The sequence below is a fragment of the Rahnella bonaserana genome, from assembly GCF_019049675.1.
Taxonomy (GTDB): Bacteria; Pseudomonadota; Gammaproteobacteria; order Enterobacterales; family Enterobacteriaceae; genus Rahnella; species Rahnella bonaserana.
The window spans coordinates 1-57671 of the sequence record NZ_JAFMOW010000045.1 but is presented as its reverse complement, the minus strand read 5'-3'; the positions used below and the strand labels follow the sequence as shown (position 1 = coordinate 57671).

Genomic DNA, 57671 nt, shown 5'->3' with positions numbered 1-57671 from the left:
CGCTTCGTGATAACCGAGCTGCACGCCGACCTGCCCCGGATTGTCCGCCGCTGCCGCCAGGAATGCCTGTTGCAGCACCGCATCCCCTGCGCCTAACAGCGCCAGCTGACCGCCACGTTCGAGTAAATCGGGTAACGCTTCGAGCACCAGATCCAGCCCTTTCTGGCTGGTCAGGCGGCTGACGACTGCAAAGACCAGACGCGAATCATCCACATCCAGTCCCATCGCCCGTTGCAGATAAGCTTTGTTGACCGCTTTGGAGCGTAAATCATCGGCGTCGTAACGCGCCGACAGCAGCACGTCATCGCGCGGCTGCCAGATGGCTTCATCGACGCCGTTAAGAATACCGGTCAGCCGCCCCTGCATTTCACGCTCCAGCAACAGCGATTCCATGCCGTAACCAAATTCCGGACGGGTGATTTCTTTGGCGTACGTCGGGCTGACGGTGGTCACGTGATCGGAATAAAACAGACCGGCTTTCAGGAAAGAAATCTGGCCATAGAATTCCAGTCCGTGCATCTGGAAGAATTCACGCGGGATATAAAGCTCATCGAGATGATGCGCGAAGAACAGCCCCTGAAACGCCAGATTATGTACCGTAAACACGGTACGTACCGGCGCGTTGCGGGCACGGATATACGCAGAACATAAACCGGCGTGCCAGTCGTGAGAATGAACGATATCCGGCTTCCAGTGCGGGTCAAAATTCAGCGCCAGCTCGCAGGCCATCCAGCTCAGCAGCGCAAAGCGCAGATGGTTATCCGGGTAGGCAAAAGACGATTGATCGTGATACGGACTGCCGGGGCGATCGTACAAACCGGGTACATCAATCACATAAATACCCACGCCATCAAAGTAACCCAATGAAAGGGTGACATGCCCGGCAAAGGTCGCCAGCGTGCCGATGACCTGCGTTTCTCCCAGTCCTTTTTTGACATCAGGAAAACCTGGAATGAGCACGCGGACATCCGCGCCCTCCGCAATCTGAGCGGCGGGCAGTGCACCGGCGACGTCAGCAAGGCCGCCCGTTTTTAACAGCGGAAACAGCTCGGAACAAACATGTAAAACCTGCATTCGCGCTCCTGATTATCCCGGTCATCCCGGCAATACCGGGATGACGAAAAGTCGTGCTTTCTAATGTCTGTTTATAATTTCGCCAGCATAGCGCGTGTTACCAGCACCACGCCCCCTTCGGAGCGATAGAACCGGCGGCTGTCTTCATCCGCGTTCTCGCCAATCACCATGCCTTCGGGGATCTGACAGGCGCGGTCGATGACGCATTTACGCAAGCGGCATGAACGCCCCACGTTCACATCCGGCAAAATAATCGTCGAATCAATGTTGCAGAAAGAGTTAACGCGTACCCGCGGGAACAGCACGGAATGCACCACCACAGAACCGGAGACAATCACGCCGCCAGCCACCAGTGAGTTCATGGTCATGCCGTGGCTGCCCGAGCGATCCTGCACAAATTTGGCCGGTGGCAATGGCTCCATATGCGTGCGGATCGGCCAGTCGCGGTCGTACATATCCAGCTCCGGCGTGACGGACGCCAGATCCAGATTGGCGCGCCAGTAGGCGTCGAGCGTGCCGACATCACGCCAGTACGGCGGCGCGTCATCGTTTTGCGTTACGCAGGAAAGTCCGAACGGATGCGCGCGGGCAACGCCCTGACGGGTCAGTTTCGGGATCAGGTCTTTGCCGAAATCATGGCTGGATTCCTCGCTTGCCATGTCTTCTTCGAGCATACGAAACAGATAGTCCGCATTAAAAATGTAGATGCCCATGCTCGCCAGCGCCATATCGGGGTTACCGGGCATCGCTGGCGGGTCTTTCGGTTTCTCGACAAAACTGGTGATGTGATAATCCTCAGTGACGCCGATAACACCAAACTCGCTGGCCTCGGCACGCGGCACTTCCAGGCAGGCGACAGTACATTCACCGCCTTTCTGTACGTGGTCGATCAGCATCCGCGAGTAGTCCATTTTGTAGATATGATCGCCCGCCAGAATCACCACAAATTCGGCGTTATAGCGGCGGATAATATCCAGATTCTGATACACCGCATCGGCGGTGCCTTTGTACCAGTGCTCGGTGCTGTGGCGTTGCTGCGCGGGCAGTAAATCCACGAACTCGTTCATTTCTTCATTGAAGAAAGACCATCCGCGCTGAATATGCTGAACCAGCGTGTGCGACTGATATTGCGTAATGACACCGATGCGGCGAATCCCCGAGTTGAGGCAGTTCGACAGGGCAAAATCAATGATGCGGAATTTCCCGCCGAAGTGGACGGCGGGTTTTGCCCGGGTTGAGGTCAAATCTTTCAGTCTTGAACCACGTCCCCCGGCAAGAATTAACGCCACGGATTTCAGCGGCAACTGTCGTGCCAGCATGACCGGGTCCCGGTTGTCTAATGTCGCCATATCTGACTCCTTTGTTTTTATAATGACCGGCTCTGTGGGGTGAAATCTTGTAGGACACAGAGGGTTTTTGCTGCTGCCCGCCATTGCGAGCCTTCCATGACACGCCGGGGTTCCTCATCAAAAAGCACGCTGTTGAACGGTGCAACCGGCTGCCAGTTTCCCGGCGGCAGTTGCAAATCCACGTCGTGCAACGAAGCATTGACGATAAGCAACCAGCGCTGAGACAGACAGATTTGCAGCCATTGCTGCGGCCCCTGTTCCCAGTCGCCGGGGCTCATCGGTTGCCCCTGTTGATTCAGCCATTGCACGTCTTCGCTGCCTTCCTGCCACCAGCGGTTTTGCGTCAGTGCCGGAATTTTCCGGCGCAACGCAATCAGCGCAGCGGTGTAGGCCGTCAGGCTTTCATCGGCATTTTCCCAGTCGAGCCAGGTCAGCGGATTGTCCTGACAATAGGCGTTGTTGTTGCCAGACTGGCTGTTACCGAGTTCATCACCGGCCAGCAACATCGGCGTGCCCTGTGACAGAAACAGCGTTGCCAGCAAAGCACGCTGACTGAGACGGCGCTGTTGCAGAACGTGTGCAGACGCCTCCAGCCCTTCTTCGCCGTGGTTTTGGCTGAAATTTTCATTGTGGCCATCGCGATTTTCTTCGCCGTTAGCCTGGTTGTGTTTCTGGTTAAAACTCACAAGATCGCGCAGCGTGAAACCGTCGTGTGCCGTCAGCATATTTACGCTGGCGCAGGGTTCACGTTGTGCGGGATTGAATTTGTCGGCAGAAGCCGCGAAACGTCCGGCAAACTGTCCAAGAGAAAGATCGCCGTGCAGCCAGAACTGACGCATATCGTCGCGCCAGATATCGCTCCATTCAGCAAACGGGGGCGGGAAATTGCCGAGCTGATAGCCACCGGTACCGATATCCCAGGGTTCTGCGATCAGTTTGACCTGCGAGAGAGTCGCATCCTGCTTAATGGCGCTGAACAGCGGCGATTGCGCACTGAACTCCGGCGTTCTGCCGAGAACGGTGGCTAAATCAAAACGGAAGCCATCGACGTGACATTCGCGTACCCAGTAATTCAGGCAGTCAATTGTCCAGGCGATGACTTCATCGTCAATCAGACGCAGCGTGTTGCCGCAGCCGGTCATGTTGTTGTCGGAACCGTCTTCGTTGAGCCAGTAATAACTGGCATTGTCGATGCCGCGAAACGAGATAAACGGTCCGTCAATATCCAGTTCAGCGCTGTGGTTGAACACCACGTCAAGTATCACTTCGATACCGGCCTGATGCAGCGCTTTAACCGCCGATTTAAACTCATTCAGCGCTGACACACCGCCCAGTCCGCTGCCATAACGCGGGTCCACCGCGCACGGTGCCAGCACGTTGTAGCCCCAGTAATTGTTCAGCCCCAGTTTTTGCAAACGCGGCTCATCGGCATGGTGTTGCACCGGCAACAGTTCTATCGCCGTCACGCCCAGATGCTGTAAATATTCGAGCATGACCGGATGCGCCAGTCCGGCATAGGTGCCGCGAACCGCCGCCGGAATACGTGGGTGCTGACGGGTCAGACCGCGTACATGCGCCTCGTAAATCACCGTTTCGCCCCAGGGTATTGCGGGCGGTTTATCATCGCCCCAGTCGAAATTCCCGGCGACGACGACAGATTTTGGCGCAACCACGGCGCTGTCTTTATCGTCCGGCGCGTCAGTGCCACCGGTAAAGCGCGCGTTGTCGTGCAGGACGCCGTCAATCGCCCGCGCACTCGGGTCAATCAGCACTTTTTTCGGGTTAAAGCGATGGCCATTTTTCGGGTCGAACGGCCCGTAAACGCGGTAACCATAGCGTTGTCCGGCTTTGGCGTCGGGCAGAAAACCGTGCCAGAGATTACCGGTACGCCCCGGTAAAGGCAGATGCTGCTCGCTGCCGGTCTCATCAAACAGACATAACTCCACTTTTTCCGCATGTGCGGAGTACAGGCAAAAATTGACGCCGTTATCTCTGAGATGCGCACCAAAAGGTGCAGGCTGACCGGACGCGAGCTGTTTCATTACGCCTCCCTTCGCAAATAAACCGTCGCCAGCGGCGGGATCGTTACGCTTATCGAATGTTCACGCTGATGATGACCGGTGTTTTCACTGTAAACGTCGCCGCCGTTGCCGACATTGCTGCCACGGTAGAAATGCGAATCGGTGTTAAGAATTTCGCGGTAACGGCCTGGGCGGCCAATCCCGATACGGTAGTGCTCGCGTGGTACCGGCGTGAAGTTGCTGATAACGATGATTTCACCACCGTTTTCGTCGCGACGTGCAAAGGCGAAAATAGAGTTTTCATGGTCATCGACTACCAGCCATTCGAAGCCGCGCGGGTTATAATCCAGTTCATAAAGCGGCGCGTTGGCCTGATAGGTCAGGTTCAGGTCGCGCACCAGATGCTGCACACCGCTGTGCCAGCCGCTTGGATCGTCAAGCAGATGCCAGTCGAGGCTGGCGTCGAAATTCCACTCGCGCCCCTGCGCAAATTCGCCCCCCATAAACAGCAGTTTTTTGCCCGGATGCGCCCACATAAAGCCGTAATAGGCGCGCAGGTTGGCAAACTTCTGCCAGACATCGCCGGGCATTTTATCCAGCAGGGATTTTTTACCGTGCACCACTTCATCGTGCGAAAGCGGCAGCATGAAGTTCTCGCTATAGGCGTAAAGCACGCCGAACGTCATGAGATTGTGGTGGTATTTGCGGTGAACCGGATCCAGCTGCATATAAGCCAGAGAATCGTGCATCCAGCCCAAATTCCATTTGTAATGGAAGCCCAGTCCGTTGGCATCCGGCGGCATGGTGACGCCCGGATAATCAGTCGATTCTTCGGCCAGCGTCACCGCGCCGCCGAGTTCCTTGCCAATCGTATGGTTGGTGTATTTCAGGAAGGAAATCGCCTCGAGGTTTTCACGGCCGCCGTAATAGTTGGGGATCCACTCGCCGGCTTTACGGCTGTAATCGCGGTAAATCATCGATGCCACGGCATCAACGCGCAGACCGTCAATACCAAAGCGCTCAATCCAGTAAAAACCATTTCCGGCCAGATAGTTACGCACTTCATGGCGGCCATAGTTATAAATCAGCGTGTTCCAGTCCTGATGATAACCTTCGCGCGGATCGGCATATTCATACAGCGCGGTGCCATCGAACTGCGCCAGCCCGTAGGTATCGCTCGGAAAATGCCCCGGCACCCAGTCGAGGATCACATTCAGACCGGCATTGTGCGCGGCATCGACAAAGGCTTTGAACTCCATCGGCGTGCCGAAACGACGTGTCGGCGCGTACATGCCCAGCGGCTGATAACCCCAGCTGCCATCAAACGGATGCTCGTTGACCGGCATCAGTTCGATATGTGTAAAACCCATCCATTTAGCGTAGGAAACTAACTGCTCGGCCAGTTCGCCGTAGCTGAGCCAGAAATTGTCATCGGTATGACGACGCCAGGAACCAAGATGCACTTCATAAACAGAAATGGGCTGATTCAGCGCATTCGCTTTCTTTCTGCTTTCTGAATGCGGCACAACATCCGGTAATTTACGCACGCACGAGGCGGTGTCCGGACGCATTTGCGCCTCAAAGGCATAAGGATCGGCACGCAGGCTGACATTGCCGCGGCAGTCGATAATTTCGAATTTATACAGCTGCCCTTCGCGGACGGCAGGAATGAATAATTCCCAGATGCCGTTTTCACGGCGCTGACGCATCGGGTGACGGCGGCCATCCCAGAAATTGAATTCACCGACCACGGAAACCCGCGTGGCGTTCGGTGCCCAGACCGCGAAACTCACGCCTTCGACATTGTCGAGCGTTTGCAGATGCGCACCGAGTTTTTCATATGGCCGCAGATGCGTGCCTTCTGCCAGCAGCCAGATATCAAGCTCCTGCAACAACGTGCCGAACCGGTACGGGTCGTCAATCACATGGCGATCCTCGCCCCAGCGGACTTCCAGCTTGTAACGGAACGCATTTTTACGACGTGGGATCAGGCCGACGAAGAAACCGCGATCGTCATAACGTCGCAGCTCTGCCACCTGCTTGCCTTTTTCTACATCAATAACCCAGACCTGATCGGCATCCGGCAACAGGGCACGTACTTCCAGCCCGGCAGCGACAGAATGCATTCCCAAAAGAGAAAAAGGATCAGCGTAGTGGCCAGAGATAATTTGATTAATGACGTGCTGATCGGGAAGTACAGACATGCATTTCGTCCTATGATTAATTAAATCAATAAATCCAATAAAATCATTCAGGTATTCAATACGACGCGTAAGTTAATTGTGCTCCCCTTTTTATCGTTGCATTGTGATCTGGCGATACTTCAGTTTTGCCAAAAAATGCGCCAGTGCGCCTCTGTTCACAATTTCCAAATAAGTCTCTACTTCGGCTTCTCAAAGAGGCTGAGCTCTTCTACTAAGCATAGACAAAGGTTCGATAAATCAGGGTGAAGAAACTGATGAATTTTTTGCAGAATGAAATACAGAGAGTTGCGCTGGAAAAATACGGATAAACAGTGAAGTGATTGAAGACAGACATAAAAACGGGACACCGTGCTGGTGTCCCGCAGGAGAAATCGTTACAAAGAAAACAGGGCAGTTTTCAATTTATAAAAGGATGCGCAGCATACGGCGTAATGGCTCCGCCGCGCCCCACAACAACTGGTCACCGACGGTGAACGCAGACAGATATTGCGGGCCCATATTCAGTTTACGCAGACGGCCAACCGGCGTATTCATGGTGCCGGTTACCGCAGCTGGCGTCAGCTCACGCATCGACAGCTCACGGTCATTCGGGATGACGCGAACCCAGTCATTGTGCGATGCCAGCATCTGTTCGATTTCAGGAATCGACACGTCTTTTTTCAGCTTCAGCGTGAATGCCTGGCTATGGCAGCGCAGCGCGCCTATACGGACACACAGGCCATCCACCGGAATAATGCTGGAAGTGCCGAGAATTTTGTTGGTTTCTGCCTGACCTTTCCACTCTTCTTTGGTCTGGCCGTTATCGAGCTGTTTGTCGATCCACGGGATCAGGCCGCCTGCCAGCGGAACACCGAAGTTATCGGTTGGCAATGTGCCGCTGCGGGTCAGCGCAGTGACTTTACGTTCGATATCCAGAATGGCCGATGCCGGGTTTTCCAGCTCTTTCGCCACGCTGCTATGCAGCATACCCATCTGGGTCAGCAGTTCACGCATGTGACGCGCACCGCCGCCGGACGCCGCCTGATAGGTGGCGACAGACGCCCATTCGATCAGGTCATTGGCGAACAGGCCGCCAAGCGACATCAGCATCAGGCTGACGGTACAGTTACCGCCCACAAAGGTTTTGATGCCTTTGTCTATGCCCTGATGAATCACGGCGCTGTTGACCGGGTCGAGGATGATTATCGCGTCATCTTCCATTCTCAGAGAGGAAGCTGCGTCAATCCAGTAGCCGGACCAACCGATTTCACGCAGCTTAGGATAGATTTCATTGGTATAATCGCCGCCCTGACAGGTGATGATAATGTCCAGTGCACTCAGTGCGTCCAGATCATAGGCATCCTGCAAGGTACCAGACTGACCCGTGAAAGAAGGCGCGGCCTGACCGTGCTGAGAGGTGGAGAAGAATACCGGACGGATAGCGTCGAAATCGCGTTCTTCAATCATGCGTTGCATGAGTACAGAACCGACCATTCCACGCCAGCCAACGAAACCTACATTTTTCATAATATCTGTCCTGCCCTGAGGGTGATAACTGCTTAAAACAGCCTGAACGCGCGTTTGCACTGAGTGAGTGCTTGTTTTGCTGCACTGTGCCCCGTTAATGTGCGGGTCTACCACCTTACAAAATGTATTAGAAGTGGCAAGTGAATTTAATCAATAGTGCGGCTTTTAATAGCAGCGCAACTTATAACAGGCTTTTTCTGAGGTAGTCATGACCGAAATGATTTCAGCAACCATTTTGCTGTTTTTAATTATGGATCCGCTCGGCAACTTACCGATTTTTATGTCGGTGTTAAAACATCTCGACCCGAAACGTCGGCGGGTGGTGCTGATCCGCGAAATGCTGATCGCACTGATCCTGATGCTGATTTTCCTGTTCGCCGGTGAAAAAATCCTGTCGTTCCTGAATCTGCGCACAGAAACCGTGTCGATTTCCGGCGGTATCATTCTGTTCCTGATTGCCATCAAAATGATTTTCCCGTCGGAAGAAAAAAGCAGCAGCGGCCTGCCTGCCGGTGAAGAACCCTTCCTCGTGCCGATGGCGATCCCGCTGGTTGCCGGTCCGTCGATTCTCGCCACGCTGATGCTACTTTCGCATCAGTACCCGAATCAGATGAGCCACCTGACACTGGCGCTGTTTATTGCCTGGGGCATGTCAATGGCCATCCTGTTGCTGTCGAACGTGTTCCTGCGCCTGCTCGGCGACAAAGGCGTCAGCGCCCTCGAACGCCTGATGGGTCTGATTCTGGTCATGCTCTCAACGCAGATGTTCCTCGATGGGATCAGGGCGTATTTGAAGATTTAGCGACAGAATAAACGAAAAAGGCGAGCCATGCGGCTCGCCTTTTTGGTTTCTGACGAGAAAAACCTCGCGTTGAACTCTTACCCTGTGAGAGTATTATCCTGCCATCTTGAGTCATGGAATGAGTCATATGGAATATCTGGAGTTTATCGAAACCCCGACTTTTAGCCGCAAATGCAAAGAGCTGCTGACTGAGGAGGAATATCGCCAGTTTCAGGAATACCTCACGCATTATCCCGATGGAGGGGCTTTGATCGTCGGGACGGGCGGTTGCAGAAAAGTCCGCTGGGGTAACCAGCGTCGGGGGAAAAGTGCAGGTGTGCGGGCGATTTATTATTACCTGTGCGCTGATGGTCAGATTTACATGCTGCTGGTTTATCCCAAGAGTGAGAAAGATTCTCTGACGGAAAGCGAAAAATCGATTTTGAAAAACATTGTACGAAGTCTGTCGTGACACAGGAGATAGACCATGACGAAAGAATTCTTTGAAGAATTGCGACAATCCGCTGAAGAAATGGTCGCGATCCGTAAAGGTGAGATGGCACCTGCGCATATCACGCGTATTTCCATGCCTGAAGTAAAACAAATTCGCACAAAAGCAGGTGTTAAACAGGATGAGTTCGCCCGGCTGCTTGGTGTTTCTCCCTCGCTGGTGCAGGCATGGGAACAACAAAAGCGTTTGCCAAATGGCGCAGCATTGAAGCTGTTGAAAATGCTGGAACTGAATCCGCAAATTATCCAGACGCTTAAAACAATTTAAAATGATGTAAAAAAGTCGAGCCACGCGGCTCGCCTTTTTTATGCTAACAACTGGCCGTCAGACGACCATCGACAGCAACAGGCATCCGCCCAGGCCGCACAGGGAAATGATGGTTTCCAGCACTGACCAGGATTTAAAGGTTTCGACGATGCTCAGGTTGAAGTACTCCTTGAACAACCAGAAACCCGGATCGTTGACGTGTGAGAAAATCACGCTGCCGGAACCGACGGCGATCACCATCAGCTCAGGGCTGACGCCGGTGGTCGCGATCAGTGGCGCAGCAATGCCGCCCGCAGTAATCGCGGCAACGGTGGCAGAACCCAGTGCGATACGCAGCACTGCAGCAATTGACCACGCCAGCAGGATTGGCGACAGATTACTGCCGTGCATCAGGGCGGCGATGTATTTTTCAATACCGCTGTCTACCAGTACCTGTTTGAACGCACCGCCACCGCCGATGATTAACAACATCATGGCGATGATTTTGATGGAATCGCTGACGGTTGCCATGACTTCATCCATCTTACGACCACGGTTCAGGCCGAAAGTGAAGATAGCGATGAGTACCGCAATCAGCGTTGCCATTACCGGGTCGCCGAAGAACTCAGCATAAGCCAGTACCGGATGGCCTTTCGGCAGGATCATTTCGCAGACCGCACGGAATGCCATCAGAATGACCGGCACCAGTGACGTCGCGACGCTGACGCCAAAGCCAGGCATCTCTTCTTCCGTGAAGGTTTTCGGGTTAAACAGACCTTCCGGCACCGGTTTGTCGATCCCTTTCAGGAAACGTGCATAGACCGGACCCGCCAGAATGACCGTCGGTACCGCCAGCAGTGAACCATACAGCAGAGTTTTACCCATATCTGCATGGAAAATCGTGGCAATCGCCGTCGGGCCAGGGTGCGGAGGCAGGAAACCGTGCGTCACGGATAACGCAGCCGCCATCGGCACGCCGACGTACAGCAGTGGCAGACGCGCCGCCGCCGCCACGGTAAACACCAGCGGCAACATCAGCACGAAGCCCACTTCATAGAACAGCGCAAAACCGACGATGAAACCGGTCAGCACAATCGCCCACTGAATGTGTTCACGGCCAAACTTTTCGATAAGCGTGGTCGCGATGCGCTGCGCGCCGCCGCAATCCGCCAGCATTTTACCGAGCATGGCACCGAAGCCCATGATCAGCGCCAGACTGCCGAGCGTGCCGCCTACCCCGTTTTTAATCGACGTGATGACTTTGTCGACCGGCATCCCCTGCATGATACCCACCGCCAGCGCGACCAGGATCAGTGCAATGAAACCATTAAGCTTGAATCGGATCATAAGTAACAACAGCAGTGCGACGCCCACCGCTACAATAACTAATGGCATATTCTTTCCCCTCATGCTGTCACTGCGGTAGGTCTAAAACCGGGTGACGCATTGTTTTTAATTTTCAACATGTTGTAGGAATTAACAGTGCAACGGGTACAGACCGCGACCGCTAAAACAGCAGTGCATTCCTTTGTGATATTAGTCACATCTCCATTTGTTACCGGTATCATGATACCGGTAACATGCTAATATTAGGACTCACTACGCAGTCAAAATGTTCATTTTGGGATAGAGATCATACTTATGGCAGGACAAAGCATCATTCTGATGGGCGTGTCAGGCAGCGGTAAATCCACCGTCGGCGCGGCACTGGCCCGTGAAATTAACGCAAAATTTATCGACGGCGATGATCTTCATCCCCGCGCCAATATTCAGAAAATGGCCAGCGGTACGCCACTCAACGACGACGACCGTGCGCCGTGGTTATTGCGCCTGAACGACGCGGCTTACAGCCTGCGCCATAAAAATGAAACCGGCATTATTGTCTGTTCCGCGCTGAAACGCCGCTACCGCGACGCGCTGCGTAAAGACAACGAAGGCATGGTGTTCATCTACATGAAAGGCAGTTTTGACGTGATTGCCGAGCGCCTGAAAGCACGCGCCGGTCACTTTATGCCGACCGATTTACTGCGCAGCCAGTTCGATGCCCTCGAAGAACCGGGTGAAGATGAGCCGGATGTGTTGCGCGTGAATATCGATCACAAGTTTGAAGGTGTGGTGGATCGTTGTATTGCAGCACTGAAGACAGTACAGAAGTAAGACTTTAAAAAAGCCACAGGTGAGCCGTCGGTGGCGCAGCCAATTTGGATTCGGATGGAGCGCAGGCCCCGGAACGTACACGTAGTACGTGAGGAGGACGAGCACCACCCGGATTCAAAGTGGCAAGTAAACCAGGCTCATGCAAATCAGATACTTCCACCCGCAGATATCGTAAACCCTACATCCACCATTCTCGGCACCACTTCTTCGCCGCGTAATCTTGCCAGCAGCCGTTCAGCAGAAATCTGCCCCATTCTTTCGCGCGGCGTGAGTACGCTGGCCAGTGGCGGTTCCATCGCCTGTCCCATGTTGTGACCGTGGAAACCGGCAATCGCCATTTGTGATGGGATTTTCAGCCCCTGACGCTGGCATTCAAAGAATGCGCCCGCCGCAAGGTCATCGTTGGTGCAGAAAATACTGTCGATTTTCGGCCAGTCTTTTTGCGCCTGACGCAGTAATTCCGCACCACCGCTGTAACTGGAAGACCGGCTGGTCATCACGCTGTAAGGCTCCAGCCCGGACTCGCGCATCGCCTGCTCGTAACCTTGCTGTTTGATGATCGTACGTTCGTCCTGACGTGCGCCGAAATACACCACATGCCGATGGCCGCGCGCGATAATTTGCTGCGTCATCTGCCGTGCGGCCTCAAAGTTGTTGAACCCGACCGCCAGATCGACGCACGGCGACACGCAATCCATCATTTCCACCACCGGAATTCCGGCCACTTCGATCATCTTCAGCGTACGCGCCGTATGATGGCGCTCGGACAGAATAAGCCCGTCAATATTGTAGGAAAGCAGTGAGGTCAGACGCTGTTCTTCACGCTCCTGGCTGTAGCCGTAGTGCGCCAGCATGGTCTGATAGCCGTGAATATCGGTCACGCTTTCGATGCCGCGCAGCACTTCGGCGAACACCTGGTTGGTCAGCGACGGCAGCAAAACACCGATGGCGCGGCTTTTAGCATTAGAGAGAATATCCGGCGCGCGGTTGGGGATATAACCCAGCTCATCCAGCGCCGCAGAGATCTTTTCCTGCAACGCGCCGGATACCTGTTCAGGATTACGCAAATAACGGCTGACCGTCATTTTGGTGACGCCCACCTTGTCGGCAACATCCTGGAGTACGGGTCTTTTTTTCTTCATATTCATCAAAGAGATGGGCCGCTGAAAAGGTTAAGGGATCAGAGAGTGATGTTAGCAAACAATCGCGCAGTCGGATATCCGTTGCTGCGCGACATGAGAGGTTTATCAGGAAGGTAACGAAAGCTGGCCGCGAACCGGTGCGCGCAGGTTCGCAGAAAACTGTCCGGTCAGTAACGCCATCGCACGTTGTGCCAGTGTTTCCAGCGGATACGCAATCGCCGGAACGGCAGAAACACCCGGCGGCAGCGTGCTGTCGAGGCTGAACACCATCACATTTTCAGGCACGGCACGCCCGTGCTGTGCAAGCTGACGGACTGCGTCCTGCGCGGTAGCATCGTCCGGCACCAGCAGTGCGTTAAACGGCACGTTCTGCGCCAGCAGTTGCGACAATCCCTGCGCGCCGCTGTGGACCAGCCGCCGGTCATAAGGCAGCAGGAATTTCTCCAGCGCGAGGTGATATCCCTGAAGGATTTGTCCGGCGGTTTCATGACTCTCCGGATTGATCAGGGCAATCTGTCTGCGCCCTTGTTTCAGCACATACTGACAGGCGGTTTCGGCGGCAAAGCTGCGGTCAAAATGAATACTGCGCTCTGAATCCGTATCCAGGCAATCAATGGTAATGACGTTTTCAGGCAATACCGGTAACGGAAAACGCGCGCCAATCACAATCATCGCATCGCACAATCCTCTGCCGATTTCGTCCACGGAATGCGTGAGGCTCGCTGCGTCGGTGGCAAACCGCAACAGCAAATACTTCTGATTCAGCCGCAGCTCTTTTTCCAGCGCATGCAGATAACCGGTGGACTGGTTAATGTTTTCCGTCGCACAAATCACGCCAATGCAGCCGGTGGACTGCGTGGAAAGCGACTGCGCAATCACGCTGGGTTTGTATTGCAGCGTTTCTACCGCCTGCATTACGGCCAGGCGGCTTTCCTCTTTGACACCGCGGCTGCCACTCAGGACACGGGACACCGTCGCTTTCGACACCTTCGCCAGCCGCGAAACGTCGTTAATGTTTGCCATGTCTTTACCTGCGTTAATCGAAACCGTTATTTTTAGAAACCGCTGCGAACCATTCGCCGCTTTTCTTCACTGTGCGTTTCTGAGTTTCCAGATCCAGCTGGATGAAACCATACCGGTTTTTATAGGCATTCATCCATGACCAGCAGTCAATAAATGTCCACATATGATAGCCGAGGCAGCCGCTGCCTTCCTGCAACGCCCGGTGCAGCCATTTCAGGTGCCCGCTGACAAACTCGATGCGGTAATCATCATCAATCCGGCCATCCTTTTCGAAGCGCAGTTCATGCTCCACACCCATACCGTTTTCAGAAATGAAACAGCGCGGGTTACCGTAGTTTTCCCGCAGATTGGTCAGAATGTCGTAAATGCCCTGCTCGTAGATTTCCCAGCCACGGTGCGGGTTCATTTTGCGCCCCGGCATGACATAGTTATCGAAGAACCATTCCGGCATAAACGGACTTTCAGGGTTGACCATACTGTCGCGGCACTGAATACGGCGCGGCTGGTAATAGTTGATACCGAGTAAATCTACCACGCCCTGTTGCAGCAGTTCTTTATCACCCGGCTGACAGGCCGGAAGCTGATCGTGTTTTTTCAGCAATTCCACCAGCTCCTGCGGATATTCACCGCGCAACGCCGGATCGAGGAAACTGCGGTTAAACATCAGATCCGCAATATTGGCAGCTTTCAGGTCTGCCGGATTTTGCGAGCGCGGATAAGATGGCGTGAGGTTAAGAATGATGCCAATTTCACCGCCGGAATTGCGGGCGCGATAGGCTTTCACCGCCAGGGAATGCGCCAGCATGGTGTGGTACGCCACTGTGGCGGCACGCTTGAAATCCACCACATTCGGGTAATGGAAGTCATACAGATAGCCGCCTTCCACCGGCACCACCGGCTCATTGAAGGTAAACCAGTGCTTCACACGGTCGCCGAATAATTCAAAACAGGTATCGGCATATTTTGCGTAAGCCTGAACGACTTCGCGGTTTTCCCAGCCGCCGATCTCCTGCATCGCCATCGGCATATCAAAGTGGAACAGATTGATAAACGGCTGCACGCCCTGCGCCAGCATTTCGTCGATCACCTGATTATAAAACGTGACCGCTTCCTGATTGACTTCGCCACGTCCGTTGGGAATTAAACGTGCCCAGGAAATCGACGTGCGGAAGGTGTTGTGGTTCAGCTGTTTCAGCAGCGCGATATCCTCGCGCCAGTTTTTATAAAACGTCGACGTATCCTGCGGGCCGACATCGTTGTGAAAACGCGTCGGCTGCTGGGAATACCAGTGATCCCACACCGTCGCGCTTTTCCCGTGACTCAGGGTTTCACCTTCCGTTTGCGGCGCTGAGCTGGCACTGCCCCACCAGAATTCTTTAGGAAATGCGTATTTCATTGTCATCCTCGCTGTCCGTTAGCTTTACGTTTTTAACTGTGAATCTTTTACAGAGCATTGTTAGCTGTTTGCCGGCACGGCATTGCCCGCCGTTTGTGCCGTGGCTTTTTCCGCTTCCTGTTTCAGCAACGTACGTTCATAGGCTTTCAGGAACGGGTAGTACATTACCGCTGATAACACCATACAGAACAGGCACATAATTACCGGACTGAATGCCCAGTTTGCGGCCCATGACGCACCAATTGGCGCAGGCGTTGTCCAGGGTGTGAGCGAGACCACTTGCGCGACCCAGCCCAGTTTGGTGGCAGTGTAAGCAAAAATAGCGTTCAGCATCGGCACCAGTGTGAACGGCAGGAAGAACACCGGATTCATGATAATCGGCGTACCGAACAGGATCGGCTCATTGATGTTGAAGAAGCTCGGCACCACGCCCATCTTGCCAATAGTGCGCAGATGCACGGCCTTGCTGCACAGCAGCAGAATCGCCAGCGGCAGGGTCGAACCAACGCCGCCAATCAGCAGATAGTGATCCCAGAATCCTTGCAGATAGATGTGTGGCAGCGGCGCGCCGGCCTGTAGCGCCGTCTGGTTCAGCGCCAGATTGGTCATCCAGAACGGGTTCATGATGCCGGTCACAATCAGCGCACCGTGAATACCGGCAAACCACAGCACCTGGCAGATAAACACCGAAATCAAAATCGCCGGCAGGGAATCCGAGGCGGAAACCAGCGGTGCCAGCAAGTGCATGATGGCTTCAGGAATAATCATGCCGGTCGCAGACTGAATAAACAGATTCAGCGGATGTAACGTCGCGACAATCACCACCACCGGGATCAGGATTTCAAACGAACGCGCCACGCCGGTCGGCACTTCTTTCGGCAGACGGATGGTGATGTTGCGGCGTTTGAGCAGCGCATACACTTCGGCGGCATAAATGGCCGTCAGGATCGCGGTGAAAATGCCTTCGCCGGAGAAATACTGCGTCGAAATTTGTTTGTCATGATAGGGCGCTGCCACCAGCAGGAACGCCATAAACGCCAGCAAACCGGTCATGATAGGGTCGAGTTTGTAATGCTTACCGAGGCTCGCGCCAATCCCTACAGAAATAAAAAAGGTCATCACGCCCATGCTCAGATACCACGGCAACATCAGCTGTTCGCGGTATTTCAGCGACAAATCCAGCCAGCCGCGTGCGAAACCCCAGGTGGTGTCCGGCGAAAATGGCGGGAAGATAAACACCAGCATGAACGAGCCGATAATCATAAAAGGCAACGCCGCGATAAACCCGTCACGAATGGCGATAACATGCCGCTGCTGGCCGACGCTGCCCGCCAGGGGTGTGATGTGTTTTTCGATGACGTTAACCATCGCCTGATAAAGGCCACTCATACGCGGCTTCCTTCCTGCGCGATCAGGCCATAAGCGAAGTCGAGCACGTTGTCGCCACGCTGCATGCCGTAATCCATCATGTTGATGGTTTCGACCGGGATATTGAATTCTGCCGCTCTTTTGGATAAATCAGCCTGCATGTAACGCACCTGCGGTCCGAGCAACACCACCTGATAATCGCGGAATTTTTCGTCAAACTCGCTGGCCCCGAATGCGTCGATCTGCACCTCTTCGCCGCGCTCTGCCGCCACTTCTTTCATTTTGCGCACTAACAAACTGGTCGACATTCCCGCCGAACAACAAAGCATGATTCTTTTCATTTTGCTTCACTCCCAGATGATTTATGTTCTGCCCGTTTCTACCTGCTGAGGGTATTTGAGGCGTTATGGAAACCGGTTTCCATGGCTTCCGGGGAAATGTGCGAGGCTGTTCATAAAATTTAACGGCGATTGTCCGGCGATGTGAAATGTTTCACATTTTGAGCAAATGTCATTCGCGCAGAAAAAAAGAGTCGCTACGGGGAAAACCAATAATAATTATCACCGGAGCATTAAATAACACATCAATAAAATATTTTACGTTGTCAAAAATAAAAACTAAATCTGATTAATATCATTGCCCGCGTTCTGTTAAAAATTGATATTGAATGATTTTATCCGTTGAGGGTTAATGAATACATTGTCCGGCATTCATCACCTGTTTTTTAAGGAATGCCCGATGCCGGCGTTTAAATACAGTCAAATAACCCGATTTATTATGCTGGCGTGTCTCCTGCCTAATGTGGTCATCATGAGCGCCAGGGCAGCGAATTACGTCGCGCCACTCCTTCTGACCAATAACCAGAAACTGACGTTCTCGACCAAAGATACCGTCAATATTGATGCAGGTAACGCATTGTTTAATTACGGTATTCTCGTTGAAAATGGCGCAGAAGCTACCTTGCTCGCGAATCAGTTTAACGCCAGCGGCAACCAGTTGGCCTCTGCGCTATATGCCCGCAACGGCGGGCTGATTAATATAGGCAAAGACTCTGTAGTAACGCATAGCAGCGCTCTGTCAGGTATTTCATATGCCATTCTTGTAGAAAATGAAGCAAGTGTCTTAAATATTAATCAGGCAACGGTTAATTCCAGCAGTGCTGCACTTTTCGTTTCCGACAAGGCCACCGCGAACATTATTAATTCCGCATTCACCAGTAATAACGTGGAAAATAGTATTGAAGTCAATAACGGCGCCACCCTCAATGCTGATGGTCTGACCGTTAACCATTCCGGTGAGATCAAGAAAGGGGCAAATATCCTGGTGGACGGCGCCCGCGTGAACCTGGTGAACACCCATTTTCTCTCTGAAACCCTGAGCGGCATAATCATTAAAAGCGCCCCCGAAGCGCACTCAGATCTTCAACTCAATAATTCGACGATGAATAATGCGCTTACCGGCATCAGTAAAATTTCAGACGGTGATGCCAGTATCGTCATCGATAATCAATCCATCGTGACAGGCATAAACACCGCGTTTGAGTTTGCCGGAAAAGGGGCCAGTGACGTGAGCGTCCGTGGCAAAAGCCAGATTACCGGCAATATTATCAATGCAGAAACGGCCAAAACCGATTTCACGCTGGATGACTCCGTGCTGACCGGCGCGGTGCAAAACCTCAGTTCACTGGCGCTAAATAACCAGTCGGTGTGGGATCTCACCGGTGACTCTGTAGTCGGTAATTTATCTGTGGATAACAGTCTGCTGAACTTTACCCCACCGCAGCAGGGGTCATGGCACACACTTACCGCCAGCACGCTTTCCGGTAACGGTGCGCTGAACTTCAATACCCAGCTCGGCAGTGATAACTCCCCCACCGATGTACTGCATATCCTGGGTAATGCCAGCGGCAATTTTGGCGTGCTGGTGCGCAATACCGGTGGCAGCGGTGCGCTGACAACGGGTGATGGGATCCGGCTGGTGCAGGTGGATGGCGATGACACCTCGTCGCTGAAATTGGTGAAAAAAGTCAGTGCCGGGGCCTACGATTATTATCTCTATAAAGGTGGCAGCAGTTCGTCAAAAGACTGGTATTTGCGCACTTATCTGGAGCCTGTACCGCCGCCGGAACCGGTGCCTGATCCGAATCCGGCACCAGAACCCACGCCGGAACCCACACCGCAACCGACACCTAAACCGGTGATCGCCTACCGGACGGATATCGTGGGTTACATTGCCGCGCCCTTTCTTAACCGGCAGTACGGCTTTAACTCCATGGGGTCTTATCACGAACGTACCGGCGACAGCGTCAAACGCGCTCAGGATGGCACATGGGGGCGCGTCGGCGGAACGCATGATAATTACGATATCGGACGCTTCAGTTTTGACAGCGATATTCGCTATGTGCAGATCGGCAAGGATTTGTATCAGGATGCCACCCCGCGTGGCAACGACGCGCGCGCTGGTGTGATGATTACGCTGGGCGATCAGAAAACCAGTACCTCGGACAGCGCCCGCAGTCTGATCGGTGAGTCCACCGACACCGGGGATATCTCCACCGATGCTTACGGCATTGGCGGTTATTACACCCTGAAAACCAACGAAGGTGCGTATGTGGATTTCGTCGGGCAATACACCGATTACCGCACTGATTTTCACAGTGAAAGCGACGCCAGACAGGATGGCTACAGTGTGGCGTTTTCAGCCGAAGGCGGCATCCCGCTTGCGATAACCCAAAGCTGGAGACTCGAACCTCAGACGCAGGTGATTTATCAGTATCTGCACATGAAAGGGTTCAGTGACGGTATCGCCTCGGTGGAAAAAACGACTGACAGCAGCGTGCAGGCACGGGCCGGTCTGCGACTTTCTCATCTGCCGCAAATAGATCAGCCTGACATTACGCCGTACCTGAACCTTGATGCTGTATCGACGTTCAGCGATGCCCCCGCGGTCACTATCGGCAGTACCCGTATTTCGCCTGACTTTACGCAAAGTACCTGGAAAGCGGGCGGCGGGATCACTGCGTCGCTGAGCAAAAGTGCGGCCTTTTATGCCAGCGCAAATTATCTGCGGGGATTTGACGGTAAACAGGAAGGTTATCAGGGCAATATCGGCATTAACGTCAGCTTTAAATAAAGAATTCAGGATGCAAAAAAGGCGATGCCCTTGCATCGCCTTAAACTTTTGACTTACCTGTTATCAGACCGGTGGCAGATCAAACAGCAGGATTTCACTGTCTTCGTCCGCGTGAACGGACAGCGCCGTTTCATCCCAGATCGCCAGGGCATCGCTCGGGCCTGCTTTCTGGCCGTTAACAGAAACCGTGCCTTTAACGACCTGGATCCACACGCGGCGTTCAGCCTGAATCTGATATACCGACTGTTCATCTTTTTTCAGCGCCCAGCGGGACAATTCCATATCCTGGAAGACTTTCAGTGAGCCATCGCGGGCATCAGGCGAAAGCACCAGCTGGCGGCCCTGCGGCGCATCAAACATGCGTTGTTCATAACGCGGTTCCAGCCCTTTCTGATTTGGAATAATCCAGATCTGATACAGGTGCAGTTTACGGTCAGGGTTACCGTTGTATTCGGAATGCGTCACACCAGTACCGGCACTCATAATCTGGAACTCACCGGCCTGGATTTGTTCTTTATTGCCCATGCTGTCCTGATGTTCTACGGTGCCGTCGAGCACGTAGGTCAGAATTTCCATGTCTTTATGCGGATGCTTACCAAAACCCTGCCCCGCATCGATGAAATCTTCATTGATCACCCGCAGCGCGGAGAACCCCATAAAGTTCGCATCGTAATAATCGGCAAAAGAGAAGGTATGCCAGCTTTCCAGCCAGCCGTGACTTGCGTGACCGCGTTCTTGTGCTTTGCGTAAGTAAATCATGTTCAACTCTCCTCAATGTTTTCTCTAGTCTAGTCAACGGCTGAGAATAAGAAAGCGTAAAAACTTCACCCCTCTGTTCAAAAAATATGAACAAATGCAGGTGGCTCATTCCAAAGGATTTGAAGAAACTTAAGGCAAATTTTTTCTCACGCACGTTGATTAATGGCTGATCCGAACAATACTCAAATATTGAATACATTCAGGAAAATCCATGTGACGTCTGTTTTCTGGAAATTATCATGATCAACCGCCGCGAGCTGATCGCGGGAATAACCGGTGGGGTCGTCTCTGCCGGATTATTTAAATCCGTTGAATTAAATTCAGATAATATCATTAGCGTCAGCAACATTATGGCGTTAAGGGATCTCTCTGCGCCTGCCAACAGAACCTGCGCCGTGGTTTTGGGATATCACTTTGCCGGGAATGGCGCGCCAAAACTGGTTTACTGGGATGCCAGTAGCGAGAAAACAGCCAATCAGGGCACCGTCATTTCTTCGCTTAAATCCGCTAAAGGCCGCTGGTTGCAATTACATGACGGCGTCATGGACTTTCGCCAGTTCGGCATATTTAACGGACAGAACGCGGCAGATGCGGCACTGGATGCGATGGTCAGTGATCCGCTTATTCACCGGATAGAAGCCCATACCTCGCTGAATTTCCTGTCACGCCACCGCTTCAACCGTTCGAATATCACCCTTGATTTTCATAACCAGACAGTGACCGCCGCAGGGCTGGAAAGGCTGGCCGATCCCAAAAATAATTATCTTGCCGCTATTTTCTCTTTCACGGGTCTGGCTGAAGAGCAAACAAGAGTCTCCGTTCTCACGGAGCCTTTGCCTTTATTATCTGAAATCTATCCGGTCGGGGACAGCAGCTTATATCCTGTCGGTCAGTGGTATTGTTTGGAATCTGACAGGCTGACCGGCCACTGGGAACGAAAAATACAACGACTGGTGCAGGTGTCCGAACAGATTGATGAAACACATATCCGGCTAAATTACCGAAACGGCTGGGTGCTGGACGCACAAAGCCAATTATACTGGCGCAAAGTCACGCCGGTGGAAAATGTCTGTATCCGGAATATGCAATATATCGAAGAGGGGCAGCTGGCGAACAACAGTTCTCAGCCTGTCACCTTTGAATATGCCATTTATTGCGATGTGCTCAATGTTCATGCGCAGGGTACCTTCTGGTCAGTTATTTTCCGCCGCTGGAATACCTTCTTTCGCACAGAACACTGTTCGCTGACCAACCCGCCTTCTGTTTCCTGGGGCGGCGCAGGCTATCTGACTCAACAAATTTACTGTCAGTATGGCGTGATCAGCGACTGTACAACCTCTAATGCGCGGCATCTTAATGACCTGACCGCCAGCTCTTCCTGTGTGGTAAAGAATTGTCACAGCAACGGTGACAGTTCCGGTGCTTTCGTGACACACGGTCAGTATGAACATGATCTGCACTTCTCGGCCAATTCCGGCATCCTGACGCTGGCCAACTCCGGTAAAGCCTGGGGCCAGTCGGCGGCACGGGTTGTCGTCAACCACCACCGTTGCTCTATGCTGACGGCAGACACACATATTACGGATCTGACCTTAACGGATGTCTGTATTTACCGGAATGCGGAACAGGATAATCTCGGTATATTGCGCCTCAACTGTGACGGCCTGACGGTGCAAAATTGCAGTGTCAGCGGAGAACTGACGTTACTGCAAAACAGTCAGCTCAGTATCAAAATGAACGTGTTTGAAAACTGCGGATTTGTGCTGGATCCGCGTCATGATTCCACGATCAGTAATCTGGCACCGGACGATCCGTTTATTGTTTCTCATCAGGCGGCTGAAGCCCGAAATTCTATTAATGGACGTTCGTTGCTGTATTTTTCTCATTGCCAGTTCAAAGGAACAGACAAAGATGTTTCGCTGTTAATTAAAAATAAAGAAATTAGCTTTAACGCCTGCCGTCTTGAAAATGTGTCCCTTATTTTAACCGCAGATGAACCGCAGATGAATCGCAGAAAATCGTAATTAATGGCGATACCACGCTGGCCGGCGATCAGGCGTCCCGGCCTTTACTTTCGCGCACCGGCGACCATCCGGTAGCCTGGCGGTTAGGCCCTCTGCAAAGCGAAGTGACGGGTGACGATCAGATTCATATTCAGATTGAGGCGGGTATTAATCATTACCAGGCACATCACATGACATTTATGCAGGTTAAGCGGTTATTTTCAGATAAGGCATTCTCCCGCCCTTCTTATTTCATCGAACAGAATAATACCCTGATAAATACCACATCCGTTGTGTCAGCCAGTACAGGGCCGCATATTGTGGTTGAAAACACGGAGGTATAACAAAATAAAGTGGCTCACCCATGAGCCATAAAAGGAATCCTCGATGAAAACGTTCAACTCTGTATCCGCGCTGAAGAATCATAAAATACGTCTGGATCATAATGTCTTCGTTAATGGTTATTTTCAGGCCGGTGACGGCGGCGGCGGCCATTATCACTGGGACAAAAACTGCGTTCTGCCCGCCAATAACGGCACAGTGATCAGTTCTGACCATTCGGCCAGCGGACGCTGGCGGCTTATCCATCAGGGCGTGGGGGATTTCCGTACCTTCGGCATTCTGAATGCGGAACAACCTGCCGACGATGCGCTGGATGCGTTAGTGAATGATCCGCAAATCACGCAGATTCTGGCGTTTACGGATTTGCTCTTTCAGCGCCGTCATCATTTCACACGTTCAGACATCACCCTGGATTTCCAGAATAACCGCGTTTTCACCACCGGCATTGCCAGCGCACCGGTCAACGACCCGTTTGCTGCCGTGCTGTTTTTCCAGGGCACCGTCACCGGCACGCCCGTCACCTTCACGCTGACAGAAACATTGCAGGAACAGACCGATATTTTCCCGGTCGCCGATTCTTCAGTGTTCAGCGTGGGCGACTGGTATGCGGTGCAGGTTGCGCCGGTGAAAGGCGCGGCGGAACGCGAGCTGCAAAAGCTGGTGGAAATCATTGCCATTCCTGACAGCACACATATTCAGACTGGCTATTACAACGGCTGGGAACTGCTGGCCGGCAGGGTGATTAGCTGGCAAAAAGTCGAACCGGTTGAATTCGTTACCATCAAAAATATGCAGTTCTCCGGGGCGGGAGATGATCAGATCACCGGCAGTCATCCGGTGGCGTTTGAATACGCGGTGTATGCCAACGTCGAAGGGATCCATTCGACGGGTTCTTTCTGGCCGGTGGTGATGCGCCGCTGGAATACTCATTATCTGACGCAACAATGCTCTCTCACCAATCCGCCGAATACGGCCTTTGGCGGTGCCGGATATCTGACACAGCAGATCTATTGCCTGTACGGTCATGTCAGCGATTGCAGCGTGGCGAATGCGCGGCATTTAAATGATTTCACGGCGTCGGCATATTGCCTGGTCGAAAATTGTCACGCCAGCGGACAGAGCGCGGAAAAAGGCCCGTTTGTCACCCACGGTCAGTACGAGCATGACCTGACCTACACCGGCAACTCCGGCCTGATGACCTTTGCCAATTCCGGCGTCACCTGGGGAGGCAGCGCTAAACGTATTAATGTGCGTAAGCACGTCTGCCCGTGGTTTGTCGCCCGCACCGGCGTGAGTGAACTGACACTGGAAGATCTGGTGGTGATTGCCAGCGAGACTATCCCGCAGTCCGGGATGTTGTGGGTCAATGCTGACGGTTTGCAGATGACAGGCTGCACCGCCGATCGCACGCTGATTATCAGTCAGGCCTCGCAACGTGCTGCGCGCCCGAATGTCATCCGTCAGTGCCAGTTTTCCCTGCTGGAGGACGGCGCACCGGTGCTGCAAAGCAACGTGACCGCCGCCATCACCTTTACCGATACGGTGTTCAACGGTATCGGCGGGCACTCATTCGACAGCACCGCGCCTGTAAATTTTGTGCGCTGTACGTTTAACGCCGCCACGCAATTTGCACCGCTGATCCTGAAATCTTCCACCCTGTCGGTTCAGGCTTCGCAGTTTAATCAGGTTGGCTTCACGCTTTCCGGCACGGAGCCAAAGCAAATCGATATGCTTTCCTCAGTCCTGACGCAGGCAACATTCGATTTCACCGACGTCACCGCACAACCCGCCAGCTCAGTGATGTTTCTCAACAACCGCTTATCAGGCAGCACCGTCATCGCCCAGCCTCCCGCCGGAGATCGGGTGATATGGCAGCAGAATATGATTTTTGCCTGACACGGGATTTTTCTAATTAACGTGTTTTTCGAAATAGTTTGAGTTGTGGACAGGCGGCCAGTAAGCGAATCCCCGGGAGCATACACAAGTATGTGACCGGGGTGAGCGAGCGCAGCCAACGCATCCACAGCTCAAAATATGAAGAAAAAAAAGCCAGCGCATAAGGCTGGCTAAATAATACTGGAAGCAATGTGAGCAATGTCGTGCATTCATGGGGACCCGTTTGACCTTGGTGTGAGGCCATCCCCGGAACGCATGGCAATAATAATCATTATCATTCGCACTTGTAAAGCATTTTTTTTCACCCAACATTCAATTGACAGTTTTCCTATACCTGATAAATATAGAGGATATTCAAGCAGTAACCACAAAAAGAGGAGTGTCGCCATGAGCGAAATAGTCATTCGTCACGCTGAAGCCGCAGATGCAGAGGCGCTTCAGCACCTATACGCTCAGGTTCCTGTTTACAGCGACACCCTGCAACTACCTTATCCGCCCGCCACGCTCTGGGAAGACCGGCTTGCTAACGCCGCGCCCGGCCGGTTTGCGCTGGTGGCGTGCATCGACGGCAAACTGGTCGGCAATCTGACATTAATGGTCGAGCAGCCGTGGCGACGCCGCCATGTGGCCACGTTCGGGATTGGTGTGGATACGCAGTTTCAGGGACGAGGCGTTGGCAGCAAGCTGATCGCCGCCGCCCTTGAGTTGAGCGACAAATGGCTGCACGTGACCCGCGTCGAGCTGACGGTATATGCCGATAACGAGGCTGCTATCGGGCTGTACAAAAAGTTCGGTTTCAGCGTTGAAGGCCTTAGCCCGTGCTACGCCCTGCGTGACGGCGAGCTGGTGGATACGCTGCATATGGGCCGCATTCGTGGCCTCCGGCAGGCGATTTAATCGTTACTGACCGAGGCGCTGGTTTCCGGCGAGGGCTGACGTAACAGCAACCGCAAACCCAGCGCCATCGCGATAAACACCAGCAATGCCGAGCCGGGATAGATCGCATCAATTCCGGCCTGCGCCATCAGGACACCCGCCAGCGGGCCGGTAATTCCCAGAGATAAATCCAGAAACGCGGAGTAGGTCGCCAGCGCGCTGCCCTGATTTTCCTGCGGCAATTTCTTCACCGCCACCACGCCCAGCGCCGGATACACCAGTGAGAATCCCACGCCGGTGATGAACGCACCCGCCATCGCCGCCCAGGCGGTCGGGGCGAAAAACACCATAATCAGCCCGAGGATTTCCACCACAAAACACGCCAGCGCCACCTGCAATCCGCCAAAACGCGTAATGCTGTTGGGCAGTAACAGCCGCATACCGACAAACGCCACGCTGAAGAAAGTCAGCGAGAACGCCGCGCCCGTCCAGCCTTTTGCAGCATAAAACAGGGTGATGAAGGTGGCGATCACACCAAAGCCGGTGGACGCCAGCGCCAGCATCATGCCGTACGGCAGGATCTTGCCCAGCACCTGACGGAACGGGATTTGCGTTGAGGCGGTGCCGGTTACCGGCGGTTTTCGCCATGCGGTGATCAACGCCGCCAGCGCCACCAGAATGATGCAGGCCGACAGCAGCGTCAGGCCGCCGAGACTAAAAATAAGCACGCCGAGCGGTGCGCCAATCGCCATTGCGCCGTACGTCACCACCCCGCTCCACGAAATCACTTTACCGATATGCAGCGAACCGACCACGCTGATGCCCCACAGCGTCGAGCCGGTTCCGGCAAAACTTTGTCCGGCACCCAGTAATATCCTTCCGGCACACAACAACGCCAGACTGACCGCCGGTGACGCATCAAATCCCAGCGCCAGCAGATAAAAAACACCGCTGAGCAGGCAACCGCTCAGCCCGAACATCACCACCCTTTTGGGTCCGATTTTATCGGCATAACGTCCGGCATACGGACGGCTCAGCAGCGTGGCGAAATATTGCAGGCTGATCACCAGCCCGGCCCAGAACGCGCTGTAACCGAGATGTTCATGCACATAACCCGGCAAAATCGCCAGCGGCAGGCCGATGGTCAGATAGTTGGCAAAGTTGAACACCAGAATGGAGAGAATTCGCAGCGTGGTCTTAGACGGGCTGACAGCAGCAAGGTCGGGCGAAGCAGGTTCAGGCATGGAAATTCGTGTCTCACGAAGAGGGTTCAGGCGTGTTGCGAAGCCATAAATGAGTCTTTGACTTTATTAGTAATTGATTACTTTCGCAACAAATTGAACCGCTGTTTTATTCAGCTTTCCCCGTACTGCCATCAAAGTGACACATCACTGTCATGCGCCCTGATTATGGTCGGGAGACTACAACCGGAGGACATCCTATGTTCAGCATGGATACCCTGTTTCAGGATCTCGACCCGCAGCACAAAACCCCTACCTGGCAACGCCGTCTGTTAAAAATCTTATTCCGCGAAAAAGAATTCCACCGCTTTGCCGGTCAGTATCAGCACCTGAAAGGGATTGATATGGCCGAGCAGGTACTTGAGCATTTTAATATTCGCTGTGAACTGACGGAACGCGACCGCGAGCAAATCCCGAGTTACGGCCCGGTGGTGATTGTCGCCAACCATCCGATTGGCACGCTGGACGGTCTGGCAATATTGCACGCAGTGGCGTCGGTGCGTCCGGACGTCAAGGTGGTGGCGAATCAGCTGTTGTCGCTGGTGTCCTCGCTCGGCAGTCTGATGATCCCGGTGGACAATATGGGCAACCGTACGCGGCGCAATCAGGTCACACAGATGCAGGAACATCTGCAGAATCAGGGCGTGCTGATTGTATTCCCGGCGGGTGAGGTGTCGCGCATGAGTTCCAAAGGCGTGCGCGACGGCAAATGGCACACCGGTTTTCTGCGTCTGGCGGCAAAAGCCCGTGCGCCGGTGGTGCCGGTACATATCAGCGGCAGCAACAGCGCGCTGTTTTATCTCACGTCGATGATTTACCGCCCGCTCAGCACGCTGTTGCTGGTGCATGAAATGTTCGGCCAGCGCGGCAACAGCCTGACGCTGAAAATCGGCGCACGCATTCCATACTCCAGCTGGCACGACGGACAGATGCAGGCGGGCGATCTGGCGGCGCGTTTTCGTAAACATCTTTACCGCCTCGGCGCAGGCAAACCGGGGCTGTTCCACACTGAAACCTCGATTGCCCGTGCGGAAGACCGCGCCGTACTGAAACATGCACTGGAAGCCAGCGAAGTGCTGGGCAAAACGCCGGACGGCAAAATGATTTATCTCTATCGTCGTCACGGCGAGGATTACGTCCCCGTTCTGCGCGAGCTGGGGCGTCTGCGGGAAATCGCATTCCGCGCTGTCGGTGAAGGCAGCGGTCGCCGCCGCGACCTCGACGGCTACGATGACGATTATTATCACCTGGTGTTGTGGGATCCGCAGGCGCTGGAAATCGTCGGCGCTTACCGGTTTATCCCGACGGCAGATCAGGTCGCCAGCAAAGGGCTGAGCGGCATCTACAGCCAGAGTCTGTTCCAGTACGGCCATCAGATGGATCCGATCCTGGCGCAGGGCATCGAACTCGGACGCAGTTTTATTCAGCCCGCTTACTGGGGCAAGCGCGGGCTGGATTACCTGTGGCTGGGCATCGGCGCGTATCTGGCGAAATATCCGCAGACGCGTTATCTGTTTGGCCCGGTGTCGATTTCCGGCGGCATGCCGCTGCCTGCCCGTGATTTGCTGGTGGCGTTTTATCGTCTGTATTTCACGCCGGCGCTGCCGCTGGCCACCTCCCGCCGTCCGTATCCGGCTTCACTGCCAGACGTGTTAGCCCAGTTTTGCGGCGACGATTATCAGGAAGATTTGCAGCGCCTGAAACGCTTACTGGCGAATCTCGGATGCAGCATTCCGGCGCTCTATAAACAATATTCAGAGCTTTGCGAAACCGGCGGCGTGCAGTTCATTGATTTCGGCAGCGATCCGGAATTCAGCAACTGTATTGATGGCTTAGTGCTGGTGGATCTCAGCCAGCTAAAACCGGCGAAGTTCGAGCGGTATATTGCCGTGCATCACTGATTCTGCAGGCTGAAAAGCAGAAACGGGGCCTGCTGGCCCCGTTGCATAGAGAAGCAAAATCTGACTTCAACTGTTAGTTATGGGCGTTTTCCCGATCCGGACATTTACCCTGATAATCATCGGCCATCGCCATTTTTAGCAGCAGATCATGGCCAATGTAATTACTCCAGTTGAAAGTATTTTGTAAAACGACGACCGCATTTTTATGTTTTTTATCAAAACCAATATAGCTGGAATAGCCGCCGATATACCCGACCTGATAGGTCATCTTTTGATTACTTTTCGTATCCGTCACCCAGGCAATATTGGCGGCTTCAATTTGTCGCGGATAATACACTTTTTCCGTCACCTGGATGGCCGCACTGAGTTCACCCGGCTGCGAATCATCAATATGAGCACGAAGATACTTCAGTAAATCATCGACATTGCTGTAGAGACTGGCGGCCGCCACCATATTCTTGTTGAAAGACCAGTCCGGCACCACTTCTCCGCGGCGGATAAACTTAGGCTGATCGCCCGCGTGACCGATGGCGCGGTAAGGATAGGCTTTGAGTTTTGAGCCGTAAAAACTGGTGTTGCCCATTTTTAATGAATCAAAAATAAAGTCATAAGCCAGCTGCTGGATATCTTCGCCGGTTTTTAATTTAAGAATATAGCCCAGCAAGGCGTAACCCAGATTGGAATACTGCGGTACCAGAACCTGCGGTTTTTTAAATGAAGAGAGATCGTTGAGAACGTCGTCGCTGTCCAGCTCATGATAGAAATTATCGCCGGTATAAAGATATTTCAGGAAACTCTCCAGCATATCCTTCGTCATATTCTGACGCGGCAGCCCGGACGTATGCGTCGCCAGCTGGAGCAACGTGATATTTTTGGCGTCATCGCTCAGTACAATGTTTTTCGGCAATAAGTCGGACAGTTTGTCATCCCACTTCAGTTGCCCTTTCGCCACCAGCCCGGCCACCACTTCACCGGTCACGCCTTTGCTGACCGAACCCAGCGCAAACAAGGTTTGCCCGTCAATTTTGTAGCCGTTCACTGCGTTGGTATAGCCATAACCCCAGGTGCGGGCAACGCCGTCATTTCTGATAATGCCAATCGCCAGACCGCTGGCGTTTTCCTTATGCAGGTACTTCTCTGCGACGCCATTGACCATGGCGTTAATGTCGCCGGTACAGGCAAGTTGTTTCACATCCTGAGGATTTTCATCGACATGCATGTCAGACAGCGTTCCGCACGCAGTCAGAAACAGAGGGAGAAGGACGATAAAGCGGTGAGGCTTGCTCATGATGCTTTTATTTTTTTCCGCTTTTGACCGGAGTAAGACGGATTGATCACCGCGTTTAACCCCAACGCCATTTTAAAAATAATGCTTACACATCAGTAAGATTGACAGGAAATACCCCGTCGGAATCATGCGCAGCTCAGGAAGAGTGCGCATTCTATAGCGCTGCAAATATCAATGACAACTGCCGGATGAAAGATTCGGATTTCTGAGCGTTCTGACTAAAGTGAAAAAAAAACTGCAGCGCTCAGGCTGCAGTTTTTCAGAGGGCGGCAAGGAAGATTAACGTTCCCTGAGCGCTTCGTTCATTTTGTTCAGCGGCTTCAGCAGATAATCAAGAATGCTTTTGTTGCCGGTTTTGATATCCACCGTCGCGATCATGCCGGGGAAAATATAGAACTTTTCGTGGTGTTTATTTTCCAGATAATTAGCGCTGGTTTTGATATTCACCCGGTAATAGTAAACATCCCGGCGGACTTCATCCTGGATCGTATCGGGCGAAATGGTGGTCACTTCGCCGTCGAAACTGCCGTAGATGGAATAGTCATAAGCGGTAATCTTCACTTTGGCTTTTTGCCCCGGATGAATAAATGCCACATCGCGCGGGGAAATCTGCGCTTCCACCAGCATCTGATCGTCGATCGGAACCAGCGTCATCAGCTTGCCATTCGGCGGAATTACGCCGCCGACGGTATTCACATCGATATTCTTCACAATCCCTTTGACCGGCGAGAAGAATTCCAGACGATTCAGTGAGTCTTTACGCCCTAAAATCACCGAGCGCTGCGCTTCAATCTCGGCGTTGGCCTTAGCCAGTTCTTCACCGGCGCGCACGTGATATTGCGTTTCGAGATCGGTCGCTTTGCTCTCCATTTCATTAATCTGGCGTTGCAGACGCAGCACTTCCACGTCACTGGCCGCGCCCTGTTTGACCAGTGGCACGGTCATCGACAGCTCACGACGGATCAGGGTCACGCCCTGTTTCAGGCCTGTTAACTGCTTTTCCAGACTGTTGCGGCTGGAGTTGTACAGTTCGGTTTCTGATTTCACCAGCTCCGGCTCGTCATCCAGCTCTTGCGGAAACACCAGCGGCGTGTTGTTGATCTGCGCCGTTAAACGCGCCGCCGTCGCCAGCGCGGCATGTAAACGCGCCACGCTTTCCTGTACGCCGGATTCAGTTTTGGTACGGTCGAGCTGCGCCAGACGCTGCCCGCGTTCCACCACTTCGCCTTCCTGCACGTCAATCGAGTGAACGATACCGCCTTCCAGCGACTGTACAATCTGCTCGTGAGAAGAAGGAATGACTTTTCCGGTGCCGGTGGTGACTTCATCCAGGGTATAAAAATTCGCCCACAGGAAAAAACTCAGCAGCATCAGCGCCAGTGCCCAGACCAGAATCGTCGAGCGCGGCAGGGAGTTTTCTGCCAGCGACCGGTGATGTTGTTTGCGTCCGTTCATGCTGAAACCCCCTTGCTCTGCGCCGCTGCCGGTGCCGGTGCCGATCCTTTTTGCCTGAAATGCTTGTTGAGGATTTCGTCTTTGTTGCCGTCGAGAGAAATCCGTCCGTTATCCATGACGATGATGCGATCCACCAGTTGCAAAAGCGCCAGACGGTGCGTAGCGATCACCAGCGTTTTGTCTTTTGCCCAGCCGGAAAGCTGACTGATCAGATTCCATTCAGAAATTTCATCCAGCCATGCGGTGGGTTCATCAAGCAACAGAACCTGTGGCTGCGTGATGATATTGCGCGCCAGTAACAGCGACTGACGCTGACCGCCGGAAAGTCCGACGCCGCCTTCATGAATGAGGAAATTCAGGCCGTTCTCTTTTTGCTGCACAAACGTCAGCGCACCGCTGATAACCAGCGCCTGATGAATTTCTTCGTCGGTGGCCTGCGGGCGTCCCATGGTGATATTGTCGCGCACCGACCCGAAGAACAGGCTGGCATTCTGGTTATGCAGCGCAACGTCACGGCGTAAATCCGCCGGATCAATCTGTTTAATATTGACGTTATCCAGCACCACCTGGCCCTGCTGAACCTGCTGCATGCCCGCCAGCACCTGCAACAGCGTCGATTTCCCCGCGCCGTTTTTGCCCAGCACGGCGATTTTCTCACCCGGTTTGATGTGCAGTTTTGCAATCGTAAGATTGGCGACCTTCTCTTCCTCATCGTAATAAAACACCGCGTCATGCAGCGCGTAATCGCCGGTGATTTGCGCCTTGTGCACCATCTTCTGACCGTCTTCCTGATCAATCGGACGCTGCATCAGTTCATCCAGGCCCTTACGCGCGACTTTCGCCTGCTGCCAGCGGGAAAGCACGCCGGAAATCTGCGCCAGCGGCGCAATGGTACGTGAGGCCAGAATTGTGGTACCCACCAGCGCACCGGTGGTCATATCGCCGCTCATCACCAGATAACAACCGACCAGCAGCACCACGGCGTAGACGATGGACTGCACTTCCTGCGTCCAGGTCATCAGCATGCTGGTCAGAAAACGCTGACGCATACTGATATCCGCCGACACTTCATTGCAGTGATTCCACTGGTTCTGAAAACGCTGTTCGGCGCGCATGAGTTTGATGTCTTCCAGCGATTCCACCGCTTCCACCAGCGAGGCATTACGCACCGCCGATTCGCGCATCCCTTCACTGGCCAGTTTCGCCAGCGGTTTCTGGATCAGTAATCCGGGGATCAGCAACAGCGGCAGCGCCAGCAGCACGACAAACACCAGCGGACCGCCAATCATCCACAAAATCACCGTGAACAGCAGGAAGAACGGTAAATCTGAAATCACGCTGATGGTGGTCGAGGTGATCAGTTCACGTACCGATTCCAGCTCGCGGATTTGCGAGATAAAGGAGCCAGTGGATTTGGAACGGGCACCGTTTTTAATGCGCAGCGCACGGCCAAAAACGCGGTCGGAAATACGCAAATCGGCGCGTTTACCCACCACATCCGAGATATGGACGCGCACCATGCGCATCACAAATTCAAAGGTGATTGCCAGCATCACACCGGCAAACAGCACCCACAGTGTCGGGATAGATTGCGACGGCACCACGCGGTCATACACCTGCATGGAAAACAGCATACCCGCCAGCGCCAGCACGTTGGCAATCATCGACGCCAGCATGATGTCGCTGTAACGACGCCAGTCTTTCAGCGCCAGATCCCAGAACCAGTTTTTCTTGTACGGTTTGATGTAGTTATCAACGCGCGCATCAGGAATGGTATGCAGCGGTCGCAGCAGCGTGATGCTTTGCGCCCGCTCAGAAAGTTGTTCAGACGTCAGGATGGTTTCCAGCCCGTTATCTTCAGTGAATTGCACGGCACACTGGCCGCTGGCGTCCAGATGTGTCACCACACCCAGGCGGCCATTATCGAGCGTGACCACAAACGGCACACTGACGGGATCCAAATCACACGGGTGGAAATCACGGGTCACGCGCCCCAGCCCGAGTTTTTTTGCCATTTCATCAAGCACCACGTCGGCCGGTGAACCCATTTCCCACGCAAGGGTGGCTTTAACGTGTTCTTCTGAATAATCCAGACGGTAGTGCTTCGCGATATCGAGCATGGCTTTCAGCCAGCCGGTGTAGCCTTTATCTAACATGGTGTCTTTTTTCATCTTCATTCGTCCCTAATTCATTCTTCCTTCACGCTCATTCCGGAACATGAACAGGCCATCCGCAGAAGCGGAACAGGACGTTTCCCCTGCTCCGCTTCTGCGACTGATTAACCGACAATCAGCTGATGGTTCGCCAGCAACGTCGCCAGATCGGTATGCACGTTGTTCAGCGTAGCGATGGTCGTCATCGACTGTGCTGAACCGCTGCCATCCATATCCACCTTGATGACGGTGTTGTTGCCTTCTGTGGTCACCGACAGGTAATCGGTGATGTTGCCCGCCGAGGCATCCAGCGTCGCTACGCCATTGACGTAGCTGGCCGAGCCCGTACCGCTATAACCGCCGGACTGCAACAGCTCGCTCAGATCCAGACGGTCTGAGTTCGCCGTACCTTCCCATGTGCCGACCGTAAAGCCGTTGATGGTATCCGAGCCGTTACCGCCGGTGGCGTCAGAACTGTCCAGCAACTTGTACAGCAGCGTATCGTGCCCGCCGTTGCCTAAGTTGAAGGTATCGTTGCCACCGCGCCCTTCGAACACGTTATCGCCCGCGCTGCCGGTGAACACATCGTCGTATTTCGACCCGGCAATCCCTTCGATATCCCTGAAGGTTGACGTGTTGAACCCGGTGTTCTGCGCGTTACTGCTGCTCAGATCCACCGTGACGCCGCTGGTGGCATTGCGGAAATCGACGATGTCCTGACCGCCGGTGGCGCTCCATGTCGCATGGTCTGACGTGGTGCTCCAGCCGCCGGAGCCGTTGTACACATAGGTGCCGCTTTCCGCGATAAACGTATCGTTGTAGCCGGTACCGGTGATCGTCCCGCTGTTACCGCCGGTTGCCGCATCTGCGGTTAACGAGTAGCTGCTGGTGCCATCGCCTGCGGTCAGGTCGTTCCAGGTTTCATTGGACGACACGCCGTTAATGTTACGTACCAGCACTGCCGAATAGGTTTCATTCGGATCCAGCCCGTAGAAATTCACCAGCGCCGAGGCATCGTTAATACCGATACCTGACTGGGCGTTGATGATCTGTGAGGCCACCAGTTCACCGGCAGAGTTATAAAGCTGCACGGTGTTGCCGTAGAACACGTTCATCCCTTCGCCGTCGAGAATGCGCAGGTGGATCGCCGTGCCGTCAGCAATCGTGCTGTTGTTAGCGATGTACACCACTTTGCCGTTAGCCTGCGATACCAGCAGATCCTGCGTCCCGTTCCAGTCGTAATCGAGGGTCGCAATCCCCGTCACGTTGACCAGTGACGAAGCCAGCGCGCTGCTGGTCCAGCCCTTGCCGGTGCCGTCGTTAAGATACAGCGTGGCCTTCTGGCTGCCGGAATAGGTGCTGAACTTGATGATGTCCATATCACCGTCACCGTCCCAGTCCACGGCGGCTGACAGATAACCGCCCGCTGACGAGTTAGTGGTGGCTGTCTCAACCTGCGTGGTGGAACTCAACAGATTGCCGTTACCGTCGTTGTAGTAGATCACCCCGCCGTAGTTGGTGGAGGAACCCGAGTTACGGCTGGTCGCCAGATACAGGTCCATGTACCCGTCTCCGTTGAAATCACCCCAGGTCATCGACGCCGCGCTGGTCTGATTGTTTTCATTCGGGACAAAGACGTTCGCCAGAACCTGCGTTTCGGTCAGCGTGCCGGAGCCATTGTTGCTGGCAACCGACAGGGCATACACGCCGCTGCGGTTGGTGTGCTGAACGATGTCCACGGTACCGTCGTTGTTGATATCCACACCGGAGATTTCACGATAAGAAATCCCGGCCAGACCTGCCGCACCATTGGTACCATCGACGGTCAGCACGCCATTGTTATTGACCAGATAGGTACGGGAGTCGCCGCCCGAATCGCCGTATGCCAGATCAATCCAGCCATCGCCGGTTTTATCGTAAGCAATCACGCCGCCCCAGTAGATCAGCACGCCCGTTCCCTGAACACCCTGCGTATACGTCCCGTCCGTATTGGCCTTCCACATCACCTGCTGATAGTTGGTGTAAATGGTTTCTGACGCATAAATATCAGACGTGCCGTTACGGTCGGTATCTGCCAGGGTATAACTCACCACATAGTTACCGCGGGAGTTGGTCAGCGTGGTGGCGGTATAGTTGTTCAGTCCCGTACTGCTGTAGTCCGACATGCCAGAAACAATGTTCCACAAGCCGTTACTGTTCAGGCTGAATGCCAGCGAGTTGGTGTAAGCGCCGCTGGCCGTGGTCGCCCAGCTGGTGTCCACCGCCGTTTCGGCATAAATCACTATCGCGCTGGTGCTGATGCCGGCATCGTTACCGTTACCGGCGCTGCTTCTTACCTGCGCGGTCACGTCATAACTCGCCAGTCCGAGCGCGCCCGGCACCTGCAGATACCAGGTGTTGTTCAGCGGATCGACCACCACGGCGCCGCCGGTTTCCGACGTGTAGGTCACGCCGTTCACCACCACCTGCACATACATCCCTTCGCCCAGTGCTTCGGACAAGGTACCGCTGATGATCGGCGTCGTATCTTGCGTAGATTCCGGCGTCACGGTGGCAATCGTGGTCGGAATCGACGTATCTACCGTCAGGGTGAAATCAGTGGACGACGTGGTGTTCCCCGCCAGATCCTGCGATTTCGCCACGTAAATATACGTGCCGTCCGCCAGCGCTGAATCGGAGAAGGTCCACGCCAGACCGACCACCGTGGCGACGCCGACATACACGCCGTTACGGTAGATTTTCAGCACTTCGCCATCGGCCAGCGCCTTGCTCAGCGTGCCGCTCAGCGTCGGTGCAGTTTCATCGGTGTAGGTGCCGGAACCGAACGAACCCGTACGATCGCCTTCGTCATCGGAATACTTAACGATGGTCGCCACCGCTTCAGGATTCAGCGTGTCGATGACCACCGTCTGGCTGCCAATGGTGCCGATGTTGCCCGCCTGATCGATAACCCGAACCTGCACGTTGTAATTGCCGTCCGCCAGCACGGTGCCGGTCGCGTCATAGCTCCAGCCCAGACCGTTCACAACGACATCAGTCCATGTTTTACCGCCGTCGAGGCTGATTTGCGCCCTTTCGTCAGTCGCCAGCGCCGCGCTCAGTGAACCGGTCATCGTCAGCGTATTGTCGCTGGTGATGAAGTCACTGGCGGAATCGCCGGTATCATTACTGATCGCCTCGATGGTGATGATTTGCGTCGGCGCGGTGGTATCAATCGTCACCACCTGTTGCGCGGTCTGGCCGACGTTCCCGGCCTGATCCACCACGCGAACCTGATACAGCGTCTGCCCGTCCGTCAGCGTGCGACCGTCAACGTAAGTCCAGGTGCTGCCGGAAAGCGTCACGGTGGTCCAGGTTGCGCCGTTATCGACACTGATCTGCACCACTTCACCCGGACTCAGTTCCGCGCCAATTGACCCTTTGACCGTCAGCGAGGTATCGCTGGTGACAAAGTCGCTGGCAGAAGAACCGGTGTCCGTCGTAATGCTGTCGATGGTTACGGTTTTGCTGCTGTCCGGCGCAGTGGTATCGACGGTAACCACTTTCGAGGTCACGTTACCAACGTTACCCGCCGCATCGACCACGCGGACGTTGTAGGTGTAATCGCCGTCCGTCAGCGTGCGGCCATCGGTAAATGTCCAGCCGGTACCGATCGTCGTCGCGTTCGCCCAGGTCTGGCCGCCGTCGACACTCACCTGCACCACTTCGTCAGCGGCAAGCGTTGCGCCGAGCGACCCGGTGACGGTCAGCGAAGTGTCGCTGGTCACAAAGTCATTGCTGCTCAGACCGGTATCCGTGCTGATGGCATCAACGCTGACCGTTTTGCTGCTGTCCGGTGCCGTGGTGTCAATCGTGACCACCTGACTGGCGGTCGCGCCGACGTTACCAGCCAGATCCACCACCCGCATCTGGTAGTTGTAATCCCCGTCGGTCAGCGTGCGGCCGTCGATGTACGTCCAGGTCAGGCCGCTGATACTGACGTCATTCCAGGTCGTGCCACCGTCGAGGCTGATTTGTGCGTACTCATCCGCCCCCAGCGCCGCACCGAGCATGCCGCGCAGATTGATGGTGGTGTCGCTGGTGATAAAGTCGCTGCTGCTCAGGCCGGTATCCTGCGAAATCGCATCAATACTGATGGTCTGGCTGGCGTCTGGTGCCAGGGTGTCAATCACCACCGTCTGCGACGCCGTTGATCCGACGTTGCCCGCCGCGTCAATCACCCGCACGTTATAGGTGTAACTGCCATCCGCCAGCGCGCTTCCCTGCGCGTAGCTCCAGGTGGTTCCGGTCACGGTCAGCGTGGTCCAGGTCACCCCGCCATCCAGGCTGATTTGCGCGGACTCGTTGTTACCCAGTGCCGCAGACAACGCGCCTTTGAGCGTGATGGTGTTATCGCTGGTCACGAAATCGCTGGTGCTGCGACCGGTGTCATCGCTGACCGAATCAATACTGATGGTCATTGATGGCGCGGTGGTATCGACCGCAATGTCGTGGCTGGCCGAACCGCTGTTGCCGATGCTGTTAGTGACCGACGCAGTGATACTGTAATTCTCACCATCTGCCAGCGCCTTCACGGCATTGGCGCTCAGGTTCAGCGTCCAGCTCTGATCGTTTGCCACCTGCGTGGTGTACGTCGCACCGTTCAGGGTAACGGTCACTGTCGAACCCGCCGCTGCGGTTGAAGTACCGGTGATCGCCAGCGGACCACTGTGTTCCGCCGCGCTGACCACATCGTCCTGCGCGAAGGTGTTGATGGTAATTTCAGGTACGGCACCGCTGAGGCTGACAGAAGAATCTGTTGCCGCCGGATTACCCGCCACATCTTTCACGGATGCAGTGACGGTATAACTGCCGTCTGCCGCGCCGTTGAAATCCGCCGCAGGCACATTCACGCTCCACGTGCCGCCGGTTGTGACGGTGGCGTGGTATTCGCGATTGTTAAAGGTCACGGTGACAATCTGCCCCGCTTCCGCCGACGTGGTGCCGCTGATGGTCTGACCCGCCAGTTGCTCAGTGGTGTTGATGATGTCATCACCGGCGATGGTGCTGATGGTCAGCGTTGGCGCAACCGTATCGACAATCACCGAGGTATTGGCAGATGCAGGATTACCCGCCACATCGGTAGTGCTGGCGGTGACCGTCAGCGTGCCGTCTTTCAGGGCGGCCACGTCGTCTGCCGGAACACTCACCGACCAGGTACCGTTGGCATTCACGGTGGTGGTGTAGGTTTCATTGTTGAGCGTCACGCTGACCGTCTGACCCGCCTGCGCGGTAGACGTGCCGCTGAGCGTCAGCGGCTGGCCCAGTTCAGCGGCATTCAGCATGCCATCGGCGGTGACCGGGTTGATCAGCAGCGCAGGCGCGGTAGCATCAACCACCACGTTATGCGTCGCGCTGGCCGTATTGCCCGCCGCATCGCTGGCACTGGCGCTCACGGTGTAATTACCGTCCGCAATCGCCGCCAGATCGGTTGACGGAACGCTCAGCGTCCATGCCCCGTTCGCGCCGACCTCTGCGGTATAACTTTTCCCGTTCAGCACCACAGTTACTTCAGTACCCGTCGCCAGCATGTCGCTGCCGCCAGAAATCGTCAGGCTGGTGCCTTTTTCCGCCGCATTGATGATGTCGTCCTGCGCAATCGTGTCGATGCTCAGGCTGACCGCACTGGCATTCACGGTGATCAGGTGATCGCTGCTGCCGGTGTTGCCCGCGCTGTCGGTAATGCTGACAGAAATCGTGTTCTCGCCGGAGGCCAGCCCCTTAATCACGCCCGCCGGAACGCCGACACTCCAGTTACCGCTGGCATCCACCACCGTGGAATAGGTGACTCCGCCAATCACCAGCGTGACCAGGTTGCCCGGCTGGGTGCCGGTGCTGCCGCCGCTGATCACCTGTGCCTGCGAGTGTTCCGCCGCGTTGATCACGTCGTCGCCCGCCACCGTATTCACGCTGACGACCGGCGCAGTGATATCCACCAGCACCGAACCGCTGACAGAGGAACTGTTGCCCGCCACGTCTTTCACCGTCGCGTTCACAGAATAGGTGCCGTCAGTCAGCGCCGAGGCGTCCGCTGCCGGAACAGACGTGCTCCAGGTGCCGTCAGTGCCAACGGTCGCGGTGTAATCTTTGCCGTTCAGGGTGACAGTAACGATCTGACCGGCTTCGGCCGTTGAAGTCCCGCTCAGTACCACATCTGCACCGGCTTCCGCGCTGTTGAGCACATTGTCACCGGCGATGGTGTTGATGGTGATGGTCGGCGCAGACGCGTCCACTTCCGCCGTATTCGCTGCGCTGGCGCTGTTGCCTGCCACATTGGTAACGCTGGCGGTGGCGGTCACGTCGCCGTCTTTCAGGCTGGTCATGTCACCCGCCGGAACGTTCACGCTCCAGCTGCCGTCAATGCCAACGGTCGTAGTGTAAGTGTGCCCCGCGAAGTTCACGGTCACGGTCTGACCGGCTTCCACGTTTTGTGTCGAACCGCTCAGGGTCAGGTCTGCCGCTTTTTCTGCTGCGTTAATGATGTCATCAGCCGCGATGGTGTCCACGGTGATCGCCACGCTGCTCAGATCGACGGTGACGTTGTTCGAAATCGTCACTGAGTTACCTGAAGCATCGGTGCCGGTCACGCTAATCGCAAGCGCACCCGCAGGCCAGTTCGCCACGTCCGCTGCCGGAACCGCAGCAGACCACGCGCCGTTCGCGCCAACGGTCGCCTGATAATCGACGCCGTTGATGGTCACGGTGACTGAACTACCTGCTGCGATGTCGGTGCTGGTGCCGCTGACAATCTGGTTCTGCTGGATCTCGATGCTGTTGATCACATCATCGCCCGCAACGGTATCGATGCGCAGACCCGGCAGACCGGCGTCGATGTTGATCTCGCGATCGGCGCTGCCGGTGTTGCCGTGCTGATTGGTGACGGATGCGCTGATAGTCAGGTCGCCGTCGCCGAACCCTTTCAGGTCCGCAGAAGGCACGCTGACGCTCCAGCTCAGGTCGTCCTGCACTTCGGCGGTGTAAGTTTTGCCGCCCAGCGTAATGGTGACGGTATCGCCCGCCGCCGCATTAGTGACCTTCCCGCTGATAGTCTGAGCGGCGTTGATTTCCGTGGCGTTAACGATGTTGTCAGTCGCCACCGGGCTGATGCTGACGGACGGCAACGAACTGTCGACCAGAATGTCGTGCGTGGTGCTGCCGGTGTTACCCGCCGCGTCGGTGCTGCTGGCGGTCAGGGTGTAATCCGCTTCGCCGAGTTTCGCGACATCTGCCGCCGGAACGTTCAGCGTCCAGGTGCCGTTGCTGACGGTTGCGGTGTAGTTCTGGCCGTTGAGGTTCAGCGTAATCACGCTGCCGTCGGTACCGTTGCTGGTGCCGCTGACGGTCAGCGCTTCACCTTTTTCGATGGCGTTAATCACGTCATCAGCTGCGACGGTGTTAATGGTCAGAACCGGCGCAACAGTATCCACCGTGACGTCGTGCGTGACGGAACCGTCGTTGCCTGCGGCATCTTTGACGCTTGCGCTGATGGTGTATGACCCGTCGGTCAGCGTGCTGACCACGTTCGCCGGTACGCCAACGCTCCAGTTGCCGTTCGCATCCACGGCAGCCGTGTAGCTGTGGCCGTCGATTTCAACGGTGACTAATCCGCCCGCCGGAACGCCTGTGCTGCCACCGGAGATCATCAGGTTCTGCTGATGCTCCTGCGCGTTGATCACGTCGTCGGCTGACACGGTGTTGATGGTCAGGGCTGGCGCAGTGATATCCACCAGCACCGAACCGCTCACAGATGAACTGTTACCGGCCACATCTTTGACCGTGGCATTCACGGAGTACGTGCCGTCAGTCAGCGCCGAGGCGTCTGCCGCCGGAACAGACGTGCTCCAGGTACCGTCGGTGCCGACGGTCGCGGTGTAATCGTTGCCGTTCAGGGTGATGGTCACCACCTGACCGGCTTCGGCGGTAGACGTCCCGCTCAGCACCACATCCGCGCCCGCTTCCGCGCTGTTCAGCACGTTATCACCGGCGATGGTATTCATCGTGATTACCGGTGCGAGCGTATCGACCGTCACATCCTGAGCCGCGCTGGCGCTGTTACCGGCAGTATTGGTTACCGAAACCTGAATTGAGGCATCGCCATCTTTCAGCTGGGTCATATCCGCAGCCGGAACGGTCAGGCTCCATGCACCACCGGTTTGTACCTGTGTGGTATAGCTGTGACCCGCAAAAATAACGGTCACGGTCTGACCGGCTTCAACGTTTAACGTAGTGCCGCTCAGGGTTAAATCTGCCGCTTTCTCTGCGGCATTCAGCATGTTGTCAGTGGAAACCGTATCGATGGCGATACTGACACTGCTGAGATCAACGGTGATGTCATTGCTGATGGTGACGCTGTTGCCCGCAGCACTGGTTCCGCTCACAGTCACCGTTAACGTACCGGCAGGCCAGTTCGCCACGTCAGCCGCAGGAACTGCCGCTGACCACTTGCCGCCTGCGCCGACGGTCGCCGCATAATCAACGCCGTTAATGTTCACGGTCACGCTGCTGCCCGCGGCCAGACCGGTGCTGGTTCCGCTGACAATCTGGTTCTGATTAATTTCGATGCTGTTGACGATATCGTCGCCCGCAACGGTATCAATACGCAGACCCGGGATTGCCGCATCAATGACGATATCGCGCTCACCGGAACCGCTGTTACCGCTGGTATTGGTCACGCCGGCGGAAATGTTCAGGCTGCCGTCGCCCATGGCGGCCAGATCGGCTGCCGGAACGGTCAGGCTCCAGGAGAGATCGTTCTGCACCTCTGCGGTGTAGGTTTTACCGCCCACGGTCACGGTGACGGTTTGTCCCGCTTCCGCGTGTGTGACGGTGCCGCTGATCACCTGATCCTGCGTGATTTCAGTGGCGTTGATCACGTCATCACCGGCGACCGTATTAATGGTCACCGCCGGGCTGTCGGACGAGGTTTGCAGCGTTTTAGCCGAAGATCCGCTGTTGCCGTAAACGTCGGTGCCGCTGACGCTGACCTGATAAAGCGCCTGCCCCAGATTCGCCAGGTCGCTGGCCGGAATGTCCGCACTCCAGACGCCGCCGTTGACGGTGCCCTGATAGTTCAGGCCGTTAAGCGTCACAATAACCGTCGCGCCATCAGCCAGCCCTGTCACGGTACCGGTGACGGTGAGCGTGGTCTGTGCTTCGGTGGCGTTAAGAATGTTATCGCCACCCGCCATGTCATTGATAACAAATACCGGCGCAGTGGTTTCCACCGTCACGTCACGGCTGGCAGAACCGTTATTTCCGGCAGTGTCCGTGACCTTCGCGGTGATGGTGTAGCTGCCGTCATTCAGGCCGCTGACCACATTCGCCGGAACCCCGACGCTCCAGTTACCGGAGCCATCGCTGACCGCACGGTAATCGACGTTGTTGATGGTCACCGTGACCACAGAACCCGCGTCCACACCGCTTACGGTGCCGCTGATCACCTGCGCCTGTCCGTGTTCGGTACTGTTGATGACGTTATCGCCCGCCACGGTATTAATCGTGACTTCCGGCGCGGTCAGATCAACCTGCGCGGTGCCGGTAGCGGTCGCCGGATTACCAGCGATATCGCTGACGCTGGCGGTCAGGGTATAAGAACCGTCGCCCAGACCGGAGAACACGCTGTTCGGCACACCGGTTGTCCAGGTGCCGTCTGCGGCTACCGTCGCGGTGTAAGTTTCACTGCCCAGCGTGATGGTGACGGTCTGCCCGGCCTGCGCCGTACTGGTGCCGCTGAGTGTGACCTCGGTACCCGCATTGATGGCGGTCAGCACATCACTGGCGCTGATAGTTTGAATGGTTACCGTCGGTGCAGACGCATCCACTTCCGCCGTATTCGCCGCGCTGGCGCTGTTGCCTGCCACGTTGGTGACGCTGGCGGTGGCGGTCACGTCGCCGTCTTTCAGGCTGGTCATGTCACCCGCCGGAACGTTCACGCTCCAGCTGCCGTCAGTGCCAACGGTCGTAGTGTAAGTGTGCCCCGCGAAATTCACGGTCACCGTCTGACCGGCTTCGACGTTTTGCGTCGAACCGCTCAGCGTCAGGTCTGCCGCTTTTTCGGCAGCATTAATGATGTCATCAGCCGCGATGGTATCGACGGTGATCGCCACGCTGCTCAGATCAACGGTGACGTTACTGGAGATGGTCACGGAGTTGCCTGACACATCAGAGCCGGTCACGCTAATCGCAAGCGCACCCGCCGGCCAGTTCGCCACGTCAGCCGCAGGAACTGCCGCCGACCACGCGCCGTTCGCGCCAACGGTCGCCTGATAATCGACGCCGTTGATGGTCACGGTGACTGAACTGCCCGCCGCGATATCGGTGCTGGTGCCGCTGACGATCTGGTTCTGCTGGATCTCGATGCTGTTGACCACATCGTCGCCCGCAACCGTATCGATGCGCAGACCCGGCAGACCGGCGTCGATGTTGATCTCGCGATCGGCGCTGCCGGTGTTGCCGTGCTGATTGGTCACGGATGCGCTGATAGTCAGGTCGCCGTCGCCAAATCCTTTCAGATCGGCAGAAGGTACGCTGACGCTCCAGCTCAGGTCGTCCTGAACGGTCGTGGTGTAAGTCTTACCGCCGAGCGTAATGGTGACGGTATCGCCCGCCGCCGCGTTGGTGACCTTCCCGCTGATAGTCTGATCGGCATTGATTTCCGTGGCGTTAACGATGTTGTCAGTCGCCACCGGGCTGATGCTCACGGACGGCAGCGAACTGTCGACCAGAATGTCGTGCGTCGCGCTGCCGGTGTTACCCGCCGCGTCGGTGCTGCTGGCGGTCAGGGTGTAATCCGCTTCGCCGAGTTTCGCGACATCTGCCGCCGGAACGTTCAGCGTCCAGGTGCCGTTGCTGACGGTTGCGGTGTAGTTCTGGCCGTTGAGGTTCAGCGTGACGGTGCTGCCTTCCGCGCCGTTGCTGGTACCGCTGACGGTCAGGGCTTCGCCTTTCTCGATGGCGTTGATCACATCATCAGCTGCGACGGTGTTAATGGTCAGAACCGGCGCAACGGTATCGACAGTGACGTCGTGCGTGACGGAACCGTCGTTGCCTGCGGCATCTTTCACAGAAGCCGTTACGGTGTATGACCCGTCGGTCAGCGTGCTGACCACGTTCGCCGGTACGCCGACGCTCCAGTTGCCGTTCGCATCAACGGCTGCCGTGTAGCTGTGGCCGTCGATTTCAACGGTGACTAATCCGCCCGCCGGAACGCCCGTGGAACCACCAGAGATCATCAGGTTCTGCTGAAGCTCCTGCGCGTTAATGATGTCGTCGGCTGACACAGTGCTGATAGTGAGGGCTGGCGCGGTGATATCAACCAGCACCGAACCGCTCACAGATGAACTGTTACCGGCGACGTCTTTCACCGTCGCGTTCACAGAATAGGTGCCGTCAGTCAGCGCCGAGGCGTCCGCCGCCGGAACCGACGTGCTCCAGGTGCCGTCGGTGCCGACGGTCGCGGTGTAATCGTTGCCGTTCAGGGTGATGGTTACAACCTGACCGGCTTCGGCAGTAGACGTCCCGCTCAGTACCACATCTGCACCGGCTTCCGCGCTGTTCAGCACGTTGTCACCAGCGATGGTATTGATAGTGATGGTAGGCGCAGACGCGTCCACTTCCGCCGTATTCGCCGCGCTGGCGCTGTTACCTGCCACGTTGGTGACGCTGGCGGTGGCGGTCACGTCGCCGTCTTTCAGGCTGGTCATATCGCCTGCCGGAACGTTCACGCTCCAGCTGCCGTCAATGCCAACGGTCGTAGTGTAAGTGTGCCCCGCGAAATTCACGGTCACCGTCTGACCGGCTTCGACGTTTTGTGTCGAACCGCTCAGCGTCAGGTCTGCCGCTTTTTCGGCAGCATTAATGATGTCGTCCACCGCGATGGTATCCACGGTGATCGCCACGCTGCTCAGATCGACGGTGACGTTGTTCGAAATCGTCACTGAGTTGCCCGAAACATCGCTGCCGGTCACGCTGATATTCAACGCACCCGCTGGCCAGTTCGCCACATCAGAAGAAGGAACCGCCGCCGACCACGCGCCGTTCGCGCCGACGGTCGCCTGATAATCGACGCCGTTGATGGTCACGGTGACTGAACTGCCTGCCGCGATGTCAGTGCTGGTGCCGCTGACGATCTGGTTCTGCTGGATCTCGATGCTGTTGACCACATCGTCGCCCGCCACGGTGTCGATGCGCAGACCCGGCAGACCGGCGTCGATGTTGATCTCACGATCGGCGCTGCCGGTGTTGCCATGCTGATTGGTCACTGACGCATTGATAGTCAGGTCGCCGTCGCCAAATCCTTTCAGATCCGCAGAAGGCACGCTGACGCTCCAGCTCAGGTCACTTTGTACTTCAGCCGTGTAGGTTTTGCCGCCCAGCGTAATGGTGACGGTATCACCCGCTGCAGCATTAGTGACTTTGCCGCTAATCAGCTGATCGGCATTGATTTCCGTGGCGTTAACGATGTTGTCTGTCGCCACCGGGCTGATGCTGACGGACGGCAGCGAACTGTCGACTAAAACATCGTGCGTCGCGCTGCCGGTGTTGCCCGCCGCGTCGATGCTGCTGACGGTCAGGGTGTAATCCGCTTCGCCGAGTTTCGCAACGTCGGACGCCGGAACGTTCAGCGTCCAGGTGCCGTTGCTGACGGTTGCGGTGTAGTTCTGACCGTTGAGATTCAGCGTAATCACGCTGCCGTCGGTACCGTTGCTGGTGCCGCTGACGGTCAGCGCTTCACCTTTTTCGATGGCGTTAATCACGTCATCAGCTGCGACGGTGTTAATGGTCAGAACCGGCGCAACAGTATCCACCGTGACGTCGTGCGTGACGGAACCGTCGTTGCCTGCGGCATCTTTGACGCTTGCGCTGATGGTGTATGACCCGTCGGTCAGCGTGCTGACCACGTTCGCCGGTACGCCAACGCTCCAGTTGCCGTTCGCATCCACGGCAGCCGTGTAGCTGTGGCCGTCGATTTCAACGGTGACTAATCCGCCCGCCGGAACGCCTGTGCTGCCACCGGAGATCATCAGGTTCTGCTGATGCTCCTGCGCGTTGATCACGTCGTCGGCTGACACGGTGTTGATGGTCAGGGCTGGCGCAGTGATATCCACCAGCACCGAACCGTTCACAGATGAACTGTTACCGGCCACATCTTTGACCGTGGCATTCACGGAGTACGTGCCGTCAGTCAGCGCCGAGGCGTCCGCCGCCGGAACCGACGTGCTCCAGGTGCCGTCGGTGCCGACGGTCGCGGTGTATTCATTGCCGTTCAAAGTGACAGTGACGATCTGACCGGCTTCTGCCGTCGACGTGCCGCTCAGCACCACATCTGCACCGGCTTCCGCGCTGTTGAGCACGTTATCACCGGCGATGGTGTTGATGGTGATGGCTGGCGCAGAGGCATCCACTTCGGCGGTATTCGCCGCGCTGGCGCTGTTACCTGCCACATTGGTAACGCTGGCGGTTGCGGTGACGTCGCCGTCTTTCAGGCTGGTCATATCGCCTGCCGGAACTTTCACGCTCCAGCTGCCGTTGTCCTGCACGGTCGCGGTGTACGTATGACCCGCAAAGTTCACGGTTACGGTCTGACCGGCTTCGACGTTTTGGGTTGAACCGCTCAGCGTCAGGTCTGCCGCTTTTTCAGCGGCATTAATCATGTCGTCCACCGCGATGGTATCCACGGAGATCGCCACGCTGCTCAGATCCACGGTGACATTATTCGAAATCGTCACTGAGTTACCCGAAGCATCGCTGCCGGTCACGCTGATATTCAACGCACCCGCTGGCCAGTTCGCCACGTCCGCTGCCGGAACCGCCGCTGACCACGCGCCGTTCGCGCCAACGGTCGCCTGATAATCGACGCCGTTGATGGTCACGGTGACACTGCTGCCCGCTGCGATATCGGTGCTGGTGCCGCTGACGATCTGGTTCTGCTGGATCTCGATGCTGTTGACGACATCGTCGCCAGCCACGGTGTTGATACGCAGACCCGGCAGACCGGCGTCGATGTTGATCTCGCGATCGTTGGTGCCGGTGTTGCCGTGCTGATTGGTGACGGATGCGCTGATAGTCAGGTCGCCGTCGCCAAATCCTTTCAGATCGGCAGAAGGTACGCTGACGCTCCAGCTCAGGTCGTCCTGAACGGTCGTGGTGTAAGTCTTCCCGCCCAGCGTAATGGTGACGGTATCGCCCGCCGCCGCATTGGTGACCTTGCCGCTGATAGTCTGATCGGCATTGATTTCCGTGGCGTTAACGATGTTGTCAGTCGCCACCGGGCTGATGCTCACGGACGGTAGCGAACTGTCGACCAGAATGTCGTGCGTCGCGCTGCCGGTATTGCCCGCCGCGTCGGTGCTGCTGGCGGTCAGGGTGTAATCCGCTTCGCCGAGTTTCGCAACGTCGGACGCCGGAACCTTCAGCGTCCAGGTGCCGTTGCTGACGGTTGCGGTGTAGTTCTGACCGTTGAGATTCAGCGTAATCACGCTGCCGTCGGTACCGTTGCTGGTGCCGCTGACGGTCAGGGCTTCGCCTTTTTCGATGGCGTTGATCACATCGTCGGCTGCAACGGTATTGATAGTCAGAACCGGCGCAACGGTGTCGACAGTGACGTCGTGCGTGACGGAACCGTCGTTGCCTGCGGCATCTTTGACGCTTGCGCTGACGGTGTAGGAACCGTCGGTCAGGGTGCTGACCACGTCCGCCGGAACCCCGACGCTCCAGTTGCCATTGGCATCCACGGCGGCGGTGTAGCTGTGGCCGTCGATGTCAACGGTCACCAGACCGCCCGCCGGAACGCCCGTGCTGCCACCGGAGATCATCAGGTTCTGCTGATGCTCCTGCGCGTTAATGATGTCGTCGGCGGAAACGGTGTTGATAGTCAGCGTTGGCGCGGTGATATCAACCAGCACCGAACCGCTCACAGACGAGCTGTTACCGGCGACGTCTTTCACCGTAGCATTCACGGTGTAGGTGCCGTCGGTCAGCGCCGAGGCGTCTGCTGCAGGAACAGACGTGCTCCAGCTGCCGTCGCTGCCGACGGTCGCGGTGTAATCGTTGCCGTTCAGGGTGATGGTTACAACCTGACCGGCTTCGGCAGTAGACGTCCCGCTCAGTACCACATCTGCACCGGCTTCCGCGCTGTTGAGCACGTTATCACCGGCGATGGTATTGATAGTGATGGTAGGCGCAGACGCGTCCACTTCCGCCGTATTCGCCGCGCTGGCGCTGTTGCCTGCCACGTTGGTGACGCTGGCGGTGGCGGTCACGTCGCCGTCTTTCAGGCTGGTCATGTCACCCGCCGGAACGTTCACGCTCCAGCTGCCGTCAGTGCCAACGGTCGTAGTGTAAGTGTGCCCCGCGAAATTCACGGTCACCGTCTGACCGGCTTCGACGTTTTGCGTGGTGCCGCTCAGCGTCAGGTCTGCCGCTTTTTCTGCTGCGTTAATGATGTCATCAGCCGCGATGGTGTCGACGGTGATCGCCACGCTGCTCAGATCGACTGTGACATTGTTCGAAATCGTCACTGAGTTGCCCGAAACATCGCTGCCGGTCACGCTGATATTCAACGCACCCGCCGGCCAGTTCGCCACATCAGAAGAAGGAACCGCCGCCGACCAGTTGCCGTTTGCGCCCACGGTCGCCTGATAATCGACGCCGTTGATGGTCACGGTGACTGAACTGCCTGCCGCGATGTCAGTGCTGGTGCCGCTGACGATCTGGTTCTGCTGGATCTCGATGCTGTTGACCACATCGTCGCCCGCCACGGTGTCGATGCGCAGACCCGGCAGACCGGCGTCGATGTTGATCTCACGATCGTTGGTGCCGGTGTTGCCGTGCTGATTGGTCACGGATGCATTGATGGTCAGATCGCCATCGCCAAATCCTTTCAGATCCGCAGAAGGCACGCTGACGCTCCAGCTCAGATCACTTTGCACTTCAGCCGTATAGGTTTTGCCGCCCAGCGTAATGGTGACGGTATCACCCGCTGCGGCATTAGTGACTTTGCCGCTAATCAGCTGATCGGCATTGATTTCCGTCGCATTAACGATGTTGTCGGTGGCGACCGGGCTGATGCTGACGGACGGCAACGAACTGTCGACCAGAATGTCGTGCGTGGTGCTGCCGGTGTTACCCGCCGCGTCGGTGCTGCTGGCGGTCAGGGTGTAATCCGCTTCGCCGAGTTTCGCAACGTCGGACGCCGGAACCTTCAGCGTCCAGGTGCCGTTGCTGACGGTTGCGGTGTAGTTCTGACCGTTGAGATTCAGCGTAATCACGCTGCCGTCGGTACCGTTGCTGGTGCCACTGACGGTCAGCGCTTCACCTTTCTCGATGGCGTTAATCACGTCATCGGCCGCAACGGTATTGATGGTCAGAACCGGCGCAACGGTATCCACCGTGACGTCGTGTGTAATTGAACCGTTGTTGCCTGCGGCATCTTTGACGCTTGCGCTGATGGTGTAGGAACCGTCAGTCAGCGTGCTGACCACGTTCGCCGGAACCCCGACGCTCCAGTTGCCGTTCGCATCAACGGCGGCCGTGTAGCTGTGGCCGTCGATTTCAACGGTCACTAATCCGCCCGCCGGAACGCCCGTGGAACCACCAGAGATCATCAGGTTCTGCTGATGCTCCTGCGCGTTGATCACGTCGTCGGTGGAAACGGTGTTGATGGTCAGAGCTGGCGCAGTGATATCCACCAGCACCGAACCGCTCACAGATGAACTGTTACCGGCGACGTCTTTCACCGTCACAGTGACTGAGTACGTGCCGTCAGTCAGCGCCGAGGCGTCTGCCGCCGGAACAGACGTGCTCCAGGTGCCGTCGGTGCCGACGGTCGCGGTGTAATCGTTGCCGTTCAGGGTGATGGTTACAACCTGACCGGCTTCAGCCGTCGAGGTGCCGCTGAGCACCACGTCCGCACCGGCTTCCGCGCTGTTCAGCACGTTGTCACCGGCGATGGTATTCATCGTGATGGCCGGTGCAACGGTATCGACCGTTACATCCTGAGCTGCGCCCGCGCTGTTGCCCGCCGCATTGGTCACGCTGACGCTGACTGTCGCGTCACCGTCTTTCAGAGTGCGCATATCCGCAGCAGGAACGTTTACGCTCCAGCTGCCGTTGTCCTGCACGGTAGCGGTATACGTGTGGCCCGCGAAATTCACGGTCACCGTCTGACCGGCTTCGACGTTTTGCGTGGTGCCGCTCAGCGTCAGGTCTGCTGCTTTTTCGGCGGCATTGATGATGTCGTCTGCAGCAATCGTATCAATTGCAATGGCGAGGCTGCTCAGATCAACGGTGACGTTACTGGAGATGGTCACGGAGTTGCCTGACACATCAGAGCCGGTCACGCTAATCGCAAGCGCACCCGCAGGCCAGTTCGCCACGTCCGCTGCCGGAACCGCAGCAGACCATGCGCCGTTCGCGCCGACGGTCGCCTGATAATCGACGCTGTTGATGGTCACGGTGACTGAACTTCCCGCCGCGATATCGGTGCTGGTGCCGCTGACGATCTGGTTCTGCTGGATCTCGATGCTGTTGATCACATCATCGCCCGCAACGGTATCGATGCGCAGACCCGGCAGACCGGCGTCGATGTTGATCTCACGATCGTTGGTGCCGGTGTTGCCGTGCTGATTGGTGACTGACGCATTGATAGTCAGGTCGCCGTCGCCAAATCCTTTCAGATCGGCAGAAGGTACGCTGACGCTCCAGCTCAGATCGTCCTGAACGGTCGCGGTATAGACATTGCCGCCCACGGTGACAGTGACGACATCGCCTGCGGCCGCATTAGTGACTTTGCCGCTGATGGTCTGATCGGCGTTGATTTCCGTGGCGTTAATAATGTCGTCGCCTGCCGTGACTGCAATAGTGACATTCGGCAGAACGGAATCGACCACCACGTTGTGTGTGGCTGAACCGCTGTTACCTTCAGCATCGGTGCTGCTGGCGGAAAGGGTATAGGTTGCTTCGCCGAGTTTTGAAACGTCGGTAGCGGGAACGGTAACCGTCCAGTTACCGCCGGATACGGTACCGGTGTAGGTAATGCCGTTCAGCGTCAGGGTGACCGGCGTACCATCGGCACTGTTGCTGGTGCCGCTGATTTCCAGCGCTTCACCCTTTTCAATGGCATTAATAACGTCGTCGGTTGCAACGATATTGATTGCCAGTTCCGGCACTTCCGAAGCAACCAGCACTGATGTTGACTGCGAGCCCGTGTTGCCCGCTTTATCGGTGATGCTGACGTTGACTTCGTAACTGCCATCCGCCAGTGAACTGAATACGGACGCCGGTAAACCGACACTCCATGAGCCATCAGCCGCCAGCGTGGTGGTGTAAGTCTGACCATTAATGAGCAGCGTCACGGTATCGCCTGCTTCCCCGCCGGTACTGGTGCCGCTGACGATTTGCGCCTGAGTTTGCTCTGCGCTGTTGAGGATATTGTCACCGGCGATGGTATTAATGATGACGACCGGAACCGTCGTGTCGACCCGCACATCGTGCGTGGTGGACGTGCTGTTCCCCGCCGTATCACTGACCGAGGCACTGACAGTGACATTCCCGTCTTTGAGTACGCCCGCATGGGCAGCAGGGACATCCACCGACCAGTGACCATTGGCATCCACGGTTGCGCTGTAGGCGATGCCGTTAAGCAGCAGCGTCACAACCTGCCCGGCTCCGGCATCCGACGTCCCGCTGAGCGTCAGTGGCTGACCTGATTCTGCGGCATTGAGAATATCGTCTCCCGCGACGGTGTTAATCACCAGCGCAGGAGGATGGGTATCAACCGTTAAGGTCGAGCTGGAAGTAATGGTATTGCCCGCGCGATCCACGCCGCTGACCTGAACGGTATACACGCCGTCGGCAAGGGCCTGCGCATCCGCAGCCGGGACATTGACCGACCAGCTGCCGTCTGCCGCCACGGTGGTCTGCCAGCTTGAACCATTGAGGGAAACCGTCACGGTGGTTCCCGCGGCCAGATTCGCGCTTTGGCCAGAAAGGGAAACATCTGCGCCCGCTTCTGCGGCATTCAGCACGTTATCTCCGGCCAGGGTATCGACACTCAGGGATGCTTTATCCGTTACGATGTTGAGCGTAATGGAACCTGCGCTGGTGCTGGAACCGTTGCTTTCCTGAACCACGATATAGGTATGGGATCCCGCAGACTGAGGCGCAAGTTGAGCCGTCCACTGTCCGCTGGCATCGACCAGCGTCGTCGCGATAATTTTTCCGCTGGCATCCACAATAGAAATTTCAGCCCCCGGATTACCGGTGCCGGTGAAAGTAGGACGCACGTCATCGGTCACCGCCTGATTGGCAAGAATGCCCTGGCTGTCACCCTCAGTATCCGTCACCAGGAAGGTTGGACGGGCGACTTCGACATCTTTGGTGTTATCAATGACTTTTGTTTTTTCGTCGGAACCGCCGCTGTGTCCCAGCAACGCCCCCACGGCGCCTGCACCCAGCACGCCGGCCAGCAAATAGGGCCATTCAACACTGACTTCCGTCGTACTGAGCAGTAAAGGTTCGAGGCTTGCGAGGGGCGTTTCAACCGCATGAACCGTAAAGGCAGCCGTATCATGTGCCGCTGTCGCATCGGTGAAATCAATTTCGGTTAGTTGTTGATTTTCATCCTGGAAAACCAGTTTATTTTCATTATCCTGACCGATATTCTCAAAATATCCTACGCAACGAATGACCGAGCCATCCTGCATATGAATAATCAGGTCATTACCGCTTCGTTCATAGCTGGCGACATTTTTCACCGAATCATGAATAACCACGATGCCCGATTCATTCATTGCGAGTGCCGTATTTCCCTGGGCAGTGAATTCGTTCTTCAGCGACGTTTTGCGAGAGATAATATCTATGCTTCTGCTCATGATATTGTCCTTAATCCTTGTCTGTAATGTGAGGTGTTGTTTCAATGCTAAAAAACATTTTTGTTGTTGATTTAACTGCAGGTTATTTCAGATCGGGTAACGACTGTTTCTCGCCCTGACTAATTCCAAGCTGAGGCAATAAGTTATTTACCGCCGTCGTGTAATTAATCAGTGAATACCAGCTGTCGTATTTGGCGCTGACTTGTGAAAACTCAGCCTGGAAGACGTCCTGCTCTACGCTGAGTAAATCATTCAGCGTGCGCTGGTTAAGTTTATATTCGCTTTTGTACACATCGCGCGAGCGGATGGAATCCTGTAGCTGTGCCGCGCTGGCCTGCACCTGCCCTTCGGCGCCCGCCCAGTTGGCATAAGCCACTGACGCTTTTTGCAAGATATCCAGCTTGGCCTGATCAACGAGCGTCGCAGCAATATTTTTGCGTCCTTCTGCCTGACTCACGCGTGCAGAAACGGCTCCGCCCTGATAGAGCGGTGCATCCACATGTAACTGGATTTGATTATTCCAGTACGGGTTATTATTCGTTTCGTAACGCGTCCGGCTGGCCTGCAAACTCAGCGTAGGTAAATAATCTGATTTGGCTTTACTGACTTCATAAGAGGCTGACTCCTGCTGTGTCTGCGCAAATAAAACGGTAGGGATTTTCGAATAATCGATATTCTCCGGCACAACCGGATTATCAAAATCACTGGCGGTAAATGGCTGATAATATTTAGCCTTCACGCCGGTCAGCGATTCTAATTGCGCTTTGGCTGCCGATAAACTCGCCTGATATTGTTTCAGCGTTGAACGCATGCCTGAAATACGCGATTGCGCCTGCAATACATCGGAACGGGTGCTTAATCCCGCGTCCGCACGTAAGGAAGACATTCTTCTGACGTCTTCCAGCGCACGGATATTTTCCTCAACCGTGCGGGTGAGGTCCTGATATTTCAATACGTCCAGATACGCGGTCGCGGTTTGCTCGGCAACGTCAGACATTGTCGCCAGTAATTTATAACGATAGCTTTCCTGCGTTGACTTCTGCTGACTGACATTGGCATTTGTTTTGCCAAAATCATACACCAGCTGAGAAAGCGTAAGACCATAGGCAGCCGCATTATTCAGGCTGTTAGAAAAATCCTGCTGGGTTGAGTTGCCAGTATTCGCCGTCAGACCCACCTGCGGATACCACGCACTTTGCGCTTCACGGATCTGCGCCTGACCGATACCCAGCTGATAGGCTTGCTGCGTAACCGAAGGACTGCGAGAAAATGCCTGCAAGATAGTTGATTTCAGATCAACAGAATCGAGCCCTCTCATCGCAGGTGCATTAGCCCACGCATTGACACTTTCTGAAACATTTGCAAAGACCACGCCAGGGAATGTCAGTAACACACCCAAAATACTTAACGGTATGGCAATAATCTTAGACCACTTGTTCATCTGACACTCCTGTCATTATCCTTAGGGAGAACGTCCTCGCGCAGCCATTGCACAGTCCTCCAACCCCCTGTTTCCTGTGACTCTGACGCTATTATTACAATCTTCGCGCTGCAGAAAAAGTGGTCAAAAATTACGTAAACCAGCAGAAACACATTCACAAAGGAGGAAAAATCCTAATAATCACATTCATTGAGTGAATGTGATTAATGTTATAAATCAGTATCTTGTTTTTGATAAAAAATGGAAAAATCTGATCGTCTGAAAGGCGGATTTACAGTGAAAATTGGCATCATTTTGATTGATAGCTTTACAAAACTCAGTCATATCTTAGGATAATTTGCAAAATCCTTACAAATAAATCCCTGTTATTTCCCTTTTAGCAGGCATTCATGACCGTGATCAGATGGAAAAGGAGAGAATAAAAACAAATTTTCACCCACAGATTAAAAGCAACATTTTGCTAACAATGATTTAAATACAATGTAAAAAACATCTTATCATCGCCCGCAATAATGATTAATCATCATCTGACAATCCTCCTTAAGTATTAGCCACCGGTTATCGCCATTGCGAGATAAAATGGACAACCTTCGCAGAGATTTCATCCGATATTCTTTCGAAAGTTTCATGAAACGAAAATTCATGACCTTATCTGAAGGGCATTTTTTTGATGAGGTGATCTTCAAAACAACGATTTTAACGTCTGTTAAATCAGTTAAATTAGTAGTGAGGCGGGTCGCAGCAGGTTTCTTTTTTGGTGTCTGAGAGTGTCAGTTTTTGTACATTAACTTAAGAATGTTTAAGTATTAAACGATGAAATTAAAAATATTCCTAAACACGTAATTTATTTTGTCAGCAATAGAAAAAATACCATCTATTATCAGATAGTTGCACTGTAAGTTTCAGAATGTTTATTTACATGATAATAAGATGATCATATTTGGTTACGTTGACGACTGCATTCTTACCCGATAGTATACCGGAAAGCTTATTTGGTAATAATAACGGAGATGTATTATCAGGTATACGCAATGATCTCTACGGAAGCCAATGCATTTAAAGGAATGGATTAATGATGCGCATTGCACTTATAGACTCATGCACATTCACATATGTAGGGTTAAAAAACCTATTTTCTTTAATCCGCACCACTGCAGGTATAACGTTCAATCAAATCAGTGCAGAAGCCGCTCTGGATAAGAATGCTGAAATATTCGACATTTATGTCATTGAGCCAGGAGAGGTCAGTTTCGAGTTTAATATAGATAAATACATCTATAATTTGAAATCGATAATACAGCAAGAAAGCAAGGTCATAATCTTTAGCGATAACATCATTGTTAACAGCAAGTTAGCTGACTTTTGTTTATGTAAAGGCAACTCCTTTTCAAAAGTTTTTTTCTTCTTTGACAGCTTATTGAAAAAGGAATACGAATCAATCAGGCCTTTTCTTGAGGACTATTTGCTCAGTAAAAATGAAGCCATCTTGCTTCGCTGCCTGTCAAAGAACCAACGCATGAAAAGCGTCGAGAAAATCACATCAATTCCAATCTCTAACCTTTATTACTATAAATACAGCGCGATGAGAAAGCTCGGCCTTAAAAGTACTAAAGAGTTGTTTCGCTATCTTAATCGTGTGCTCAACCACTCCGTGTAATACCTGGATTGCAGTATTTTATCTATAAAAAAAGCTATCGCTAAACGATAGCTTTTTTTAGTTTATTAAGATGACATCCCAGAATACCCGGGAGAACAAATCTGCGCCCGGATCACTGCATCAGATACTTGTACAAATCTATCGAGTTTTTAAGCCCTAACTTCTTCATCGCATTTCGCTTATGGGTACTGATCGTCTTACTGCTCTTCCCCATTTTTTGCGCCACACTCGAATTGGTCTTCATGCTTTTAATCTCACATAATACTTCACGTTCCATGGACGTCAGACACATTCTTGCCGGATCAAAGACTTCATTTTTCTTTCTGTTTAAATAGGGGCTGATGGTCATCTGATAATTAAGGTCAACGACGCCGGTAATGAGCATCTTTCTCAGCACGGTCAACTCTTCCTGTTCAGAGATGAGCATATCAATGTTCTCTTCAACAAGGCGAGTAAGTCTGTCGTATTGTTCAATTTTAGTGATCACAATGACGCGCGGTGGCTTATATAAAAAATCCATTCTGCGGATAAACTTAATCACAGAGTTAAAGTTTTCAACGTTATTATTTATCTCAATAATAATACAGTCGATGTTCATACCAATCCCTGAATCGTAGAACTCATTCAATGAAGAAAACAAGTTCACTTTTGAATTGACATGTTTAAGGATCGACGAGAGCGTCAGCATCTCATAATAGCCAGAGTGGATAACAACCGTTTGTTTCATTTATCATTCCATTGGTAGTACTTTCCGTTGTAGTTCCTTTCTGAGGAAAAATCCTAATCCTCCTGAACACGGGCTAATCTTAATGAGGCTATTTATACATGTCGATAGTGAG

General features: G+C 54.7%; 29 protein-coding genes (1 of these 29 running past the window's edge). 10 read left to right on the top strand and 19 right to left on the bottom strand.

Annotation, left to right across the window (positions count from 1 at the left end; translation table 11 throughout):
• The 5 genes from glgA to asd all read right to left on the bottom strand — a co-directional run.
• Positions 1-1074 carry the 5' portion of a glycogen synthase GlgA gene (glgA, locus tag J1778_RS01375; RefSeq protein ID WP_217171663.1) on the bottom strand. 363 nt of this gene lie to the left of the window's left edge, so the window shows 1074 of its 1437 coding nt (coding positions 1-1074); its start codon is at positions 1072-1074; its stop codon lies off the left edge, out of view.
• A gap of 71 nt (positions 1075-1145) precedes the next feature.
• Positions 1146-2423, bottom strand: a complete 1278-nt coding sequence (gene glgC / locus J1778_RS01370; protein WP_217171662.1) for a glucose-1-phosphate adenylyltransferase — start codon at positions 2421-2423, stop codon at positions 1146-1148.
• Positions 2424-2440: 17 nt separating this feature from the next.
• Positions 2441-4465 carry a glycogen debranching protein GlgX gene (gene glgX / locus J1778_RS01365; RefSeq protein WP_217171661.1) on the bottom strand — a complete coding sequence of 675 codons (2025 nt, stop codon included), beginning with the start codon at positions 4463-4465 and terminating at the stop codon, positions 2441-2443.
• Positions 4465-6648 (bottom strand): 1,4-alpha-glucan branching protein GlgB, encoded by a 2184-nt coding sequence (gene glgB, locus J1778_RS01360; protein ID WP_217171660.1) that lies wholly within the window; start codon positions 6646-6648, stop codon positions 4465-4467. The genes glgX and glgB overlap by 1 nt, the downstream gene beginning before the upstream one ends.
• A 402-nt stretch (positions 6649-7050) precedes the next feature.
• Complete coding sequence (gene asd, locus J1778_RS01355; protein ID WP_217171659.1) at positions 7051-8154, bottom strand: aspartate-semialdehyde dehydrogenase; 1104 nt, start codon at positions 8152-8154, stop codon at positions 7051-7053.
• 208 nt (positions 8155-8362) lie between these two features.
• On the opposite strand from asd, the gene J1778_RS01350 reads away from it, so the two are divergent.
• From J1778_RS01350 to nadS, 3 genes are all read left to right on the top strand, one after another.
• Positions 8363-8956 carry a YhgN family NAAT transporter gene (locus J1778_RS01350; RefSeq protein ID WP_217171658.1) on the top strand — a complete coding sequence of 198 codons (594 nt, stop codon included), beginning with the start codon at positions 8363-8365 and terminating at the stop codon, positions 8954-8956.
• Positions 8957-9083: 127 nt separating this feature from the next.
• A complete protein-coding gene (locus J1778_RS01345) occupies positions 9084-9407 on the top strand; it encodes a type II toxin-antitoxin system RelE/ParE family toxin (protein WP_217171676.1) in 324 nt (107 codons plus the stop codon).
• A gap of 15 nt (positions 9408-9422) precedes the next feature.
• Complete coding sequence (gene nadS / locus J1778_RS01340) at positions 9423-9713, top strand: NadS family protein (RefSeq protein WP_129637682.1); 291 nt, start codon at positions 9423-9425, stop codon at positions 9711-9713.
• A gap of 57 nt (positions 9714-9770) precedes the next feature.
• Here the strand turns inward: nadS and gntT are convergent, their stop codons facing one another.
• The gene (gene gntT, locus J1778_RS01335) at positions 9771-11087 is read right to left on the bottom strand and encodes a gluconate transporter (protein ID WP_112289197.1); all 1317 of its coding nucleotides are present in this window, start codon (positions 11085-11087) and stop codon (positions 9771-9773) included.
• Positions 11088-11333: 246 nt separating this feature from the next.
• On the opposite strand from gntT, the gene J1778_RS01330 reads away from it, so the two are divergent.
• Positions 11334-11849: a gluconokinase gene (locus J1778_RS01330; protein ID WP_095923866.1), complete on the top strand. Its 516-nt coding sequence runs from the start codon at positions 11334-11336 to the stop codon at positions 11847-11849.
• Positions 11850-11995: 146 nt separating this feature from the next.
• On the opposite strand, the gene gntR is transcribed toward J1778_RS01330, so the two are convergent.
• From gntR to J1778_RS01305, 5 genes are all read right to left on the bottom strand, one after another.
• Entirely contained in the window at positions 11996-12991 is a 996-nt protein-coding gene (gene gntR, locus J1778_RS01325; protein ID WP_217171675.1) for a gluconate operon transcriptional repressor GntR, read from the bottom strand.
• Between the two features lie 105 nt (positions 12992-13096).
• Entirely contained in the window at positions 13097-14014 is a 918-nt protein-coding gene (locus J1778_RS01320) for a LacI family DNA-binding transcriptional regulator (RefSeq protein ID WP_217171657.1), read from the bottom strand.
• Between the two features lie 13 nt (positions 14015-14027).
• Positions 14028-15410 (bottom strand): glycoside hydrolase family 1 protein, encoded by a 1383-nt coding sequence (locus tag J1778_RS01315; protein ID WP_217171656.1) that lies wholly within the window; start codon positions 15408-15410, stop codon positions 14028-14030.
• 60 nt (positions 15411-15470) lie between these two features.
• On the bottom strand, positions 15471-16799 hold the full coding sequence (locus J1778_RS01310; RefSeq protein ID WP_217171655.1) for a PTS sugar transporter subunit IIC: 1329 nt from the start codon (positions 16797-16799) through the stop codon (positions 15471-15473).
• Positions 16796-17119, bottom strand: coding sequence for a PTS sugar transporter subunit IIB (locus tag J1778_RS01305; protein WP_112289202.1), 324 nt, complete (start codon positions 17117-17119; stop codon positions 16796-16798). The genes J1778_RS01310 and J1778_RS01305 overlap by 4 nt, the downstream gene beginning before the upstream one ends.
• Positions 17120-17588: 469 nt before the next feature.
• On the opposite strand from J1778_RS01305, the gene J1778_RS01300 reads away from it, so the two are divergent.
• The gene (locus J1778_RS01300) at positions 17589-19910 is read left to right on the top strand and encodes an autotransporter family protein (RefSeq protein ID WP_238484511.1); all 2322 of its coding nucleotides are present in this window, start codon (positions 17589-17591) and stop codon (positions 19908-19910) included.
• 63 nt (positions 19911-19973) lie between these two features.
• Here the strand turns inward: J1778_RS01300 and J1778_RS01295 are convergent, their stop codons facing one another.
• Positions 19974-20669: a pirin family protein gene (locus tag J1778_RS01295; protein ID WP_217171653.1), complete on the bottom strand. Its 696-nt coding sequence runs from the start codon at positions 20667-20669 to the stop codon at positions 19974-19976.
• Between the two features lie 239 nt (positions 20670-20908).
• Here J1778_RS01295 and J1778_RS01290 point away from each other — a divergent pair, with 239 nt between their 5' ends.
• From J1778_RS01290 to J1778_RS01280, 3 genes are all read left to right on the top strand, one after another.
• Positions 20909-22693: a hypothetical protein gene (locus J1778_RS01290; protein ID WP_238484510.1), complete on the top strand. Its 1785-nt coding sequence runs from the start codon at positions 20909-20911 to the stop codon at positions 22691-22693.
• 366 nt (positions 22694-23059) lie between these two features.
• Positions 23060-24910, top strand: a complete 1851-nt coding sequence (locus J1778_RS01285) for a hypothetical protein (protein WP_217171652.1) — start codon at positions 23060-23062, stop codon at positions 24908-24910.
• A gap of 387 nt (positions 24911-25297) precedes the next feature.
• Positions 25298-25807, top strand: coding sequence for a GNAT family N-acetyltransferase (locus tag J1778_RS01280; protein WP_217171651.1), 510 nt, complete (start codon positions 25298-25300; stop codon positions 25805-25807).
• Here J1778_RS01280 and J1778_RS01275 read toward each other — a convergent pair.
• Positions 25804-27030 (bottom strand): MFS transporter, encoded by a 1227-nt coding sequence (locus J1778_RS01275; protein WP_217171650.1) that lies wholly within the window; start codon positions 27028-27030, stop codon positions 25804-25806. The two genes, J1778_RS01280 and J1778_RS01275, sit on opposite strands and share 4 nt — an antisense overlap.
• A 197-nt stretch (positions 27031-27227) precedes the next feature.
• Here J1778_RS01275 and olsF point away from each other — a divergent pair, with 197 nt between their 5' ends.
• Entirely contained in the window at positions 27228-28928 is a 1701-nt protein-coding gene (olsF, locus tag J1778_RS01270; RefSeq protein WP_217171649.1) for a bifunctional ornithine lipid synthase OlsF, read from the top strand.
• Positions 28929-29001: 73 nt separating this feature from the next.
• Here olsF and J1778_RS01265 read toward each other — a convergent pair whose 3' ends face one another.
• From J1778_RS01265 to J1778_RS01245, 5 genes are all read right to left on the bottom strand, one after another.
• Positions 29002-30216 carry a serine hydrolase domain-containing protein gene (locus J1778_RS01265; RefSeq protein WP_217171648.1) on the bottom strand — a complete coding sequence of 405 codons (1215 nt, stop codon included), beginning with the start codon at positions 30214-30216 and terminating at the stop codon, positions 29002-29004.
• 279 nt (positions 30217-30495) lie between these two features.
• A complete protein-coding gene (locus J1778_RS01260; protein ID WP_217171647.1) occupies positions 30496-31671 on the bottom strand; it encodes an HlyD family type I secretion periplasmic adaptor subunit in 1176 nt (391 codons plus the stop codon).
• Positions 31668-33842, bottom strand: coding sequence for a type I secretion system permease/ATPase (locus tag J1778_RS01255; RefSeq protein ID WP_238484509.1), 2175 nt, complete (start codon positions 33840-33842; stop codon positions 31668-31670). Before J1778_RS01255 ends, J1778_RS01260 begins: the two co-directional genes overlap by 4 nt.
• Positions 33843-33949: 107 nt before the next feature.
• Positions 33950-53734, bottom strand: coding sequence for an Ig-like domain-containing protein (locus J1778_RS01250; RefSeq protein ID WP_217171646.1), 19785 nt, complete (start codon positions 53732-53734; stop codon positions 33950-33952).
• Between the two features lie 82 nt (positions 53735-53816).
• A complete protein-coding gene (locus tag J1778_RS01245; RefSeq protein WP_217171645.1) occupies positions 53817-55175 on the bottom strand; it encodes a TolC family outer membrane protein in 1359 nt (452 codons plus the stop codon).
• 1072 nt (positions 55176-56247) lie between these two features.
• Between J1778_RS01245 and J1778_RS01240 the strand changes: the two genes are divergently transcribed.
• A complete protein-coding gene (locus J1778_RS01240) occupies positions 56248-56832 on the top strand; it encodes a helix-turn-helix domain-containing protein (RefSeq protein WP_217171644.1) in 585 nt (194 codons plus the stop codon).
• Positions 56833-56944: 112 nt separating this feature from the next.
• Here the strand turns inward: J1778_RS01240 and J1778_RS01235 are convergent, their stop codons facing one another.
• Entirely contained in the window at positions 56945-57559 is a 615-nt protein-coding gene (locus J1778_RS01235; RefSeq protein ID WP_217171643.1) for a helix-turn-helix transcriptional regulator, read from the bottom strand.
• Positions 57560-57671: the final 112 nt, after the last annotated feature.

Excerpts from the sequence above, each read along its gene's own strand:
- glgB (WP_217171660.1), bottom strand. The coding sequence starts at position 6,648 with ATGTCTGTACTTCCCGATCAGCACGTCATTAATCAAATTATCTCTGGC.
- J1778_RS01285 (WP_217171652.1), top strand. The coding sequence starts at position 23,060 with ATGAAAACGTTCAACTCTGTATCCGCGCTGAAGAATCATAAAATACGT.
- gntT (WP_112289197.1), bottom strand. The coding sequence starts at position 11,087 with ATGCCATTAGTTATTGTAGCGGTGGGCGTCGCACTGCTGTTGTTACTT.
- J1778_RS01260 (WP_217171647.1), bottom strand. The coding sequence starts at position 31,671 with ATGAACGGACGCAAACAACATCACCGGTCGCTGGCAGAAAACTCCCTG.
- J1778_RS01235 (WP_217171643.1), bottom strand. The coding sequence starts at position 57,559 with ATGAAACAAACGGTTGTTATCCACTCTGGCTATTATGAGATGCTGACG.
- J1778_RS01330 (WP_095923866.1), top strand. The coding sequence starts at position 11,334 with ATGGCAGGACAAAGCATCATTCTGATGGGCGTGTCAGGCAGCGGTAAA.
- J1778_RS01240 (WP_217171644.1), top strand. The coding sequence starts at position 56,248 with ATGATGCGCATTGCACTTATAGACTCATGCACATTCACATATGTAGGG.
- J1778_RS01290 (WP_238484510.1), top strand. The coding sequence starts at position 20,909 with ATGATCAACCGCCGCGAGCTGATCGCGGGAATAACCGGTGGGGTCGTC.
- J1778_RS01345 (WP_217171676.1), top strand. The coding sequence starts at position 9,084 with ATGGAATATCTGGAGTTTATCGAAACCCCGACTTTTAGCCGCAAATGC.
- nadS (WP_129637682.1), top strand. The coding sequence starts at position 9,423 with ATGACGAAAGAATTCTTTGAAGAATTGCGACAATCCGCTGAAGAAATG.
- J1778_RS01275 (WP_217171650.1), bottom strand. The coding sequence starts at position 27,030 with ATGCCTGAACCTGCTTCGCCCGACCTTGCTGCTGTCAGCCCGTCTAAG.
- gntR (WP_217171675.1), bottom strand. The coding sequence starts at position 12,991 with ATGAAGAAAAAAAGACCCGTACTCCAGGATGTTGCCGACAAGGTGGGC.
- olsF (WP_217171649.1), top strand. The coding sequence starts at position 27,228 with ATGTTCAGCATGGATACCCTGTTTCAGGATCTCGACCCGCAGCACAAA.
- J1778_RS01265 (WP_217171648.1), bottom strand. The coding sequence starts at position 30,216 with ATGAGCAAGCCTCACCGCTTTATCGTCCTTCTCCCTCTGTTTCTGACT.
- J1778_RS01305 (WP_112289202.1), bottom strand. The coding sequence starts at position 17,119 with ATGAAAAGAATCATGCTTTGTTGTTCGGCGGGAATGTCGACCAGTTTG.
- J1778_RS01280 (WP_217171651.1), top strand. The coding sequence starts at position 25,298 with ATGAGCGAAATAGTCATTCGTCACGCTGAAGCCGCAGATGCAGAGGCG.
- J1778_RS01315 (WP_217171656.1), bottom strand. The coding sequence starts at position 15,410 with ATGAAATACGCATTTCCTAAAGAATTCTGGTGGGGCAGTGCCAGCTCA.
- J1778_RS01295 (WP_217171653.1), bottom strand. The coding sequence starts at position 20,669 with ATGATTTACTTACGCAAAGCACAAGAACGCGGTCACGCAAGTCACGGC.
- glgX (WP_217171661.1), bottom strand. The coding sequence starts at position 4,465 with ATGAAACAGCTCGCGTCCGGTCAGCCTGCACCTTTTGGTGCGCATCTC.
- J1778_RS01250 (WP_217171646.1), bottom strand. The coding sequence starts at position 53,734 with ATGAGCAGAAGCATAGATATTATCTCTCGCAAAACGTCGCTGAAGAAC.
- J1778_RS01310 (WP_217171655.1), bottom strand. The coding sequence starts at position 16,799 with ATGAGTGGCCTTTATCAGGCGATGGTTAACGTCATCGAAAAACACATC.
- J1778_RS01245 (WP_217171645.1), bottom strand. The coding sequence starts at position 55,175 with ATGAACAAGTGGTCTAAGATTATTGCCATACCGTTAAGTATTTTGGGT.
- asd (WP_217171659.1), bottom strand. The coding sequence starts at position 8,154 with ATGAAAAATGTAGGTTTCGTTGGCTGGCGTGGAATGGTCGGTTCTGTA.
- J1778_RS01255 (WP_238484509.1), bottom strand. The coding sequence starts at position 33,842 with ATGAAAAAAGACACCATGTTAGATAAAGGCTACACCGGCTGGCTGAAA.
- glgC (WP_217171662.1), bottom strand. The coding sequence starts at position 2,423 with ATGGCGACATTAGACAACCGGGACCCGGTCATGCTGGCACGACAGTTG.
- J1778_RS01350 (WP_217171658.1), top strand. The coding sequence starts at position 8,363 with ATGACCGAAATGATTTCAGCAACCATTTTGCTGTTTTTAATTATGGAT.
- J1778_RS01300 (WP_238484511.1), top strand. The coding sequence starts at position 17,589 with ATGAGCGCCAGGGCAGCGAATTACGTCGCGCCACTCCTTCTGACCAAT.
- J1778_RS01320 (WP_217171657.1), bottom strand. The coding sequence starts at position 14,014 with ATGGCAAACATTAACGACGTTTCGCGGCTGGCGAAGGTGTCGAAAGCG.